Source organism: Acinetobacter sp. FL (assembly GCF_040744925.1).
GTDB classification, from domain to species: Bacteria; Pseudomonadota; Gammaproteobacteria; order Pseudomonadales; family Moraxellaceae; genus Acinetobacter; species Acinetobacter radioresistens.
Window position 1 is genome coordinate 1 of record NZ_CP160438.1, and the last position, 56982, is coordinate 56982.

Annotated in this window: 60 protein-coding genes and 6 pseudogenes (1 of these 66 only partly in view); 35 read left to right on the forward strand and 31 right to left on the reverse strand. The window is 38.4% G+C overall.

Annotated features, from left to right (window positions below):
- Positions 1-287: 287 nt before the first annotated feature.
- The 6 genes from ABZP31_RS14865 to ABZP31_RS14890 all read left to right on the forward strand — a co-directional run bounded on the left by ABZP31_RS14865 (position 288) and on the right by ABZP31_RS14890 (position 5098).
- Complete coding sequence (locus ABZP31_RS14865; RefSeq protein WP_367156980.1) at positions 288-431, forward strand: type IV secretory system conjugative DNA transfer family protein; 144 nt, start codon at positions 288-290, stop codon at positions 429-431.
- Between the two features lie 51 nt (positions 432-482).
- Positions 483-2450 (forward strand): type IV secretory system conjugative DNA transfer family protein, encoded by a 1968-nt coding sequence (locus tag ABZP31_RS14870; protein ID WP_367156981.1) that lies wholly within the window; start codon positions 483-485, stop codon positions 2448-2450.
- A gap of 10 nt (positions 2451-2460) precedes the next feature.
- Positions 2461-2742, forward strand: coding sequence for a hypothetical protein (locus ABZP31_RS14875; protein ID WP_367156977.1), 282 nt, complete (start codon positions 2461-2463; stop codon positions 2740-2742).
- Between the two features lie 10 nt (positions 2743-2752).
- Complete coding sequence (locus ABZP31_RS14880; protein ID WP_367156979.1) at positions 2753-4042, forward strand: LPD7 domain-containing protein; 1290 nt, start codon at positions 2753-2755, stop codon at positions 4040-4042.
- A 425-nt stretch (positions 4043-4467) separates the two neighbouring features.
- Entirely contained in the window at positions 4468-4854 is a 387-nt protein-coding gene (locus ABZP31_RS14885) for a hypothetical protein (protein ID WP_151984896.1), read from the forward strand.
- A 10-nt stretch (positions 4855-4864) separates the two neighbouring features.
- A complete protein-coding gene (locus tag ABZP31_RS14890) occupies positions 4865-5098 on the forward strand; it encodes a transposase (protein ID WP_151984898.1) in 234 nt (77 codons plus the stop codon).
- Positions 5099-5312: 214 nt separating this feature from the next.
- On the opposite strand, the gene ABZP31_RS14895 is transcribed toward ABZP31_RS14890, so the two are convergent.
- Positions 5313-6460, reverse strand: a protein-coding gene (locus ABZP31_RS14895) for an IS3 family transposase (RefSeq protein ID WP_104425814.1) whose coding sequence is annotated in 2 segments (ribosomal slippage) — positions 5313-6214 and positions 6214-6460 — 1149 coding nt in all. Because the reading frame shifts where the segments join, the coding sequence is not laid out codon by codon here.
- Positions 6461-6675: 215 nt separating this feature from the next.
- On the opposite strand from ABZP31_RS14895, the gene ABZP31_RS14900 reads away from it, so the two are divergent.
- Positions 6676-7005, forward strand: coding sequence for a four-helix bundle copper-binding protein (locus ABZP31_RS14900; RefSeq protein WP_016804323.1), 330 nt, complete (start codon positions 6676-6678; stop codon positions 7003-7005).
- Between the two features lie 134 nt (positions 7006-7139).
- Here the strand turns inward: ABZP31_RS14900 and ABZP31_RS14905 are convergent, their stop codons facing one another.
- From ABZP31_RS14905 to ABZP31_RS14920, 4 genes are all read right to left on the reverse strand, one after another.
- A complete protein-coding gene (locus ABZP31_RS14905) occupies positions 7140-7844 on the reverse strand; it encodes an IS6-like element IS1007 family transposase (protein WP_001067793.1) in 705 nt (234 codons plus the stop codon).
- A gap of 46 nt (positions 7845-7890) precedes the next feature.
- Positions 7891-8100 carry a hypothetical protein gene (locus ABZP31_RS14910; protein ID WP_228273101.1) on the reverse strand — a complete coding sequence of 70 codons (210 nt, stop codon included), beginning with the start codon at positions 8098-8100 and terminating at the stop codon, positions 7891-7893.
- A gap of 368 nt (positions 8101-8468) precedes the next feature.
- Positions 8469-9350, reverse strand: coding sequence for a copper resistance D family protein (locus ABZP31_RS14915; RefSeq protein WP_034429273.1), 882 nt, complete (start codon positions 9348-9350; stop codon positions 8469-8471).
- Between the two features lie 68 nt (positions 9351-9418).
- Complete coding sequence (locus ABZP31_RS14920; protein WP_004281877.1) at positions 9419-9799, reverse strand: copper resistance protein CopC; 381 nt, start codon at positions 9797-9799, stop codon at positions 9419-9421.
- A 364-nt stretch (positions 9800-10163) separates the two neighbouring features.
- Here ABZP31_RS14920 and ABZP31_RS14925 point away from each other — a divergent pair, with 364 nt between their 5' ends.
- The 5 genes and pseudogenes from ABZP31_RS14925 to ABZP31_RS14945 all read left to right on the forward strand — a co-directional run bounded on the left by ABZP31_RS14925 (position 10164) and on the right by ABZP31_RS14945 (position 15208).
- Positions 10164-10595: a hypothetical protein gene (locus ABZP31_RS14925; protein ID WP_005407407.1), complete on the forward strand. Its 432-nt coding sequence runs from the start codon at positions 10164-10166 to the stop codon at positions 10593-10595.
- A gap of 28 nt (positions 10596-10623) precedes the next feature.
- Entirely contained in the window at positions 10624-10893 is a 270-nt protein-coding gene (locus ABZP31_RS14930) for a DUF2933 domain-containing protein (protein WP_005407413.1), read from the forward strand.
- Positions 10890-11540 carry an isoprenylcysteine carboxylmethyltransferase family protein gene (locus ABZP31_RS14935; protein ID WP_004681447.1) on the forward strand — a complete coding sequence of 217 codons (651 nt, stop codon included), beginning with the start codon at positions 10890-10892 and terminating at the stop codon, positions 11538-11540. Before ABZP31_RS14930 ends, ABZP31_RS14935 begins: the two co-directional genes overlap by 4 nt.
- Positions 11541-11551: 11 nt before the next feature.
- Positions 11552-13927 carry a heavy metal translocating P-type ATPase gene (locus tag ABZP31_RS14940; protein WP_151984902.1) on the forward strand — a complete coding sequence of 792 codons (2376 nt, stop codon included), beginning with the start codon at positions 11552-11554 and terminating at the stop codon, positions 13925-13927.
- Positions 13924-15208: pseudogene (locus ABZP31_RS14945) on the forward strand (MgtC/SapB family protein). Before ABZP31_RS14940 ends, ABZP31_RS14945 begins: the two are co-directional and overlap by 4 nt.
- Before the next feature lie 38 nt (positions 15209-15246).
- On the opposite strand, the gene ABZP31_RS14950 reads toward ABZP31_RS14945, so the two are convergent.
- Positions 15247-16647 carry a heavy metal sensor histidine kinase gene (locus tag ABZP31_RS14950; RefSeq protein WP_005407400.1) on the reverse strand — a complete coding sequence of 467 codons (1401 nt, stop codon included), beginning with the start codon at positions 16645-16647 and terminating at the stop codon, positions 15247-15249.
- Positions 16640-17320 (reverse strand): heavy metal response regulator transcription factor, encoded by a 681-nt coding sequence (locus tag ABZP31_RS14955; protein WP_005407402.1) that lies wholly within the window; start codon positions 17318-17320, stop codon positions 16640-16642. The genes ABZP31_RS14950 and ABZP31_RS14955 overlap by 8 nt, the downstream gene beginning before the upstream one ends.
- 148 nt (positions 17321-17468) lie before the next feature.
- Here ABZP31_RS14955 and ABZP31_RS14960 point away from each other — a divergent pair, with 148 nt between their 5' ends.
- The 3 genes from ABZP31_RS14960 to ABZP31_RS14970 all read left to right on the forward strand — a co-directional run bounded on the left by ABZP31_RS14960 (position 17469) and on the right by ABZP31_RS14970 (position 20783).
- Entirely contained in the window at positions 17469-17786 is a 318-nt protein-coding gene (locus tag ABZP31_RS14960) for a hypothetical protein (RefSeq protein ID WP_151984904.1), read from the forward strand.
- A gap of 86 nt (positions 17787-17872) precedes the next feature.
- Positions 17873-19876: a multicopper oxidase domain-containing protein gene (locus ABZP31_RS14965; protein WP_151984906.1), complete on the forward strand. Its 2004-nt coding sequence runs from the start codon at positions 17873-17875 to the stop codon at positions 19874-19876.
- Positions 19863-20783, forward strand: coding sequence for a copper resistance protein B (locus tag ABZP31_RS14970; protein WP_005407396.1), 921 nt, complete (start codon positions 19863-19865; stop codon positions 20781-20783). Before ABZP31_RS14965 ends, ABZP31_RS14970 begins: the two co-directional genes overlap by 14 nt.
- A gap of 137 nt (positions 20784-20920) precedes the next feature.
- Here the strand turns inward: ABZP31_RS14970 and ABZP31_RS14975 are convergent, their stop codons facing one another.
- A complete protein-coding gene (locus tag ABZP31_RS14975) occupies positions 20921-21625 on the reverse strand; it encodes an IS6-like element IS1008 family transposase (protein ID WP_001067783.1) in 705 nt (234 codons plus the stop codon).
- A 63-nt stretch (positions 21626-21688) separates the two neighbouring features.
- On the opposite strand from ABZP31_RS14975, the pseudogene ABZP31_RS14980 reads away from it, so the two are divergent.
- A pseudogene (locus ABZP31_RS14980) lies at positions 21689-22075 on the forward strand (helix-turn-helix domain-containing protein); the annotation flags it as partial.
- Between the two features lie 721 nt (positions 22076-22796).
- Positions 22797-23915, forward strand: coding sequence for a Fic family protein (locus tag ABZP31_RS14985; RefSeq protein WP_126064968.1), 1119 nt, complete (start codon positions 22797-22799; stop codon positions 23913-23915).
- Positions 23916-24458: 543 nt separating this feature from the next.
- Here the strand turns inward: ABZP31_RS14985 and ABZP31_RS14990 are convergent.
- Positions 24459-25058, reverse strand: a complete 600-nt coding sequence (locus tag ABZP31_RS14990; RefSeq protein WP_151984912.1) for a hypothetical protein — start codon at positions 25056-25058, stop codon at positions 24459-24461.
- A gap of 159 nt (positions 25059-25217) precedes the next feature.
- Between ABZP31_RS14990 and ABZP31_RS14995 the strand changes: the two are divergent.
- The 5 genes and pseudogenes from ABZP31_RS14995 to ABZP31_RS15015 all read left to right on the forward strand — a co-directional run.
- A pseudogene (locus ABZP31_RS14995) lies at positions 25218-25430 on the forward strand (hypothetical protein); the annotation flags it as partial.
- Positions 25431-25518: 88 nt separating this feature from the next.
- Positions 25519-26651, forward strand: a protein-coding gene (locus ABZP31_RS15000) for an IS3 family transposase (RefSeq protein ID WP_223235881.1) whose coding sequence is annotated in 2 segments (ribosomal slippage) — positions 25519-25771 and positions 25771-26651 — 1134 coding nt in all. Because the reading frame shifts where the segments join, the coding sequence is not laid out codon by codon here.
- Between the two features lie 62 nt (positions 26652-26713).
- Positions 26714-26893, forward strand: a pseudogene (locus tag ABZP31_RS15005) (hypothetical protein); the annotation flags it as partial.
- Between the two features lie 51 nt (positions 26894-26944).
- Positions 26945-27238 (forward strand): hypothetical protein, encoded by a 294-nt coding sequence (locus tag ABZP31_RS15010; protein ID WP_227504502.1) that lies wholly within the window; start codon positions 26945-26947, stop codon positions 27236-27238.
- 98 nt (positions 27239-27336) lie between these two features.
- Positions 27337-27696, forward strand: a complete 360-nt coding sequence (locus tag ABZP31_RS15015; protein ID WP_224223039.1) for a DUF4829 domain-containing protein — start codon at positions 27337-27339, stop codon at positions 27694-27696.
- Between the two features lie 355 nt (positions 27697-28051).
- Here ABZP31_RS15015 and ABZP31_RS15020 read toward each other — a convergent pair whose 3' ends face one another.
- The 3 genes from ABZP31_RS15020 to ABZP31_RS15030 all read right to left on the reverse strand — a co-directional run bounded on the left by ABZP31_RS15020 (position 28052) and on the right by ABZP31_RS15030 (position 31128).
- Positions 28052-28303 (reverse strand): DUF4041 domain-containing protein, encoded by a 252-nt coding sequence (locus tag ABZP31_RS15020; protein WP_104988057.1) that lies wholly within the window; start codon positions 28301-28303, stop codon positions 28052-28054.
- Between the two features lie 189 nt (positions 28304-28492).
- A complete protein-coding gene (locus tag ABZP31_RS15025) occupies positions 28493-29365 on the reverse strand; it encodes a restriction endonuclease (protein ID WP_253153465.1) in 873 nt (290 codons plus the stop codon).
- Positions 29366-29460: 95 nt separating this feature from the next.
- Positions 29461-31128: a hypothetical protein gene (locus ABZP31_RS15030; protein WP_367156982.1), complete on the reverse strand. Its 1668-nt coding sequence runs from the start codon at positions 31126-31128 to the stop codon at positions 29461-29463.
- A gap of 533 nt (positions 31129-31661) precedes the next feature.
- Between ABZP31_RS15030 and ABZP31_RS15035 the strand changes: the two genes are divergently transcribed.
- Together ABZP31_RS15035 and ABZP31_RS15040 are read left to right on the forward strand one after the other, a co-directional pair.
- Positions 31662-32372, forward strand: coding sequence for a hypothetical protein (locus tag ABZP31_RS15035; protein WP_262476035.1), 711 nt, complete (start codon positions 31662-31664; stop codon positions 32370-32372).
- A gap of 12 nt (positions 32373-32384) precedes the next feature.
- The gene (locus ABZP31_RS15040; RefSeq protein ID WP_104988052.1) at positions 32385-33491 is read left to right on the forward strand and encodes an ImmA/IrrE family metallo-endopeptidase; all 1107 of its coding nucleotides are present in this window, start codon (positions 32385-32387) and stop codon (positions 33489-33491) included.
- Positions 33492-33553: 62 nt separating this feature from the next.
- Here the strand turns inward: ABZP31_RS15040 and ABZP31_RS15045 are convergent.
- Positions 33554-33799 (reverse strand): annotated as a pseudogene (locus ABZP31_RS15045) (helix-turn-helix domain-containing protein); the annotation flags it as partial.
- A gap of 63 nt (positions 33800-33862) precedes the next feature.
- Between ABZP31_RS15045 and ABZP31_RS15050 the strand changes: the two are divergent.
- Complete coding sequence (locus tag ABZP31_RS15050) at positions 33863-34567, forward strand: IS6-like element IS1007 family transposase (protein ID WP_001067793.1); 705 nt, start codon at positions 33863-33865, stop codon at positions 34565-34567.
- A gap of 34 nt (positions 34568-34601) precedes the next feature.
- On the opposite strand, the gene ABZP31_RS15055 is transcribed toward ABZP31_RS15050, so the two are convergent.
- Positions 34602-35075 carry a cation diffusion facilitator family transporter gene (locus ABZP31_RS15055; protein WP_262476141.1) on the reverse strand — a complete coding sequence of 158 codons (474 nt, stop codon included), beginning with the start codon at positions 35073-35075 and terminating at the stop codon, positions 34602-34604.
- 117 nt (positions 35076-35192) lie between these two features.
- A pseudogene (locus ABZP31_RS15060) lies at positions 35193-35300 on the reverse strand (type II toxin-antitoxin system RelE/ParE family toxin); the annotation flags it as partial.
- A gap of 289 nt (positions 35301-35589) precedes the next feature.
- Between ABZP31_RS15060 and ABZP31_RS15065 the strand changes: the two are divergent.
- Together ABZP31_RS15065 and nhaA are read left to right on the forward strand one after the other, a co-directional pair.
- A complete protein-coding gene (locus tag ABZP31_RS15065) occupies positions 35590-35784 on the forward strand; it encodes a hypothetical protein (RefSeq protein WP_005108969.1) in 195 nt (64 codons plus the stop codon).
- 197 nt (positions 35785-35981) lie between these two features.
- Complete coding sequence (nhaA, locus tag ABZP31_RS15070; protein WP_005108970.1) at positions 35982-37319, forward strand: Na+/H+ antiporter NhaA; 1338 nt, start codon at positions 35982-35984, stop codon at positions 37317-37319.
- Between the two features lie 116 nt (positions 37320-37435).
- Here the strand turns inward: nhaA and ABZP31_RS15075 are convergent, their stop codons facing one another.
- Positions 37436-37936: a Dps family protein gene (locus ABZP31_RS15075; RefSeq protein WP_262476139.1), complete on the reverse strand. Its 501-nt coding sequence runs from the start codon at positions 37934-37936 to the stop codon at positions 37436-37438.
- A 97-nt stretch (positions 37937-38033) separates the two neighbouring features.
- Here ABZP31_RS15075 and ABZP31_RS15080 point away from each other — a divergent pair, with 97 nt between their 5' ends.
- A complete protein-coding gene (locus ABZP31_RS15080; protein WP_001067790.1) occupies positions 38034-38738 on the forward strand; it encodes an IS6-like element IS1008 family transposase in 705 nt (234 codons plus the stop codon).
- 127 nt (positions 38739-38865) lie between these two features.
- Here the strand turns inward: ABZP31_RS15080 and ABZP31_RS15085 are convergent, their stop codons facing one another.
- The 7 genes from ABZP31_RS15085 to arsC form a co-directional block, all read right to left on the reverse strand.
- Positions 38866-39951 carry an ArsO family NAD(P)H-dependent flavin-containing monooxygenase gene (locus ABZP31_RS15085; protein WP_171054458.1) on the reverse strand — a complete coding sequence of 362 codons (1086 nt, stop codon included), beginning with the start codon at positions 39949-39951 and terminating at the stop codon, positions 38866-38868.
- A gap of 96 nt (positions 39952-40047) precedes the next feature.
- Positions 40048-40998, reverse strand: coding sequence for a thioredoxin-disulfide reductase (gene trxB, locus ABZP31_RS15090; protein ID WP_151985052.1), 951 nt, complete (start codon positions 40996-40998; stop codon positions 40048-40050).
- A gap of 18 nt (positions 40999-41016) precedes the next feature.
- On the reverse strand, positions 41017-41721 hold the full coding sequence (arsH, locus tag ABZP31_RS15095; RefSeq protein WP_151985050.1) for an arsenical resistance protein ArsH: 705 nt from the start codon (positions 41719-41721) through the stop codon (positions 41017-41019).
- Between the two features lie 4 nt (positions 41722-41725).
- Positions 41726-42766 carry an ACR3 family arsenite efflux transporter gene (gene arsB, locus ABZP31_RS15100; RefSeq protein WP_004644740.1) on the reverse strand — a complete coding sequence of 347 codons (1041 nt, stop codon included), beginning with the start codon at positions 42764-42766 and terminating at the stop codon, positions 41726-41728.
- A gap of 5 nt (positions 42767-42771) precedes the next feature.
- The gene (locus ABZP31_RS15105; protein WP_004781073.1) at positions 42772-43245 is read right to left on the reverse strand and encodes an arsenate reductase ArsC; all 474 of its coding nucleotides are present in this window, start codon (positions 43243-43245) and stop codon (positions 42772-42774) included.
- Between the two features lie 4 nt (positions 43246-43249).
- Positions 43250-43573 carry a metalloregulator ArsR/SmtB family transcription factor gene (locus ABZP31_RS15110; protein ID WP_004644742.1) on the reverse strand — a complete coding sequence of 108 codons (324 nt, stop codon included), beginning with the start codon at positions 43571-43573 and terminating at the stop codon, positions 43250-43252.
- 44 nt (positions 43574-43617) lie between these two features.
- Entirely contained in the window at positions 43618-44046 is a 429-nt protein-coding gene (gene arsC / locus ABZP31_RS15115; RefSeq protein ID WP_004733243.1) for an arsenate reductase (glutaredoxin), read from the reverse strand.
- Positions 44047-44361: 315 nt separating this feature from the next.
- Here arsC and ABZP31_RS15120 point away from each other — a divergent pair, with 315 nt between their 5' ends.
- Positions 44362-44928 (forward strand): recombinase family protein, encoded by a 567-nt coding sequence (locus ABZP31_RS15120; protein ID WP_000678311.1) that lies wholly within the window; start codon positions 44362-44364, stop codon positions 44926-44928.
- Between the two features lie 203 nt (positions 44929-45131).
- On the opposite strand, the gene ABZP31_RS15125 is transcribed toward ABZP31_RS15120, so the two are convergent.
- Complete coding sequence (locus ABZP31_RS15125) at positions 45132-45335, reverse strand: hypothetical protein (RefSeq protein ID WP_004896916.1); 204 nt, start codon at positions 45333-45335, stop codon at positions 45132-45134.
- A gap of 253 nt (positions 45336-45588) precedes the next feature.
- On the opposite strand from ABZP31_RS15125, the gene ABZP31_RS15130 reads away from it, so the two are divergent.
- The 3 genes from ABZP31_RS15130 to ABZP31_RS15140 all read left to right on the forward strand — a co-directional run bounded on the left by ABZP31_RS15130 (position 45589) and on the right by ABZP31_RS15140 (position 46723).
- Positions 45589-45837 (forward strand): type II toxin-antitoxin system HicA family toxin, encoded by a 249-nt coding sequence (locus ABZP31_RS15130; RefSeq protein ID WP_004812233.1) that lies wholly within the window; start codon positions 45589-45591, stop codon positions 45835-45837.
- Positions 45834-46166 carry a type II toxin-antitoxin system HicB family antitoxin gene (locus ABZP31_RS15135; protein ID WP_005404859.1) on the forward strand — a complete coding sequence of 111 codons (333 nt, stop codon included), beginning with the start codon at positions 45834-45836 and terminating at the stop codon, positions 46164-46166. The genes ABZP31_RS15130 and ABZP31_RS15135 overlap by 4 nt, the downstream gene beginning before the upstream one ends.
- 185 nt (positions 46167-46351) lie before the next feature.
- Entirely contained in the window at positions 46352-46723 is a 372-nt protein-coding gene (locus ABZP31_RS15140) for a rod shape-determining protein (protein WP_032029059.1), read from the forward strand.
- 98 nt (positions 46724-46821) lie between these two features.
- Here ABZP31_RS15140 and ABZP31_RS15145 read toward each other — a convergent pair whose 3' ends face one another.
- Complete coding sequence (locus tag ABZP31_RS15145) at positions 46822-47526, reverse strand: IS6 family transposase (protein ID WP_005404857.1); 705 nt, start codon at positions 47524-47526, stop codon at positions 46822-46824.
- A 748-nt stretch (positions 47527-48274) separates the two neighbouring features.
- Between ABZP31_RS15145 and ABZP31_RS15150 the strand changes: the two genes are divergently transcribed.
- Genes ABZP31_RS15150 through ABZP31_RS15160 form a run of 3 tightly spaced genes read left to right on the forward strand, consistent with a single transcriptional unit; the run spans position 48275 to position 51958 of the window.
- Positions 48275-49951, forward strand: coding sequence for a phosphoethanolamine transferase (locus tag ABZP31_RS15150; protein WP_367156983.1), 1677 nt, complete (start codon positions 48275-48277; stop codon positions 49949-49951).
- Position 49952: 1 nt separating this feature from the next.
- A complete protein-coding gene (locus ABZP31_RS15155; protein ID WP_367156984.1) occupies positions 49953-50633 on the forward strand; it encodes a response regulator transcription factor in 681 nt (226 codons plus the stop codon).
- A gap of 5 nt (positions 50634-50638) precedes the next feature.
- A complete protein-coding gene (locus ABZP31_RS15160; RefSeq protein WP_120385345.1) occupies positions 50639-51958 on the forward strand; it encodes an ATP-binding protein in 1320 nt (439 codons plus the stop codon).
- A 27-nt stretch (positions 51959-51985) separates the two neighbouring features.
- Here the strand turns inward: ABZP31_RS15160 and ABZP31_RS15165 are convergent, their stop codons facing one another.
- The 6 genes from ABZP31_RS15165 to ABZP31_RS15190 all read right to left on the reverse strand — a co-directional run.
- Positions 51986-52696: a phosphatase PAP2 family protein gene (locus ABZP31_RS15165; protein ID WP_034689113.1), complete on the reverse strand. Its 711-nt coding sequence runs from the start codon at positions 52694-52696 to the stop codon at positions 51986-51988.
- Positions 52697-52735: 39 nt separating this feature from the next.
- A complete protein-coding gene (locus tag ABZP31_RS15170; RefSeq protein WP_005404852.1) occupies positions 52736-53122 on the reverse strand; it encodes a diacylglycerol kinase in 387 nt (128 codons plus the stop codon).
- A 263-nt stretch (positions 53123-53385) separates the two neighbouring features.
- Positions 53386-54090, reverse strand: a complete 705-nt coding sequence (locus ABZP31_RS15175; RefSeq protein WP_001067790.1) for an IS6-like element IS1008 family transposase — start codon at positions 54088-54090, stop codon at positions 53386-53388.
- A 136-nt stretch (positions 54091-54226) separates the two neighbouring features.
- On the reverse strand, positions 54227-56056 hold the full coding sequence (locus tag ABZP31_RS15180; RefSeq protein WP_004281858.1) for a ferrous iron transporter B: 1830 nt from the start codon (positions 56054-56056) through the stop codon (positions 54227-54229).
- Positions 56046-56306, reverse strand: a complete 261-nt coding sequence (locus tag ABZP31_RS15185) for a FeoA family protein (RefSeq protein ID WP_004665962.1) — start codon at positions 56304-56306, stop codon at positions 56046-56048. Before ABZP31_RS15185 ends, ABZP31_RS15180 begins: the two co-directional genes overlap by 11 nt.
- Positions 56307-56317: 11 nt before the next feature.
- Positions 56318-56982: the 3' portion of a cation diffusion facilitator family transporter gene (locus ABZP31_RS15190; protein ID WP_071851566.1), read on the reverse strand. It continues 616 nt past the right edge of the window; only the last 665 of its 1281 coding nucleotides appear in the window; the start codon falls outside the window, past its right edge — the gene reads right to left on this strand; its stop codon occupies positions 56318-56320.

Consider the following 56982-nt stretch of genomic DNA (forward strand, 5'->3'; position numbering starts at 1 on the left):
GCTGCACTATTTATCACTTTTGTTCTCCCTGCTTTAGTCATTGCTAGTCTGTTTAATAAAAAACAGTCGTTACACGGTGATGCCAGATTTGCCACAACAAAAGAAATTCAGAAATCTGGATTGATGGGAAATAAGGGAATTTTAGTAGGGAAATATCATAATAAAATATTTACTGCTTGGCGGTCAGCAATTTGTACTTCTGGCTGCTCCGACACGAAGCGGTAAAGGTGTAGCGATTGTTATTCCTAACCTTCTAAAACTATTCGGATAGTGTAGTTGTACTGGATTTGAAGCTTGAAAACTTCCTATTAACTTCTAAATTTCGTGCTAAGAATGGCCAGAAAGTTTATCTATTCAGCCCATTTTCTGAAGATCTAAAATCTCACAAATGGAATCCATTTGATACCGTTAGTCATGACGAAAATTTTTAGAGTAGGTGAAATTCTTGCTATTTGGTCGAAGCTTCTACCCTGTGACTGGTGATGCTAAAACCGATTTTTGGAATGACAATGCTAATAACTTATTTTCTTGGCCTAGCCCTATATCTATTTGAAACTGAAGATCTGCCTGTAACTATGGGCGAGGTTTTAAGACAGAGTTCGGGTAAAGGTAAGCCAATTCAGGATCATATTAGATCTATTATTGATGAAAGAGCGCAAAGTGATAAACCGCTTAGTGATACTTGCCTTGATGCTTTAAACCGTTTTTTAAGTTCACCAGACAATACGCTCGGTAACATCATTTCTACTTTTACCTCACCTTTAACGATTTTTGCGAACCCGATTGTAGACGCTGCAACTTCATCAAGTGACTTTAAACTTGAAGATGTACGCAGACAAAGAATGTCTATCTATTTTGGTGTTCAACCAAACCGTTTAGGGGATGCTAAGAACTTAATCAATTTGTTCTATTCACTCTTAATTGATGTGAATCTAAAAACACTGCCACAACAAGATTCATCTTTGAAATATCAGTGCTTAGTCGTGAATGATGAAGCAACGGCTGTTGGTAAAGTAGCGAAAATTGCAGATGCTAACTCGTTTATCGCGGGTTATAACATTCGCTTATTAACAATTATTCAATCTATTGGCCAGCTAGAGGACGTTTATAAAACCCAAACTAGGGGGCTTGTGACTAACCATGCCTTGCAAATCGTTTATCCGCCTAGAGAACAACGTGATGCCAATGAATATAGTGAAATGCTTGGCTATTTCACTTTCAAAGCAAAATCTAAAGGCCAAAGCCGTTCTATGGCATGGGGTCAAGGTGGCTCAAATTCAGAAAATGAATCAGATCAAAGACGAGCTTTAATGCTCCCTCAAGAGTTAAAAGAATTGTCGCAAGATAAAGAAATTATCTTTATGGAAAATACAAAACCTATCATGTGTGAAAAGGCTAAGTATTTTAATGACAGTGCTTTTGTGGATCGCCTAAAGTCCGTTTCTCCTAGCATGAAAGCAATTAAGGGTTTTCCAACTCACAAGCAATTAGAAAAAATTGCCTTTGAGGATCTGGAACTTTCAATTCCTATTCCTGATTTAGACGTAAAGCTGCATAAGGCAAAAATTGAAAAACGTATAACTGAAATTACTACAGTAGAACAGGCTGAACAAATAGATATTTCTAGCTTAGTTATCCCTGAATTTAAGTTAGATAAAACAGTTTTTGAAGATCCAGAAAATCCACAACCTGAAGAATGTCTACAAGTGGTCGATCAATTCTTTGGGGCTGTTGAATGGGAAGAAGATACTGAAGCGCAAAATATTGTCGATGACTTCTTTAGCCAGGTGGAAGCTAGTGATGAAAATCCAATAGAAAACCTAGTTGCAGTAGACGAACCAGAACAAACGGAAAACCTTATTGCAATTGATGACACTGAATTTAGTCATGACGAAATAGAAAACCTTGTTGCAGTAGATGAACCAGATCCTCTGGCCATGATTGCAGAAATGGAAAATCTGGTTGCAGTAGATGAACCAGAACAAATAGAAAACCTTGTTGCAGTAGATGAACCAGATCCTCTGGCCATGATTGCAGAAATGGAAAATCTGGTTGCAGTAGATGAACCAGAACAAATAGAAAACCTTGTTGCAGTAGATGAACCAGATCTTCTGGCCATGATTGCAGAAATGGAAAATCTGGTTGCAGTAGATGAACCAGAACAAATGGAAAACCTTGTTTCAGCAGATGAATCAGATCCTCTAACCATGATTGCAGAATTGGAAAACCTAGAGGACAGCCTATTTGTACTTGGTGTCACTAAATTTAGTCATGACGAAGCCAAACAAATTGTTGATACGGTTTTTAATTGTGCTGAATCTGAATTTGCAGTTGATGAAGATCAACAAGACAACCTAAATGCAGTCAATAAAGGTCAAAAGGGATCTATAGAAAATTCAGATATTGATGACGTTTATCAGGCGTTTTCAGACCAAGTTAATTCTAAATAAGGAAACTATCATGAAAAAAATCTCTCTTACATTAATCAGCCTCGCCCTATCTTTTTCAGTTGTGGGCTGTACTTCAAATAAAGCCGTGACCAGTCCTAATGGCTTTTCATCTAAAGCAGTTAATCAGCCTGACACTGTAAAAAACTATATGCAAAGCATAGTTGTATATCAGAAAAATAAAGATTTAAGCACTGAAACTGAAAGACAAATTGCACTTCTAACAGACAAATATATTCAAACCAAAATGATTATTGACGAAGCAGCACGTCGCCAAAATATTTCTAATCAATAAGGACTTGATCATGACTGAAGCAAACAAGGTCGATAAACCTAGTTTTAATAAAGAACAAACCGGCTATACCAAACTTGGCCAGACGTTAGAAACAAATCAAGCTGAAGTCAATTCGATTGAAAAAGCTGAAAATATAGATATTTCAAAAAGCACAAAAGGTATTAATCAAGATCCTGAAGAAACTAAAGTAACTGATACCAAAAAGCTAAAAGCTGATGACAGTAAAGAACCTAGTGAAGAAGGCATACCTAAAGCATTGCTCAATAAATATTATGTGGTAGATGACAAATATCACTTTAAAGGTAATCCTGAAAAAGTAGCTTTTGAAGATTCTGGAAAAGCTTTAAAAACCACAATTGATGATAAACATATTGCTGCTTCAATGGTGGAGGTAGCAAAAGCTAAAAAATGGGAAACAATACAGGTTAAAGGCTCTGAAGAATTTAAACGGAATGTATGGCTTGAAGCTTCAATGAAGGGCATGACAGTAAAGGGTTATGAACCTCGTGATATTGACCTAGCCTTGCTCAATGACATGAAAAAAGAACAAGGTAAAGAGGTAATTCCCAATACTATTGAAAAGGGTAATGAACGCCAGAAAGAGAAGCCTTTAAATGAGAAGGATAAAGTAGATCCAACACAGGAACGGAAGGAAAAAATTAATAACCTGTCAGAACAGGAAAAAGCTTTACTGACAGTTTTTGATAAAAAAATGAAAGCTGACGGCTTCACAGAAAAGCAGCGCACAGCCAGTATAGACGTTGCGGTTGAACAGCTTAATCAGAAAAAAATGCACGTTGGAAAATTAGTAGATCATGGTGCAGCACCTTATGAGCATGATCCTAAGAATAACAGTAGCTACTACGCCACTATTGAAAATAGTAAAGGTGAAAAAAATACAATCTGGGCGAAGGATCTGGAACGTACTTTAAAAGAGCAAAATATCATTAAGAATGATGATATTGTCCTGTCCTATAAAGGGTCTAACAAAGTCGAAGTGAATACTAAAGAAATTGATCCTAAAACTGGACTGCCAACAGGTGCAAGAGTTCAAACATTGGCAAATAAAGGGAAGTGGGAAGCTCAAAGCTTGAGTAAATTGAAAGAAACAACTGAAAAAGCTTTAACCAAAAATGATAAAACTAAGCTTCAGATTCAACATAATGCCGACATTCAAAATCAGAAATTTCATAAGCCAAAATTAACGGCTTATGATGCCAATGCTCCAAAACAACAGCCAGTACAGCAGCCACAAGTTAAAACTCAAGAGAGAAATAAAAATAGAGATATATCCCGATAATCTTGGCCACGAAAACACCCATTAAGGGTGTTTTTTTATATCCCGCTACTAGATCAAATAGGAGCAGTTTATTTTCTGCGGTCGCCATTTAAAAAGCACAGCTTTTTAAAGCTCACTTGAAAACAACGGTAATCAGGGAAAGGAAAATTTAACTGATTGCGTCAGTTCGCAAAGTAGACACTTTGCTCTGATATATCTGCTATGGATCTAGATTAGATAGGTAATATAGATGCCTGGATAAACGCTGCAGCTTGCAGCATTTATCCAAGCATCGGGATTAGACGTTTTAGAGATTATGGACCAGACAATAATATTGGCAGTCCATAATCTACTAAAACCAATAGAAGGTTAAACTTGGGATATTGCTTGTATTGTCCACCTGTGGACTATATAATCAAATTTAATCTGATTAAGGACGGTAAAGAATGACAAATGCAGATTTTAAACTGCTAGTTGAATCATTGGGATTTTACAACCCTGAAGCGATACGCGATTATTTCAAAGCTATAGGATTCAATGAATCTATTAACGTCCGACCAATTCAATATTGGTTAAATGGTAAGAGCGTAGCTCTAAATATGCCAATTCCAGACGATGTGGTTGAGAATTTTAAACAGCTTGAACAAATGAAAATTGAGTTATCAGGCCAAGAAAAATTTAAGAAAAATACCTTTCTCTACAAAGATAAATATTTAATGTGGGAAAAATTCCCTGAATTAAAAGGGCTACCTTGCACGTACCTAAATCAATTAATGATTCTGGTGAATATGCTGCATGGTTATAGAGAAATGCAGTATTGCACAAGTTACTAAGGATCATAGAATGAAAAATCAGGATCTTTCTATTGTCGAGTTGGTTAGTAAACGCAATAAAATTGTCTATACGATTTGTGGATTATTAGTCTTACTGACAGCCTTATCTTTCGCCAGATACTTTCTGAATTTTAGTATCCTTTATCTTTTAATTCTGCTTATTCCATTTTTTGTTTTGATGTATTGGATGATAAGAGTTACCGAACATATAAAAGATGAGAAAAATTTAAAAGAATCTTCTTAAGAAGTGAGTAAATCGTATAACTCATGATCTAGAACTAGGATCTATAGGTTAAATATCTAAGATGAATGGGATTAGAATCGCATATAATTCTGCATTCATAAAATTTTAGCATCGGTAGTAATTCATGGATACAGCTCTAATTCAAACGCTAAAAAAAATTCTTAAGCAGTTTCCAAAATTCTGGAATGGTGAAAACTGAATAGCCACCAAAATTCTAGACACACATAACCATCTTTTGATGGGCCTTTTCATAATCTAATGGAGAACGCTGACCATTGGAACCATGTCTGCGTTTTGAGTTATAGAACATCTCTATATATTCAAAGATATCCGACCTTGCTTCAGTTCTTGTCACATAGATTTTCTTCTTGATCCTCTCTCGCTTTAACAGCTGAAAGAAGCTCTCAGCAACAGCATTATCATGGCAGTTTCCACGCCGGCTCATACTGCTTTCAAGGTTGTGATGCTTGAGAAATGTCTGCCATTCATGACTGGTGTATTGGCTACCTTGATCAGAATGAATCAGGACTTTGTTCTTTGGGCTTCTTCGCCACAAAGCCATCAGTAGAGCATCTAAAACCAGATCTGTTGTGATTCTCGACTTCATAGACCAGCCAACGACTAGCCGTGAGAATAGGTCGATTACTACTGCAAGATACAGCCATCCTTCATGAGTGCGAATATAAGTGATGTCAGTCACCCACAACTGGTTGGGCTGGGTGGGGTTAAACTGTCTGTCTAAAGTATTTCGAGCCACAATCGATGGAGTACTAACATTAGCTCTAGGTTTGCGATAGCCACGCTGTGACTTGAGACCATTCGCCTTCATGAGTCGATGTACTCGATTGATACCGCAACTTTCGCCAACGTCTTTCAAATCACAATGAATCTTGCGATAACCGTAGACTCCGCCAGATTCCAACCAGAACTGTTTAATTAATCCTGAAAGCTGTTGCCGCTTCCTCGCAGTTATACTGGTAGGTTTCTTTAACCAGGCGTAATAACCACTGTGATGAACATCTAACGTTGAACATAAACGACGAACAGACCATATATGTTGGTTGTCCCGAATAAAGGCGTACCTCATTTGGACTGGCTTGCGAAGTACACCGCGGCCTTTTTTAATATGTCCCTTTCTTCAGTGACCCTTTGCAGCTCTTTTTTTAATTTCGCTAATTCTGTAGTTGGATCACTAGATTCTGTTGTCTTGGGCTGCTGTGGATCATAACGTTTGATCCAAGCATACAGACTATGTGTAGTGGTTCCTAAATGTGTAGCAACTTCAGCCACACTATGACCTTTCTCAGTGACTTGTTTTACTGCTTCAATTTTGAATTCTTCAGGGTATCGTTTACTGCTCATAAGCACCTCGTTAATTAGCCATTTTATCTAACTAAAAGGTGTCTACAAAATCGGTGGCTATTCAAGTTTAAGCGTTTACACAGTTTTATTTACACTCTCCTAAAACCATTTAACAAAATCTATGACTATTTTACTTTCCCTTACCTAATCGTCCTAGTGTATATCTTTTTTTTTGATTAGCTTATTCCTAAATCAAGTGAATTTAGGTAAGTATGATGAACGATATCCAATTTTCAGATTGCGCAAAGGCATGTATGAGCTGTTCCCTTACCTGTGCCAGTTGTGCAAATGCCTGTCTAAAAGAAGAAAATCTGGAGATGATGCGAGAATGTATTCAGCGTTGTCTAGATTGTGCAGATATTTGTCAGCTCTGTGCTCGTATGCAGCAAAAAGAATCTCCTTTTATGAAAGAAATTTGTGAGCTTTGTGCCAAGGCTTGTGAATACTGTGCAGATGAATGTAGCCAACATGAGCATCAACACTGCCAGCAATGTGCTGATGCTTGCCGTGAATGTGCCGTCGAATGTCGAAAAATGGTTGTCTGATAAATAAAAGAATTAGTTGAGTTTAGGATTTACTCAATGAATAGCCAACGTGTTAGTTGTTAGTGGGTCAAACCACTAACAACGGCACTGTTGCAAATAGGGATCTGAGTCGATGATTTTCCCTTCAAAAAAGCTTAGAGACCGAAAACTCTATTTACTAGCCAAACTTCTCCTAGAATATTACCGTTATAAAATAATGAAGCTTGTCCTTTGCGTAGAGCACGCATAACCTCAATTCCTTTAATTGTGGCATAAGCCGTTTTCATAGACTTGAATCCCAACGTAGCCTTGATGATCCGTTTGAGCTTGCCATGATCACATTCAATCACGTTATTCTTGTATTTAATCTGTCGATGGTCCAGGTCTTCAGGACACTTTCCTTCCTGTTTTAGTCGCGACAAAGCACGGCCATAGGTATGAGCCTTATCAGTGTTTATGACTCGTGGAATCTGCCATTTTTTGACATGATTCAAAATCTTACCAAGAAAACAATAAGCTGAATGGGTATTTCGTCTAGCAGAAAGATAGAAATCAAGAGTATGGCCACGTTGGTCAACTGCACGGTATAGATATGCCCATTTGCCATTCACTTTTACGTAAGTTTCATCCAGATGCCATAAATGTCGATCTGTAGGATTACGCCAATACCAACGTAAACGTTTTTCCATTTCTGGAGCATAACGCTGAACCCAGCGATAAATTGTGGTGTGATCAACATTCACTCCACGTTCAGCGAGCATTTCCTGAAGTTCACGATAGCTGATGCCATATTTACAATACCAACGAACAGCCCAAAGAATGATTTCACCTTGAAAGTGCCGACCGTGGAAGGGATTCATCTGCTGTATCTCGAAATAAATAAGATATTTAGCTTATCATGTCAGCCTATTTGCAACAGTGCCATTCACACTTAGTTTTTTTTAATTTTCCATTTAGGCTGATGTAGGCATGAGCTTTTTCATTTTCACCTATTCCCACTTCTTCGAAGTGTAATCTGAAACTTGGAGACCAACCTTCACGAAAATTTTTGGGTAAATCACCATAATCTAAGAATGCTTCAATTGTATAAAGTTTTCTTAATTCTTCGTCCTTCATTGCCACTCCATGAACATTAGACTGATTCAATGATGTAATCTATACCTAGTGCCATTTTCCCAGACCAACTTTCTACAGTGTCTTTGGCTTTTATTATTTAAATATATTGATCCCCATCTTCGGGATACATCTTAAACAACCTTACAAGTCATTAAAAGCTAAGATTGTAGTTAGCTTAAAAGCTTACTACAATCAATAAACTAAACCATTATTAGGTTTAAGATGATATATAATCAAAAAATAGGTTATAAAATTCATTATATTACTATTTTTGATTATATATTTACTAAGTACTTATAAAGTGCTCAGCTACAAAAGATAAATGCAGTAATGTTAAATTTCCTCAATTCCCTTATTTTGAAATTCTCTTATTCAATACCCACGACAGTGGTTATATAGCCTGTTGTTAATAGAATTGATAGACCTAATAACATCTCAAATAAAATGGCATGACTAAGGTGTTTAGCGAATTTAGGATGTTGAAGACGCGGGGTGAAATACCATTTGTTGAAGGCAGCTAAAAGTAGAATACCTATAACAAAAAACATTTTAACCATGAAACCATAGCCATATGCAGTATTGATTAAGGTATTAAAATCTTTAATTAAAAGAAGAGCTACACTAGCGCCACAGGCGATTAATATCCCAACAATGAAAGCAGCAATACGTCCAAATACATGCATGCGATCTTTTAAAGGTAAACCACTTATTTCCCGGCTGGTTTTCCATAACGGATATAAAGACCCAATCCATAGCGACATAACTAGGATATGGATTGATAATAAAATTTGAGCAAGTAAGCTTAAATTAGCGACATGTCCGAGCTGAGAAAAACTAAAGATAATCGGGATTAGTAAAATACCAAATATTGAACTTTCAGTTATAGAAAACTGACTCTTTTTCCTGTTAAGTTTCACCACCATGAGAAGAAGTAAAAGAGTGAAACTAATACAACGAAGAATGTGTATATGCCCTGGCGGGGTATTCAGCAGTATATTAATATACGTGGGATCCCACATACCTTTAATACCGGTATTGGCAAAACTACCGATCAGAATAAAAAAACCTAAGGTACTGGAAATTAGGCCTAATCCGGCACCAATTGTAATATATTTAAGAATCGATTCTTTTAGTTCAAGATATTGTCTCAGTAAAAAATAGCAAAAGGCTCCACCAACGACAAAAGCTACACTTAAGTATAAAATAACCTTAGTTAACCAAGTTGCCCACATCCAATATTCAGAAATCATTATTTTTTCCATTCTGGGACAGCATGCCAGCACTTCACTGGCATGTTGAAAAGTAATGTAATTAATTCTTATTTTGTTGATTTAATAGTGAAACTATATTCACCATTCATGTTGTGACCATCCTTCCCCATTGTTGTCCAGACAACGGTATATTTACCTTTTTTCAGTTTCGGAAGAGCGACATCAAAGGATTTCTTTAAGTCATGAGTAACTTCATATTTTAAAGGAACATCTCTTCGCTGAGCATCCAGTAACTTAATATTCATCAACATAACCTCTGCACCAAAGTTAAGGGTCAAGTTCTTTGGTTGACTAAGGATAGATGCATTTTCCGCAGGAATCGCACTCACTAAACTCACATGAGCGAACGTAGTTGTAGTAGCCACAATCATCGTTGCAGCTACTACAACATTACGTAGAGCAGTCATTTTATTTTGAAATAATTTCATTTACGTTTCCTCTTGATTCGTTAGTTCATTAGAGATGACTTTATAAAATCTATATTTAATGAGACCACATCATCTCCTCTTATATTTCAATTATTAGTGAGAGACAGAAACAGAGCGATGACTTCAAAATTACATTTTTGTCATTTTTAAAAATCAATAGACTCAAGTGATAAAATTATTCAATAGAAATAAAAAAATTGACTATAACCAGCTACCACCTAAGTAAAACACCGGTGGCATAACCAGCGATCAACTTCATCAAAAGAATGAGTGGAGCAAATAAATGAAAAATACCTCTCTCTATTTGTTTGCTTCATTCATTTAAAGGTTGTATCGGCTGATCAACTGATGGAAGGAAAATATCATGACTTATATCCGCCAAACTTTACTTGCACTTTGTATAACCACTGCCGCTCTAGGTGCATTAGCCCAAAATCCTGAAGAGCATAAAACTCATCACCCAGAAAATACTCCTCCATCCACAGTCACTGTTAAAAAGACAGCTACTGGCACGATGACTCCAGACAAAATGGCTGCAATGGACCAGCACATGAAAGCGATGCAAGCCATGCATGAAAAGATGATGGCTGCAAAAAACCCGCAAGAACGTCAGAAACTTATGGCTGAGCACATGAAACTCATGCAAGGAGGTATAAGCATGATGAAACAGATGGGTAGCCAAAGCATGAATGCCAATATGGCTGACCGTCAGCAAATGATGGAAAAACGCATGGACATGATGCAATCCATGATGCAAATGATGATGGACTGTATGCCTCCCTCCACAACTAAATAATTACCCATGAATTAGAGAGGGAAGCACCATGAACCATCAACCTCAAGAACATAATTCAGTACCTAACTTTTGGTCTACACGTTATGCCATCGGTCTATTAGTGCTTGGTGGTGTGGCAGCCTATTTTCTCTTAACCGAGCATTTGGCCCATGTCGTTGGTTTTTTACCCTTTTTACTCCTTTTAGCTTGTCCACTCATGCATATTTTTATGCATGGTGGTCATGGACATCACCATCAACAGAAAAAATCAGACCCATCAGATAATAAAAAATCGCGCGAACCAGGAGATCCATCATGAATCATGCGGAATCGGCCTATGGTCTGTGGTGGCTCGTCATCATAAATTCGGCAATTTTCATTATGTTTGCCTTCAGTTTTTTTAAACCCGCCACAGCACGAGACTGGCGTACTTTTAGCGCTTTCTCTGCTTTCATCATTGCATTGTTTGTCGAGATGTATGGTTTCCCTTTAACCATTTACCTGTTGTCAGGCTGGCTACAAACTCGCTTTCCTGAACTTGATTTGCTGTCGCATAACTCAGGTCACTTATGGTCAACGCTACTGGGTGAAAAGGGTGATCCACATTTTGGCATTCTGCACATCGCGAGTTATATTTTTTTGGGCTATGGTTTCTATTTACTGTCATCAGCATGGAACGTGTTGTACCACGCACAACGTCATCACCAATTGGCAGTAACCGGACCCTATGCGCGCATACGTCACCCCCAATACGTGGCTTTTATCTTGATCTTGCTGGGGTTTTTATTGCAATGGCCAACTTTACTGACACTGATTATGTTTCCAATCTTACTCTTAATGTACAGCCGCTTGGCAATTAAGGAAGAGGCTGAAATGAGTAAACAGTTTGGCGCTGTCTATGACAGCTATGCTCAACAGACTCCGAGATTTATTCCAAAATTCGGCCATAAAACCACTTTTCCATAAGAGAATTATTTATGTCAGATCAAAAAAATCATAACCAGGACCATATGGCACAGGCTACAACAGACGTACTGAAAGACCCAGTCTGTGGTATGACCGTCACTGAAGAATCGAAATACCATGAGGAATTTAAGGGGAAAACTTACTTTTTTTGCAGTGATAAATGTCAATCAAAGTTTCATAGCAGCCCGGTGCAATATATCGCTAAACCCGCAACGACGACTGCCGATGCACATACACAGCATCATCAGACTACTCAATCCGTTAATGAGACAAGCACAACAGGCACGATCATCTATACGTGCCCAATGCATCCAGAAATTAAACAAGATCATCCTGGAAACTGTCCTAAATGTGGAATGACACTGGAGCCACTCATTCCCGAGTTAGAGGAAGATGAGAATCCTGAGTTACGTGATTTCCGTCGACGCTTCTGGTGTACACTGCCACTGACCATAGTCGTGACTTTTTTGGCGATGTTTGGCCATCAACTGAACCTGTTCGACATGGCGGTTCAGAGCTGGATTGAATTAGTGTTGTCACTGCCGATCGTACTCTGGGCAGGTTGGCCATTTTTTTCCCGTGGTTGGCAATCGGTCGTGAATCGCAGCCCGAACATGTGGACCCTGATCGGTCTAGGTACAGGGGCTGCTTTTATTTACAGTGTGGTTGCAACTGTAGCGCCACAAATCTTTCCAGACTCATTTATTTCCATGGGCCGTGTCGCTGTTTACTTTGAAGCTTCAGCGGTCATTATTTCGTTGACCCTACTGGGACAAATACTAGAATTAAAAGCACGTTCGCAAACTTCTGCTGCAATTAAGTCACTACTCGGACTTGCTCCTAAAACAGCTCGCCGAATTCTGTCCGATGGAACTGAGGAAGACGTTCCTCTGACTCATGTCCATGTAGGAGATTTACTTCGCATCCGCCCAGGTGAAAAAGTTCCTGTGGATGGTGTAGTCACTGAAGGAAGTAGTTCAGTAGATGAATCAATGCTGACAGGCGAACCTTTACCAATCACTAAACGTGTCGGCGATAAAGTCATTGGCGCTACCCTGAATACCAATGGTTCATTGATCATGCGTTCAGAGAAAATTGGTTCAAGTACCATGTTGTCCCAGATCGTACAGATGGTGGCACAAGCTCAACGCTCGAGAGCACCAATGCAACGTATGGCTGATCAGGTAGCAGGTTGGTTTGTCATGGCTGTAGTAGCCATTGCCTTGCTTACCTTCTTTGGATGGGGATTGTTCGGCCCAGAAGAGTCGAGCTGGGTTTATGCATTAATCAATGCTGTGGCAGTACTCATTATTGCCTGTCCTTGTGCACTAGGCTTGGCAACTCCAATGTCTATCATGGTTGCAACGGGTCAAGGTGCTACTCATGGTGTGTTGTTCCGCGATGCAGCAGCCATTGAGAATCTGCGCAAGATTGACACACTAATCATCGATAAAACAGGTACGTTGACCGAAGGACGCCCTGTATTCGATCGTGTGGTTGCCGCATCAGGTTTCGATGAATCTGAAGTATTACGTTTAGCCGCCAGTCTTGATCAAGGCAGTGAACACCCGCTAGCCGAAGCGATTGTAAATGCAGCACACGAACGTGGCCTGTCTCTTGAAACACCAGATAATTTTGAATCAGGCTCAGGGATTGGTGTTCGAGGTCAAGTGGGCGATCGTCAGTTAGCTTTGGGCAACACAGCACTGATGGAGCAATTAGGTATCTCGGTACAATTTCTGATTCCGCAAGCCGAAGAGCTGCGTTCAGAAGGTGCAAGTGTGATGCATCTAGCCATCAATGGTGAATTGGCCGGCCTGCTTGCAGTATCCGATCCCATCAAAAAAAGTACCCCTGAAGCACTTGCCACCCTGAAGGAAGCTGGACTACGTATCGTGATGGCAACAGGAGATGGTCTCACCACTGCCCGTTCAGTCGCAGCACGTCTGGGTATTGATGAGGTACATGGTGAAGTTAAACCCGCAGATAAACTAGAACTGGTCAGCAAATTGCAGAAGGAAGGTCGCATCGTGGCAATGGCCGGCGATGGAATCAATGATGCACCAGCACTAGCCAAGGCTGATGTCGGTATCGCTATGGGGACCGGAACTGATGTCGCAATGAATAGTGCTCAAGTTACGCTGGTCAAGGGGGATTTACGCGGTATCGCGGTTGCCCGTTCCCTTTCGGAAGCTACTGTTGGCAACATGAAACAGAACCTCATGTTTGCTTTCCTTTACAATGCCTTGGGTATCCCAATCGCAGCTGGCGTACTCTATCCATTTACCGGTTGGTTATTGTCACCCATGATTGCGGCCTTGGCGATGAGTTTTAGTTCAGCTTCAGTCATCACGAATGCCCTTCGCCTGCGAAATAAAAAGTTATGATAGAGAGTTCTTTTCTTCCACCAGATGTACCAGGTCTTATTGCAGCACTTGCCATCGGCCTGCTCATTGGTTTAGAACGAGGATGGCACGATCGTGAATTGCCCGAGGGCAGCCGAGTAGCAGGCCTACGTACCTTCACATTGACAGGATTGCTCGGAGGAGTGCTCGGTCATTTACAACCAAACTTCGGGCCTTGGCCGCTGGTCGCGGCCGTATTAGGGCTTTCCTTATTATTAACAGTGTCCTACGCGCGTACCGCAAAACTTTCCGGTAATCTAAGCGCTACCACGACGATCGCGATGCTGTTGACATTAGTTTTAGGTGCATATGCATCCCATGGTAATGTTACTTTAGCATTAACCGCGGCTGTAATCGTCGCTGTATTTTTGGATCTCAAGCCAACCTTACACGGTTGGCTACGCTTGATAGAGCATCGTGAATTAACCGCATCCCTGCAGTTGCTGGTACTTTCTGTCGTTATATTACCCTACTTACCCAATACGGGTCTGGGACCTTTTGCTGCATTAAATCCTTACCAGTTATGGTGGGCAGTGATCCTGATTGCCGGACTCTCTCTGGCAGGTCATTTTGCCATGCGGCTTACCGGTTCAGAAAGAGGCATATTCTGGACAGGTCTATTGGGTGGTTTGGCATCTTCTACAGCTGCAACTGTCGCACTGGCACGCTATACACGCCAGCACCCCGTCATGGTCAGTGCTGCTATTTCTGGAACATTGGCTGCCTGTGGCATCATGTTTTTTCGTATGGTTGTGCTGATAGGCGTCATTGAGCCAGCATTGCTAAGCACTTTTGGTGGTGCAATGATGATTGCGGGAATCCTTCTGCTGGGTATGGCATTGTGGAGACAACGCCAAATTACCAGCGCTGAAAACAACGATCGAACAATAGAAGCAATGGCTCCTTTTGATCTTGGGACAGCATTCAGCTTCGCTGCTTTCCTGGCTGTCATGGCAGTCTTGGTCCCGGCAGCAAAACAATGGTTGGGCACCAGCGGCATCTTCGTATTATCGACTATTTCTGGGCTAGCAGACGTAGATGCTATTTTAGTCTCACTTGCCCGCCTGCATAGTACTGAAGGCTTAACAACAAATGTGGCTGCTGTCGCGCTAGGGCTGGCCACACTGAGCAACATGTTAAGCAAAGCGACAATTGCATGGATGACAGGGGGGGGCACAGTTTGGCCGAGCTATCATATTTGGCTACACAATTGCCATGATAGGTGCTGGCGTAGCTCTGGCTCTCAGTTTGAGCTTTATGTAAGGTCAACTCGGGTAAATGGAAGATGTTCAAAAAATGAGTTAAAATGATTCCCCTTGCATGGATTCACTTTGAAAAACAATGGTAAAAATGATTCGACCATTGAGGGATTCAGCCTGGATGGTCGCCCCAAGCATATCAAGAATAGATTTTGTTATGGCAAGCCCTAAGCCGGTTCCTTCTTCTGTTCTTTGTCTAGACGCATCTGTTCGATAAAAACGATCAAATAATCTGGATAGTTGTTCAGGAGAGAGTTCAGGGCCTTCATTTTCAATTGAAAATATTGTGTTATCTAAATTCTGTTGAAGTTTTATCTGTATTGTAGAATTCTTGTTTCCATATTTAACTGCATTAGACAATAGGTTGCTGAGTGCGCGACGTAACATAGCAGGATCACCTTTTACATTGCCAGATCCTGTTTGTTGAAGTGTCATATTTTTTTCGGCAGCTAGAGCGTCATAGAAATCAAATAAAGCGGTAACTTCTTTAATGAGGTCAATATTCTGTAAGTTCTGTAAATTTAAGCCATGTTCTGCTTTTGCCAAGAAAAGCATATCGGACACCATTCGAGCCAAACGTTCAAATTCTTCTAAATTAGAAAATAGTATTTCTTGATAAGTACCAATATCTCGGTTACGGGCGAGACATACTTGAGTTTGGGTCATTAAATTATTAATCGGTGTTCTAATTTCATGTGCTAAATCAGATGAAAAATCGGAAAGTTTTTCTAAAGCTGACTCTAGTCTGTCCAGCATAGCATTGAAGGCGATTGCCAATGATTTTAGTTCGGTTGGTGTATGCTCAACTTCTAAACGTTCTGAAAGATGTTGAGCAGAAATTCCTTCTGCGACCTTAGCCATTTTTTGCACGGGTCTTAAACCTCTCCAGGTTGCAAACCAACCTAAAAACATTAAACAAATTGTACCAGCCAAACCAATATACAAAAGTTGACGCTTAAAATCTTTTAGAAAATGTAGATGTTCTGATGTATCGATCCCAACAATAATTCGTACAGATTGTATTTCAGAATTTCTATTTATACCTGTAGTGTAGATCATGCCACGATAGGTCTTATTTTGAACTTGCCATTTAATCCATGAATTATTTGCTGACTTGATTAAATTTTGAGTATTAATGATTGAGGATGCAGAACTAAATAAAACTTGACCTGTCGGTCGTTCTATTTGGACCATAAGATCATGGTGTCCAACTAACGCATCTCTTAAATAGAAATTAAGTTCTGGAGAATTTTTAGTATTCTGTTGAAGAAGATTCTGAATAAGCTGGATTTTACCTTCTAATTGGGTACGGTCTTGAGTTTCAAAATGATGCATTACTAATTTATTTATGAATAAACCCATAATAATTAGAATGAAAATAGTAGATAATGAGAAAATAATACCGATCCGAAAACTGATCGCTCTGAATAAATTATTATTCATCCTCTACCTCTAGTACATATCCCATTCCTCGAATATTCTGAATTAATTTGGGAGTAAAGTTACTGTCAACTTTACTTCTTAATCGTTTAATAGCGACTTCAACGACATTCGTATCACTATCAAAATTCATATCCCAAATTTGAGAAGCAATCAGCGCTCTTGGTAAAATTTCACCTCGTCTACGCATAAAAAGTTCCATAAGCGCGAATTCTTTTGCCGTCAGATCAATGCGTTGACCCGCTCGCGTTACCCGACGTTTTCTCAAATCAAGTTCTAAATCAGCAATCTTAATAATATTACTATCTTCTCTTTGCTGCCCTCGTCTAAGGAGAGTTTTGATTCGAGCAAGAAGCTCTGCAAAAGCAAAAGGCTTTATTAAATAATCATCAGCGCCTAACTCTAGACCTTTTACTCGATCTTCTATCTGATCTCTGGCTGTTAAAAACAGAATGGGCATTGTTTTGCCACTTTTACGAATATCATTAATAATATTCCAACCATCCAGTCCGGGTAACATGACGTCTAAGATAATTAAGTCGTATTCTTCAGAAAGAGCTTGATGTTTACCTGTTAATCCATCTGTAACCCAGTCGGTAATATAACCCGCTTCGGATAAACCTTGTTTGAGATAGTCACCAGTTTTTTGTTCATCTTCAACCAATAATATTCTCATCTCAGAATCCTAAGTCATTCATTAAACCTATAATAACTTTATAAAACCCGAGATTGAGATAGATTACAAAAATGTCATTTTCAAGTCACTCAGATGTTCGGTGAAGCGTTTTATTGTAATACGAAGAAACTTAATTTTAGAGAAACTTATGAAAACTGTATTGCGTCGTAGCTTAACTACTTTAGTGTGCATGGGAGCATTAATCGCAGGTACTCAATCTTGGGCAAATGATGCAAAAGATCTATCAAATTCGAAATCTAATGCTGTGACAACTGCAAAAAAAGCACAAGAGCCGTGTTCTAAACCTTGTAAGATGAACAAGGATAATAAAGTTCAGCAAGAACCTGGCCAACAGCAAGCGGCAAATTCCTCTGATATGTCGAAAATGGATCATTCCATGATGAATATGGACCATTCGAAAATGGATCATTCAAAAATGAATATGTCCAATACATCAAATAAATAATTTTATAAAAGCAGGAAAGGAGTATTGGAGCTAACGATAAGGATTGCCTTAATACTCTAATCTGGTCTTTTTAACGGTGAGATAGAATGTCAAATAAGTTAAGTCATATACTCTTAATTGGAGTTGGTTTATTTTCATCAACTTGGGTAATGGCGGCAGTTAAAGAATATGATTTAACGATCGCGGAACAGACTGTAAATATTACAGGAAAACCGCTAAAGAGAATTACCGTTAATGGTAAATTCGTTGCCCCTCTTCTTGAATTTGAAGAAGGGGATGATGCCGTTATTCGTGTTCATAATAAGCTAAAAAATCAGGACTCTTCAATTCATTGGCATGGTTTGATATTACCCGGAATCATGGATGGAGTACCTGGGTTCAACCAGTTTGAAGGCATCGCCCCTAATAAAACGTATGAGTATAAATTCAAGGTTCGTCAAAATGGTACTTATTGGTATCACTCCCATAGTAAAGGGCAAGAGCAAGACGGCCTATATGGTGCTTTAGTTATTTATCCGAAAAATAAAATCCCCTTAACATCATCTGAAAAAACTGATAGAGATTATGTGGTTTTGCTTTCTGATTTTCATAATTCTACAAGTGATCAAATTACGAAAAATCTTAAAAAAGAAGCAGATTACTATCAGAACCGTCGAGAAACGGTATTTGATGTCATGAAACAAGTTAAACGTGATGGATTGAAGGCAACTTGGCAAGACCGCTCTATGTGGAATCAGATGCGGATGTTGAAAACAGATATGTCTGATGTCACAGGCTATACATTTTTAATGAATGGCAAAACGCCTCAGCAAAACTGGACCGGTAATTTTAAAGCTGGAGAAAAAGTTCGCCTTCGATTTATTAATGCTTCTGCAATGTCATTTTTTGATGTACGAATTCCAAATTTAAAAATGACAGTGGTAAGTGCCGATGGTCAACCTGTAAAACCTGTTCCTGTAGATGAGTTCCGTATAGGTACTGCTGAAACTTATGATGTCATTGTTGAACCGAAACAAGCCCATTATCAAATCGAAGCTGAATCTATTGACCGTACTGGATTTTCGGTTGGAACCTTACATGATGAAAATACCTCACCTGTAAAACAAATTGAGATGCCTAAGCCTCGTCCTCGTTCTTTATTGACTATGGAAGATATGGGAATGGATCATGACATGTCTTCTATGAAAGGTATGGATCATGATATGTCTTCTATGAAAGGCATGAATCACGATATGTCTTCTATGAAAGGTATGGATCATGATATGTCTTCTATGAAAGATATGAATCATGATATGTCTTCAATGAAAGATATGAATCATGATATGTCTTCTATGAAAGGCATGAATCACGATATGTCTTCTATGAAAGGTATGGATCATGATATGTCTTCAATGAAAGATATGAATCATGATATGTCTTCTATGAAAGGCATGAATCACGATATGTCTTCTATGAAAGGCATGAATCACGATATGTCTTCTATGAAAGGTATGGATCATGATATGCCGATGAATAGCGCTACTGTTAAGGCGGCTTCAGACAAGAATGATAATACCGTATTTGGATGGGCAAATGCTTCAACACCTGAAGGTAATAAAGCATTGCAATATAGTGATTTGCAATCGTTAGATCTTCAAAAAGACACTCGTGCAGCTGAACGTGAAATAGAGATCCGTCTTGGTGGAAACATGGAGCGTTATATTTGGACAATAAATGGTAAAAAATTTAATGAAGCCGACCCACTAGTGGTGAAGTATGGTGAACGTATTCGCTTAAAATTTGTCAATGACAGTATGATGGCTCACCCAATGCACTTACATGGCATGTTTATGCAGCTTGAGAATGGTCAGGATCCAAGCAATATGCCAAACAAACATACGGTAATTGTTCCACCTGGGAAAACGATAACCACTCTACTCACAGCTGATGAGTTAGGTGAGTGGGCTATTCATTGTCACCTGCTTTACCATATGAGTGCAGGAATGATGAATAAACTCATTGTAGCTCAAGTGGAAGATGGTAATTCTACAAAGACTGTTCCTCAGTCCCAAGTAAATGAGAAGGGAGTAAATCCACATGCACATCACTAATAATTTGTTTTCAAAAACAACTTTGATGATTGCGCTATTTGGATTATCAAATCTAACGTTCGCTAAAAATGAAACTCCTGTACAAGACAGTAATATTACAAAAAATATGAAAATTCTTTTACAGGAATCTGGAGGATTAAAGTATTCCCTTCAAGAGCGTTATCCAGAATATTATTCAATGGAAAATGCGAATATGGGGGATAAGAGTGTCCAGATTGCGCTTGAGAACTCTAACTCACCTCATGACAATCATCTTAAAGAACATGGTGGACAAATTTATCAAACGACAAAATTTGAAAATGAATGGATGGTTGATGAAGACGGTAAGGGCAACCTAGGAACAAAGTTTGAAACTTTAATTGGAACAGATGAAAATCGTCTATTTATTGAAGCCAATTCGGAAAAGTCAGAAAGTAATGATCCAAAATATGCTGTATCAGCACTTTATAGCCGTAACGTAGCCCCATTTTGGGATGTACAAGCTGGGGTAAGATATAGTGAAGATAAAAATAACAGCAGCAGCGATCGAGTGGATGGGGTTATTGGTATATTAGGTCTAGCTCCTTATTTCTTTGAAACACAAGCATATCTTTATGGCGGTGAGAATAATTTTTGGGGAGCAAGTTTTGAATTAGAACGTGATTTGCTTTTAACTCAGAAACTTATTACTCAACCTTATATCGAAGCAGATGTAATATTTAGCGATGATTCTAACTATGCTGCAAAATCAGGTTTATCAGAACTAAAAACTGGTATCAAAACTAGATATGAGATTACTAAGCGATTTAAACCTTTTATTGATATTGCTTATCAGTATGAAAAAGGACAGCAAGATACTTTTATGCAAGAGGCTACTAATTCCGAAAAAGGGTGGAAATATGGTGCAGGCATCGAATTAGTTTTTTAAAAGCGATTTAAATAAAAATCAAAAATAGCAGTTTAATACTGCTATTTTTTTTTGTATGCTTATTTTGTGAAATGTTGATCCAGATGGCACTGTTGCAAATAGTGATTTGAGTCGATGATGTTCCCTTTAAAAAGTGCTTAGAGACCGAAAACCCTGTTGATTAGACACACTTCACCCTGAGGCTGACCATAATAAAATGACGATGCTTGTCCTTTACGTAGTGCACGCATGACTTCAATACCTTTAATTGTGGCATAAGCAGTCTTCATAGATTTGAATCCTAATGTGGCCCTGATGATTCGCTTTAACTTACCATGATCACATTCAATGACATTATTTTTATACTTAATCTGCCTGTGCTCAATATCTACTGGACATTTTCCTTCTCGCTTTAATCGTGATAAAGCATGGCCATAGGTCGCTGCTTTATCTGTATTGATGACCCGTGGAATTTGCCATTTTTTCACCGTATTGAAGATCTTTCCTAGAAAACTATAGGCTGATTTACTGTTCCGTCTAGCGGAAAGGTAAAAGTCAATCGTATGACCCCGTTGATCAACTGCACGATACAGGTAAGTCCATCGCCCCTTCACTTTGATATAAGTCTCATCCATATGCCATGAATGTAAATCTGTAGGATTACGCCAATACCAGCGTAACCGTTTTTCCATTTCTGGAGCATAACGCTGAACCCAACGATAAATTGTACTGTGATCCACATTTATGCCTCGTTCAGCGAGCATTTCTTGAAGTTCACGATAGCTGATGCCATATTTACAATACCAACGAACAGCCCAAAGAATGATTTCACCTTGAAAGTGCCGACCGTGGAAGGGATTCATCTGCTGTATCTCGAAATAAATAAGATATTTAGCTTATCATGTCAGCCTATTTGCAACAGTGCCTTATCACGCCTAACCCAACAGGATTTTCAAGAGCTGAAGCGCAGGATCCAGGAGAAGGGACTTCGTTTAGTCGTAGCAGATCTTCCTACTACCTACCAAATGATTCAAACCAGTGACAGCATTACTCATTCAATCTTGGAACTCATCAACAATATGTTGATTGATCTCCTGGCAACAATGGCCCGTCTAGACAATGAGAAACGTATAGAACGTATTAAGCAGGGCCTAGAACGTTCGGGTTACAAGCCAACAGGTAAGAAAGCCAATGAGGCTAAGCACAAACGAATAAAAGAATTGCTAGCATCTGGCAATATGACTAAGGAAGAAATTGCCAAAGCAGTGAATTGTGGAGTTGCAACTGTCTATCGAGTTGCTAAAGTCATTTAAAAAGGCTTGTATCAGTGCTTCCCTTATGTCATATCTATTTACAAAGGAGCAAGGCATTCTTAAAGATCAAAAGACGGAATTAATGATGAAAAAGCATTTGATTTTCCTTGTTTTTATAGTGATGGTTTTTATTTTAGCTCTAGTTGTAAAGATTAATAATGATCATAAAAAAGCGCAAGCATTAAACAAATTGGAACTAGTTGAAAAGAAAATCCATTAGGTAAAAATTGACTTATACTTATTTAAATAACGCTAATAACTAAGCCCAAAAAACACCTAGACCCAGTGCTATACACGCTTAGTTTTTTTATATTTCAAAAGAGTATTTTAGCAAATATCATAAAAGACCGGTCTATTCTTAAGCCGGTTTTTTATATCGCAGATCATCATGGCTTCATCATAGATATATGAATATTAAGATAAATAAAAAGCCCTATAGTCTCTCCCGTTACTATAAGGCTTATAAAACGCTGTAATTTTTTTCTTAATTACCTACTTTTCGATGTAGGTTATAAATATATTTTACCTATTGGTAAAAATAAAGATATAAGACAAAAGATGAATACGTTAGGAATTCCGCGTAAAAACTACTATGTAACTCCAAAATAGAACTGTTCTCGATAAATAATGAGCTAATTAACAGTACATATTCGGCTCAAAATATGAGTCGAATTTGTGCTATATTTAACTCATCTTAGATTTTAGATGAGAGAGATTGAAAATGCAGAAATGGATTTGGCAAGCAGAAAACTGGACAAATTTCACATGGCAAGATTCAACTATCTTACCTAAAACTAGACAGATACATCAAAAAATAGGAATTCTTCTTGGACAAAGTCAGCATGATTTAGCGAAAGAACAATTCACTCTAGATACTCTACTTGCCAATCTCGTTGCTTCATCAGCAATTGAAAATGAAACCCTCAATGTTTTTTCATTGCGATCATCTTTAGCCCAACGCTTGGGTGTCACTCTTGAACAGCCTTATCCAAGCTCAGATCGATCAGAAGGTTTAGCCAATATCATGCTGGATGCGCTGAACGATGTTAAGCAACCACTGACTGTTGAGCGCCTCATGCAATGGCATCGTTGGCTTTTCAATGACCCCGACTGGACAATGCAACGTTTACGCATTGGTCAACTGAGGGGATCAGAGCCTATGCAGGTCGTTTCAGGTCGATTGGATTACCCTAAAGTACATTTTGAAGCACCGCCAAGAGAAGGCTTAGAAGAACGCTTACATACCTTCATAGCGTGGTTTAATCAGAGTCTGAATGATTCATTGCTTGATCCTCTGTTACGTGCAGGCATTACCCATTTATGGTTTGTTACCCTACATCCTTTTGATGATGGTAATGGCCGTATTACACGTACACTTACAGACCTTGCTCTAGCTCAAATGGATGAGCAAAGTATCCGTTTGTATGCAATGTCTACTGCGATATTAAATAAACGTAAAAGTTACTATGAGATATTAGAACAAACTCAAAAAAATGATTCTGATATCACAGATTGGCTGATTTGGTTTCTAGACACGTTGAATGAAAGCCTTGAAAAAACCTTAGCGCAGATCAGTCGAACATTGTTTAAAAGTCAATTTTGGCATAAATATTCAAATTTAGCCCTGGGTGAAGAACAACGTAAAGTTCTAAATCGTTTATTAGACGGTGGCGAAAATGGCTTTGAACATGGTATTAGTGCTTCGCAATATCAAAAGGTTGCTAAAGTCAGTAAGGCAACGGCTACTCGCCACTTATCAGACTTACTTGAGAAAGAATGTATCGTTAAATTAGAAGGTGGTGGACGTAATACACGCTATCAGATCAATACCCAGTTATAGATATTCTAAGCAATAAAAAACCCCGGCATCCTGCCGGGGTTTTTCGTATTGGTTCGCTCGGTATAACTCCTGTCCTACCTTACAGTCCTTGTGCTTATCTATTGTTATTCTTATATGGAACTTCCTGTTCCCGATGAGTTCATAATAGTAAAATTCCAGTATTCCGGATAGCAGCAAAGAGCCGAGATTGATGTGAGCCAAAACGTACAAAATAGCCTAAATTTTATCCACAAAAAATGTGGATAATTTTGGACATTGAGGCATTGATAAAATTTGAAAAATCTCAAAATTGATTACTTTTTAAACAAAATTATTGGCAAGAACTATCAAAAACGATCATAAAAAATCCGACTTGTTTCAAAGTCGACTTTTTCTTGTTTTTTGGCTTTTAGTTAATTTTTTAAGTCATTGATATTTAGATTAATATACAAGTGTACTTCGTATAACGCCCATTATGTTAAGTGGGTATGTTTTTCCGCTGAATAGTGAATTAAGAATGCTCTATAAAATCATTTGTTATTTGCCTTTTAAAGAAGGATTTATCTATGGGAAAGTGGCAATTAATACTTTCTTTACTTCATCTGACGTATTTGGATCTACTTTAAGCTCATTAACGGCTTCAATAATCCGTTTACGAACAGCTTCATTCTCTGGCAGTGAACCCTTAATCTCATGTTCTTTCTGAGTGAGTAGCGAAGCATTATTAAGAGCACCCAGAGCCAAAATTTGAACCTTTGGGTTCGTATCCTTTAAATAAGGAATAATATCGTCTGCTGCTTCAATTGGGTCTAAATTCGTTAGGGATACAAGAATTACACTTAATGCATCAGGGTTCGATTCATTTTGTTTCAACAAATCAACTAGCTTATGGATTTTATCTTCTCGTGAATATATAGGGCTATCATTAATAGCAATCGTACTTTTTACCCATTTAGGAGGCATTCCATGAGGGAGATTGGGCGCATTGTTAGTGATACCGTCATTAGCATTAAGAGTATTACGGTTGGAACTGATCTTTTCTTGAGTTTCCATCAGCTCTTTACTATGTACATCATCACTTTTTTGGGCAAAAATAAAAAATCCAATAAAAGCTACTACGATTGCCGTAATAACTAAATAAATCAACTTACTATTATTTTTCATATTACCTACGTTTTTAAATAAGAATGTTGTTACATCAATAGAAAAAGCATCAAAGAAACTTTAAATTATATTATTCACCAATTAAATAGGCTCATTCAACGCTTTTTCCAAGAGTTGATATAGTGTAATAATTATTGAGTAAATAAGAGAATTAAGTTAATGAAATACTCAAAAGAAAAAATAGTAAAAGCCCTATTACTTGCTCCTTTACCACTACTTTTTTTCACAGCATTGCTATTTATCATAATGAATCGTGAATATAGTCTATATTCAATTTTTGTGGTTTTTGCAGGGCATGGTCTTGTTTACTTAGCTTATAGTATTTTGACAGTACCTTTTAGCTTTATGGTCTCAATTCTTTTAAATCGTTATAGAGGTGGATCAGGAAATTTGAACAACACTTATAAGTGATATTTTGCTCCCCAAATGATGTTATAAACATCAATATATGGAGTATTTTATGGCACGTAGACCAAGAAGAAATCATTCAAATGATTTTAAAGCTAAGGTAGCACTTGCTGCGATTAAAGCAGAAAAAACACTTGCTGAATTGAGTGCTGAATTTGATGTTCATCAAAACCAAATTATCGACTGGAAAAATCAACTGATTTCAGCTTCCTCGCAAGCTTTCGATCAATCAAAAGCTCCAACAGAACCACCCATCGATCTAAAAAAACTACATGCAAAAATCGGTGAGCAGGCATTAGAAATTGATTTTTTAGAAGGTGTGTTGAAGAAACTGGGCCGCTTCAACCACAAAAGTTAATCGATGACTCACTTCAGATTTCAGTATCTAAGCAAGCTCAGCTGCTGAAAGTCTCCCGTGGTTGTTATTACTATCGCCCAAAACCTGTGAGTGCATCAGATCTGAAGCTAATGCGGTGTATGGATGAGTTACATATGCAATACCCTTTTGCAGGTAGCCGGATGATGCGTGATTTGTTGAATCGTCAAGGACATCATATAGGACGACGTCATACACGTACTTTAATGAAGAAAATGGGCATTAATGCGTTATATTGCAAACCAAATTTAAGCCAGGCTAATCAAGCTCACCGCAAATATCCATATCTGCTCAAAGGATTGGCTATTCAGCGCAGTAATCAAGTGTGGTCTACGGATATAACGTATATCCCTATGGCAAAAGGCTTTGTTTATTTATGTGCTGTGATTGATTGGCATAGCCGCAAGGTACTTGCGCATAGAGTATCGATTAGTATGGAGGTTACATTTTGCATAGAAACATTAAATGAAGCTATTGAAAAATATGGTCGACCTGAAATATTTAATACAGACCAAGGCAGTCAGTTTACCAGTGATGCATTTATTGATGTATTGAAATCAAATGGCATTCAAATCAGTATGGATGGTAAAGGTCGATGGGTTGATAATGTGATGGTTGAACGATTATGGCGGAGCGTTAAATATGAAGAGGTGTATCTCAAAGCCTACAGCAATGTTTTGGATGCGAAGAAGCAATTAAACGCATATTTTGAATTTTATAATTTGAAACGACCTCATTCGAGTCTGGACAAAATGACTCCAGATGAGTTTTACTATGACCAGCTACCACAACAAAATAAGGTAGCTTAACTAGAGCAGAGTATCACTTATAAATAAGCTTTTAGTTGTTCAAACATGTGGGACCACCTCTTTATAGTATTCTTAATTTGCTAACTATCTGTATTAGCTCTTTAATTATTGCTATGCCATTTTTTGTTCTTTTTGGATGGAGCCATACAGGAGAAGTTTCGAAAGAATGGTGGAAGATGTATACCGACACTTGGACTATCTTTATGGCTCTAATTCCAGGCTTGTCTTATTGGTTATTTTTAACTGATTTTAAAGTTAAAGAATTATTAAAGAAAAAAATAATATATTTCAATATATTAGCTTTTGTTTTGACTTATTTGTCTTTGTTTCATCAGAAATATACATTGATAGACCGGATAGTTGTAGACAAGCTTGGAAAAGTTGAAGTTATAGGAGGAGGATTTCCATTACAGTTTTTAGTAGATGGTGAAATATCTCCAGGCGGTAGTATAGCGCTAGATCCTTTAAATATTATTATAGGAATAGATCAATTCATTTTTTTATATTTTATTCTTGATTATTTATTTTGGCTTATGTGTCTTTTAGTCAGTTATGCGTTTTTTCGAAAGATAAAAGTGAAATTATAATGTCTAAAATATTTATAAAATTAGGAATTTTACTTGTAGGTCTATGTCTACTTCTAATCATTAATTCATACAAACAGAAATTAAATCATGATAAAGAGATGGCAACACAGACAACAATACTTTTCTTTAATTCACTTGCTAAACATGATCTAGAATCAGCAATCAAATATGTTTGGCCAGATGCGCGATTACATGAAGATTTAAAAAGTTCTGAAAGGTTTCTCTCTTTCAAAGACTCAAAAATTTTAGAAGTAGTAAGGATTAATTATGATTCAGCGGAAAGTAGACCTGAGTATTATCAAGAATTTTATAAAATTATTTCAGTGATGGTAAAAGTTAAAGTCGTCCATATAGATGATGCTGGTAGTCCAGTAGGTGACTATATTTTATTTATTACTCTTGTGAAACAATCTCCTCAATCTGATTGGCTAATTACAGAATTTGGTAGTGGGCCTTAAGATAGTAATTATAGAGAAAAGCTAAAATTAACATAATACACCTTATACGAAATTCTTATATTTTTTCTTTATTTTTCAATGGTATAATACAATCTTTAAAGCCCCTTTTCTCCAATCGGGGCTTTTTTATGATTTATTACGTTCCACGCTTACTATTTGATCAATGTTCCACGATTTTAATAAGTCAAGGTGAACAATCAGATCAGCCATATGGCCTTAAAGGATAAATTTCGTCATTTTATTATGGCCAACATCAGGGTGAAGTGTGTCTAAGCTTTTTTGAAGCGAATATCATCGACTTAGGTCCCTATTTGCAACAGTACCCTCTTTCTACCATTTTTATAGATCGCTGGTATTAGCCTTCCACCCTCTGCTGTTGAAATTCACTTGACCCAGTCTGTTGTTGTGCCTTGAAGGCTAAAACCAGGGCTATAAGTTTAAATTCTTCCAAACGTAACTTTAAAAATGATTCATGAATTCGGGTATGACCGAATGCTTCTCCATAATGATTGATCAGGATAAAGTCATCTTGTAGTGCCTGAATAAACAGGTCCACAGTGTCATGGTCTAATTGGGATAAATACAGATCAGCTTTACTGTTAAACACATGAGTAACCAGAGCGATGGCAAAAAGTTGGCGATTTTCTTCGACATACTCACATTGCCCCCCGTGCTTGCTGCAATGGCATTTTTTATTTTACAGCGGACTTCTTTTAACTGCCGCGCGGCATGAATCTCCCCATAGCCCGAGAGATTTTATGTTAAATAATAAAAATATCCTTGTAGTGACTTATATCTAAGGCTTAGGGAGATTTCTAATATATTCATAGGCAATGTAACACTCCCCTGTTTCAGATGCATGTCTTAGCTTTGCCTCCAATAAGACAGGAAAAGGTATCTTTGATTTCAGACATTGATGTATATCTCTACCTGAAATACAAACAATTCTATTACCATTTCCAAAAGCAGTTAAACCATCACTACTAAAACCTTGCCAACTGATAAAAACACCTCTAGTCCATGAAGCCTTTCCATTAAGCTTACCTTGGAATGCGTGTAGATCACTAGCTGGCGTTTCTTTACTATGCCATTTTGCTTCCATTAAATAGTAAGCCCCATCCACTCTAAAACTACCGTCTATTTGTTCCCCTGTATTTCTAAAGCTCCCTTTTGGATCCATTTTGAATACTTTAAATAGCTCATTTAACCATAGTTCAAATGCATATCCACGAGGATGAGGGGGTAACAGTTTAATCCTATCCATTTCGGATATTAAATGTGTGTAATCAATGTCACTGAATGAGTTTTTGGGTGGAATTACCGATGGCAATCTAGCTGATAAATTTTTATCTAAAGATTTTATACTTACGATCAGAGCATTGTATTCAGCTAGATCTCTAGTTGCACTAGACGGATCTAAAGACATACGGTATGACCATAATTTATCTAAAATATGCAAAGCGGTATCTGCATCGACTTTTTTGAGAAGACAGCGCACACGCTTAGCTTTACTTGTCCCATCTTCTTTGTACTGTTCATTATCAATGTCAATATTTAACTCTTCATCAAAGAAATGGATAAGGGTTCTATCACTAAAATCTAGAAGATATCCACCTTCTGCACCAAATATACGATTAAATATCGTTATGTCTCTAAGTTTTAACTTCATAAATATCCGTAGTTGAGCTAAAAGCCACCTTTTACTGTATTTTAAAAATTCATATAACTACCATTATTTTAAAGGAAGCTAACTTATAATTAACTCTAATCTATAAGTGGTTTAATATCAGAAATATTTAAATATCCTTTTATATCAATATTATCTTTATTTAATTTTACTAATACCCATCCTGTAGGTAAATTATCAGTTTTGTATACTTCAATTAATGTATTTTTTTCAATTTCTAAAATATTTTCTCCATCGGGTGTCGCTCTTAAGAAGCTGTTAGATGTTAATACCGCATGACCTTTAATATTATTTATGGAATTTACTATCTGATTTTTATTAGATTGAATAAGTTCTATTTCTGATGAGATCGACATAGCTATTGTTAAAATTATTGGTATAACAAAATTAATAAAAATATTATTTCTTTGTGGTTCAGGTGTGTTTTTAAAATAATCATAAATAATTGATCCACTTGATGTATCAAAAATTCCTATATCAATTAGTTCAGACGCTATATTTAGTGCATCTGTATCATGGATAACTGAATCTATAGCTTGAGCTGCATCTTTATCTATATGGAGTTCTTGTCCGTATAACTGGTTAAAATTATCAGTAATGTTTTTATTATTCTGAATAAAAGTAGAATCTCTATTTATTAAATTTTGTCTTTCTAACCATAAATCATTTGAAATTTTATGATGAAGACTTTGAATTTTAGTTTTTAAATCTGGCATTAGAGTAGTTGCTGCTAGAATTTTTTGTGTATCCGCTTCTAGACCTAATGATTCATTAATTGTTATAGATGAGGCATATTTTTTTATAGCTTCCATGGCAGCACTTTTATGATCCCACGGTCCTGCTACGTTGGCCATAGCAGCGCCAATAACACTGTTTCTGTTCCAAGGCTGAGTAGCTTTCTCAAGAGCTTCCATAGCAGCACTTTTATGATCCCACGGTCCTGCCACGTTGGCCATAGCAGCGCCAATAACACTGTTTTTGTTCCAAGGCTGAGTAGCTTTCTCAAGAGCTTCCATAGCAGAACTTTTATGATCCCACGGTCCTGCCACGTTGGCCATAGCAGCGCCAATAACACTGTTTCTGTTCCAAGGCTGAGTAGCTTTCTCAAGAGCTTCCATAGCAGAACTTTTATGATCCCACGGTCCTGCTACGTTGGCCATAGCAGCGCCAATAACACTGTTTTTGTTCCAAGGCTGAGTAGCTTTCTCAAGAGCTTCCATAGCAGCACTTTTATGATCCCACGGTCCTGCCACGTTGGCCATAGCAGCGCCAATAACACTGTTTTTGTTCCAAGGCTGAGTAGCTTTCTCAAGAGCTTCCATAGCAGAACTTTTATGATCCCACGGTCCTGCCACGTTGGCCATAGCAGCGCCAATAATACTGTTTCTGTTCCAAGGCTGAGTAGCTTTCTCAAGAGCTTCCATAGCAGAACTTTTATGATCCCACGGTCCTGCCACGTTGGCCATAGCAGCGCCAATAACACTGTTTCTGTTCCAAGGCTGAGTAGCTTTCTCAAGAGCTTCCATAGCAGCACTTTTATGATCCCACGGTCCTGCTACGTTGGCCATAGCAGCGCCAATAACACTGTTTTTGTTCCAAGGCTGAGTAGCTTTCTCAAGAGCTTCCATAGCAGAACTCATAGCACTATATTCATTCCTAGGTTTTGTAATTCTAGTGATAGTTTTATGGAGCTTTTCTATTCCACAAGGATCTAATAATTTATCTAAGTCGTATTTGAATGACATGATTTTTTAATCCCCTTATGGATTAGTAATAACTTTTAATTTTCCTAAAAAACATAATACATTCTATTAAAAATAAGCTTAATATCAATAACTTATATTTTAAGGTATCCAAACTATAACCGATTGACGTCTTTTTAGGATATTTCACCTATAGGTTATTGGAGGTAATCTAACTTATCAATATTTGCAAAATGGTGCCTGTAAAAAAAAAGAGTTTTCACAAAAATTCTGCATTACAAAATATATTATTAAGAAAAATATGACACCTACAATCAGGAAGGTAAGGCCACTTAACTTCCAATCAGTAACATCATCATTACCGCACTTACCGCAGTAGTAATAGTAACCCTTGATTCTTGCCCCACATTCGGGACAGTTTTTATGATTAATAAAGAAACTACTCATTTGCATTCCCTCAATTGTAATAATGTCGTTTTGAGAGAAATCTATCACAGTTTTTAATAAATGTCTTTTTTTAAACATCAAATGATGTTATAAAAAGGTCATTCGCTACTCTTTAGGATATTTCCGTTATGAATTTTAATCTTCTTGATGAAGAATCGATCCAGCCGTCTGAACCCACACCATGTGACTTCTTTACTGGTACAGAAGCAAACCTTATAGTGAAAAATCTCGGTTTACCTGATCTTGATTTAGTAAGAGAAGCTATTATGATTGGTGATGCTGACTTTAGAACCAATACAGTTTTCAATAAAGCCAGATTTATTAGCCGTTGGGGTAAAATTGGTGAACAGCTAGCTCTACTACTTAGAAAATCTGATCCGGGTTGGGTTTTCCATAACGAAAGCCAACCTCGTATTGAGAATACAGCCAAGAAGATACAAATTATCTTTATGACCGGTAACCTAGCATTAGGTCATCAAGATCAGATTCTATCAGCCTATTGTGAAAAAGGTTATATGACCTTAAAAAATATAAAAGATAACTATTCTACCTACGATGACGAGACAAAATTACGCACCTGGATTGTTTACTTTCCTTCAGCTTCGCATCCAGCATATAAAGATAGTGATCTTCCAACAATTCCATTTGAGATCGCCTACCCTACGAGTTTTGTACAGACCCCAACCAAGTCAAAAATTTCAATTTTGCCAAGCAACCACACTTGCAGAATCGCATTTGAAATAGATAATACTCTCCCAATCAAAACTGATCCAAAGCCAGTATTGGAGCCATCTGATGAGATCAAACCAGATGATTTCGATATTCAGCTTGTAGTTTAATCTGAGGTTAATGTGTTTAATAAAGATCGTTTACGTATTGCTAAAGAACTGCGTGGACTTAGCAATATCGATTTCGCAGAAAAATTAGGTTGCTCTATCTCTAAGGTAAAGCAACTTTTAGATGTGGATAAAGAAATCAATGACAATGATCAGCTCGAAATTAGCAGCACATTAAATTTGCCTATGTCATTTTTCATGAGGAATGACACGCAACCTCATGAAACCGATCAAATATTTTATAGATCCGTTGCTCGCATTAAAGCACAGCATAAAAAATCCAATGAGGCATATACTCTTTTGGCTGTAAATATTAATAAGTATTTAACTCAGAAAGTTAAGTTGCCTTCATTCCAGCGCCCGGACCTAGATATTACGGAGTGCTTGGGGCAGCATAAATATGCAGAATATTTAGCATCTGAACTAAGAGGCTTATGGGCTTTAGGTAATCAGCCTATTAATAATGTGGTTTCTTTGTGTGAACTAAAAGGAATCCGTGTCTTTAGATTGCCTACAGAAATTAAGGAAATCGATGCACTTTCATTTTTTGATGATGAAACTGGCAGTCCTTTCATATTTCTTAATACATTTAAGTCAGCTGAAAGAGCACGTTTCGATTGTGCGCATGAACTTGGACATATTGTTATGCACACGCATAATAAGAAAATTCGTGTTGAAAAGGACAACAGAGTTCTTGAAACTGAAGCAGATCAATTTTCTTCAGAGTTCTTAATGCCAACAGATGCATTCTTTGCAACGGCCCCTCGTTATTTGTCACTTGAAAATATGATTGAATATAAAAAGGTTTGGCGAACTTCTTTAAAGGCAATTAACTATAAAGCTCATAAATTGGGCTTAATTAGTGACTGGGTTAATCGAAGTAATTTAATGAAAATTAACTCTTTAGGTTTCAACATTAATGAACCAGAAGAAACTCACCGTGATGAGAGTTTAATGCTTCCAAAAATTATGTCTGTCCTCGCCTCTCACCCCTCATTTGATAAGAATAAAATGCTTGATGAAATCGGAATCTCTGAAGATGATTTCAATCAATTAACATTTGATTCTTTAGCTAAAATTGATATACCAAAGAAAAAATCTAAATTGTATATTCTTGAATGATAACTATGCTGGCCACTACCAGCATAACTTCTTGTAGGATTATGCTAGCGGTCCAGTGAACTTTAATTTATTTCATCACTTGCTGCATTTAAAAATCCGTTTTGCAAATAGCGATACACAGCCTGCCGGCTGATACCAAATGCTTTTGCCAGCTCAACTTTGGATGAATACTTCTTTTCGTCCCAAGCTTGTCGCAGGGCTTGAGCCTGATCAGGATTTAATTTATGGACACGACCTTTATATTTTCCTTGAGCAGCTGCGATCTTAATCCCTTCTTTCTGACGTTCTAGGATAATCTCTCGCTCAAAGGCACTGTTGCAAATAGGCTGACATGATAAGCTAAATATCTTATTTATTTCGAGATACAGCAGATGAATCCCTTCCACGGTCGGCACTTTCAAGGTGAAATCATTCTTTGGGCTGTTCGTTGGTATTGTAAATATGGCATCAGCTATCGTGAACTTCAGGAAATGCTCGCTGAACGTGGAGTGAATGTTGATCACACCACAATTTATCGCTGGGTTCAGCGTTATGCTCCAGAAATGGAAAAACGTTTACGTTGGTATTGGCGTAATCCTACAGATCGACATTTATGGCATCTGGATGAAACTTACGTAAAAGTGAATGGCAAATGGGCATATCTATACCGTGCAGTTGACCAACGTGGCCATACTCTTGATTTCTATCTTTCTGCTAGACGAAATACCCATTCAGCTTATTGTTTTCTTGGTAAGATTTTGAATCATGTCAAAAAATGGCAGATTCCACGAGTCATAAACACTGATAAGGCTCATACCTATGGCCGTGCTTTGTCGCGACTAAAACAGGAAGGAAAGTGTCCTGAAGACCTGGACCATCGACAGATTAAATACAAGAATAACGTGATTGAATGTGATCATGGCAAGCTCAAACGGATCATCAAGGCTACGTTGGGATTCAAGTCTATGAAAACGGCTTATGCCACAATTAAAGGAATTGAGGTTATGCGTGCTCTACGCAAAGGACAAGCTTCATTATTTTATAACGGTAATATTCTAGGAGAAGTTTGGCTAGTAAATAGAGTTTTCGGTCTCTAAGCTTTTTTGAAGGGAAAATCATTGACTCAGATCCCTATTTGCAACAGTGCCGTAGAAAAGCCCCTCTGATATTCAAATCATGCTGACTATTTTTGAGAAACAACAAGGCAGTGCCCAAATTCACCACGACACCAATTGCTGCCACCACCATAACGGTAACTGCAGCTACAGGACCAGGAGACTGTATCCGCTGGATAGATTCCCAGGCCAGAGAAAACATAGCCAAGAGAATCAGCATGGCATTGCCAAAACTGGCTAAAATGGAAGCTTTTTGCCAACCATAAGTATGACGACGATTGGCGTGAATACGCGCTACGCTATAAGCTGCCCATGCCAGCAGTAATCCACCGACATCAGTTAAGTTGTGACCTGCATCAGCCAACAATGCCATTGAATCTGTTTGCCAACCATAGAAAGCTTCAATTAAAACAAATGCAAAATTCAGGATGATGCCAATCGCAAATGCAGTACCATAATTCGCTGTTTCATGTTGATGAGAATGAGACATAATCGGCAAATATTCCAAAGAGACTATTATTAGTAATTAAAGCATTTTAAACTTCAAAGCAATTTCTTATTTTTCAAAGGAATCTTATAGCAGCCAACTATATACCAATAATAGTAAACGTAACTCAGATACCCCATCACTAACAGGTTCAGTATCTCCGAAATTTCTATCTTCTACATAGTCAATCCGAACTTGTATTCGTCTTTTAGCTTGTGAGCTTTTAATTTATAAAACCAAAATCAAATACTTAGTGTAAATTTAGCATTCTAAAAGCGGACATTTTTACTTTGGAGAAACCGGACATTTCTATTTTGGGCTTACATGTCTGTCTGTTTCGTGTATTGACCATTATGTTAAAATTGGGGGTATTTTAGCTGATTATTGATGTTTCTAATTTAGAAAAACTTGCAGATTCCTCCAACTTCTGTAATTCTTTGGGGAAGGGTGTCAGGTATTTTCCATGGCAGGTGTTTGTTGTAGTCGGGCCGCTATAACGCTAATAGCGAGCACCTGTATGTTTAATTTAAAGATTTTTAAAGCAATCTCTACCGAAGTCTTATCTGTAAAAAATTACTTAGAGTTAAACACTGAAATTCAACTCATCAATAAATATAAAACGGCAAAGTCAGATGCCTATAAAGAAGCTATTGTTTATATTCTTAAAGATCGGGGCTATACCCGTCTTGAAATAGGGCAGTTACTGGCTTAAGTATATAAAAAGCTTATAAAAATCTATCTTATGTAAATTATGAAAAAGTATCATCTTAATTAATGGTTAATTTTTTTGAAATGCCAATAAACTCCCTTTTTGAATTTTATTCAATTAAAGTTTTGAGCTATTAATTTTTATTGGGATTTTTGAAAAAATATTAATTGTTTATTTTAAAAGAATTGTGAGATTTATTAATGTCTATTCCTTCCTATAAAAGAAATGTGGGTCTAACCCAGAATTTAACAGAACGTAGTCTGAACGCTATAAACAGATTCCTACATATTGAAGCTGTGAGCGGTGGGATTTTGCTATTAGCAGCTGTTATTGCCTTATTTTGGGCGAATACAGAAGCAATATCAGAGTCTTATAGTCATTTTTGGCATACTCAAATTAATTTTAGTTTTGGGGAATATTCTTTTTCTCAATCTCTACATTTTATCATCAATGATATTTTAATGACCATTTTCTTTCTTGTAGTAGGAATGGAAATTAAGAAAGAAATTCATGATGGAGCTTTATCAAACATAAAGGCCGCTGTACTTCCAATAATTGCTGCTTTAGGTGGCGTAGTGGTGCCTATTTTAATCTATTTAGCACTATCTACTGATGAAATTAAATCTGGTTGGGCAATACCTGCTGCTACAGATATTGCTTTTGCAGTGGGTTTATTAGCATTATTAGGAAAATCGATTCCTTCTTCTGCAAGAATCTTTTTATTAACACTCGCTATTATTGATGACTTACTTGCAATTTTAATTATTGCTTTCTTCTTTTCAGGTGGTTTAGAACCTATTGGTTTTTTAATCGCCTTTATTGGAATTCTAGGTGTAATTGCGTTACAGAAAATGGGGTTCTTCTCAGCCTTTGTTTATATTCTTCCGGGTGCTCTTATATGGTTTGGCTTACTTAAAACAGGGGCACACCCAACGCTTGCAGGAGTTATTTTAGGACTTATGACTCCAGTTTTAACTAGACCAAATGAAGTGGATGCAATAGAACGCGCTAATGCTGCAATCTCAAATATTCGAAATAAAGCTATAGAAAATTCATCAGCTGAAATCAAAGCACTGGCACGTGCTAAGCGTGAAATTTTACCACCAGTTGTTAGGGTCAAGGATCTACTCCACCCTTGGGTCGCTTTTATTATTATGCCTATTTTTGCTTTAGCAAATGCAGGGGTGAATTTCGGAAATGTTAACTTTGAAGACACTTTAGCATTAAATACTATCTTTGCTGTTTCAATTGCACTTGTCGTAGGAAAACCTTTAGGAATTGTATTTTTTACATGGTTTTTTTCTAAATTGGGATGGGGGGAATTACCTAGCGACCTTAGCTTAAATTGGGTTTTACTAATTGGTCTCTTAGCTGGTATAGGATTTACTATGTCAATTTTTATCAGCAATCTGGCATTTGTAAATGAATCAAATATTTTAGAAGCAGCAAAATTAGGTATTCTCTTTGGATCAGGTTGTGCAGGATTTATTGGTTTATTATTTGGTTTTATTTTATTAAGGTCTAATAAAAAGCTCTAAATTAATGTAAATATCCAATGAAGCCTACTTGAGTCAAGTGGCTTCACTGGATATTTATTCAAAGCCCACAATAATGAGTGGATATTTGTCTAGGAGACTGGAGGTCGTTCATAATTTTATTCTTCTAAAAGACTTCTCAACATCCAAGCTATTTTCTCATGAACATCAAGTCTTTGAGTCAGCACATCTGCTGTAGGCTGATCATTCGCTTCATCTACGACTACATAAATACTTCTGGCTGTTCGAGCAACAGCCTCATGAGCATCCACTAATAGCTGAATCATTTCCTTCGCTTTAGGAACGCCTTCCACCTCTTTAATGGATGCTAATTTCACAAATTGCTTATATGTTCCAGGTGCAGCGAAACCTAACGAACGAATTCGTTCAGCAATAATGTCTAATGCATTCCATTGCTCAGTATATTGGTCCATAAACATATTGTGCAGACTGTTAAATTGAGGACCAGTGACATTCCAGTGAAAATTATGTGTCATCAAATATAATGTATAACTATCTGCCAATAATCTTGATAATCCGTCAACAATTTTGACGCGGTCATCATATGAGATACCGATATCAATATTTATCGTTTTGGATTCTTTTTTAGAAGCGGCCATTTTAAAACTCCTTTATTTTTAGTGCGGGATTTCTGGCACTGTTGCAAATAGGCTGACATGATAAGCTAAATATCTTATTTATTTCGAGATACAGCAGATGAATCCCTTCCATGGTCGGCACTTTCAAGGTGAAATCATTCTTTGGGCTGTTCGTTGGTATTGTAAATATGGCATCAGCTATCGTGAACTTCAAGAAATGCTCGCTGAACGAGGTGTGAATGTTGACCACACCACAATTTATCGTTGGGTTCAGCGTTATGCTCCAGAAATGGAAAAACGCTTACGCTGGTATTGGCGTAATCCTACAGATTTACATTCATGGCATATGGATGAGACTTATATCAAAGTGAAGGGGCGATGGACTTACCTGTATCGTGCAGTTGATCAACGTGGTCATACGATTGACTTTTACCTTTCCGCTAGACGGAACAGTAAATCAGCCTATTGTTTTTTAGGAAAGATCTTCAATACGGTGAAAAAATGGCAAATTCCACGGGTCATCAATACAGATAAAGCAGCGACCTATGGCCATGCTTTATCACGGTTAAAGCGAGAAGGAAAATGTCCAGTAGATATTGAGCACAGGCAGATTAAGTATAAAAATAATGTCATTGAATGTGATCATGGTAAGTTAAAGCGGATCATCAGGGCCACATTAGGATTCAAATCTATGAAGACGGCTTATGCCACAATTAAAGGTATTGAAGTCATGCGTGCACTACGTAAAGGACAAGCATCGTCATTTTATTATGGTCAGCCTCAAGGTGAAGTGTGTCTAATCAACAGGGTTTTCGGTCTCTAAGCACTTTTAAAAAGGAACTTCATCGACTCAAATCTCTATTTGCAACAGTGCCCTTTCCGGTGAGGGTTAAACTTAGTTTCGATACTGTTATCAAAGTTGTAAAAGCACTTAGTTTACGGCAAGCAATTTAACATTGGATGTAATTATAAATATTATCTAAATAAGCTGCAATTTCATCCACTGTGGCTCTCGCAGTCCTTGAAACACCCACCAGTGTCGCTGAACCAGGTCCGGTCCACTCACCATATCCTACTAACCATAGGTTGGATTGTTTGACTGCTCGTGTTCCTTCAACAAGTATCGTATTATTTTCCTCTACTATTCCAAGTGGCTTTAAATGGCTTAAAGTCGCTTTAAATCCAGTACACCAAATCACTGCATTAACCTGTTGAAAAGATCCATCTTCCCAAATCACGCCATTTTCTGTAAAAGCCGAAAATGGGCGCTCACTATGTAAAACTCCTCGTGCACGTGCATCTTTGACTGAATCAATCATGACAATATCACCCAGACCGCCAACAGGCTGATCTATTGTACGGCCTTCTAATTGTGCCTTTAAACGCTCTGTCGCACGTAAAAACAGTACACGGCCATCAACATCATCTGCTAAAAATTGAGGAGGTGTTGGCGTGATCCAAAGAGTGTCTGCCACTTGGGAAACTTCAGCCAAAATTTGTGCTCCAGAATTTCCACCACCGACTATCATTACGTGCTTATCTTTAAAAAGTTCTGCATTTTGATAATGGGCGGAGTGTAATTGCAGACCTTTGAAATTTTCTTGGCCAGGGTAAGATGGGATATAAGGATGACTCCAGGTGCCCGTTGCACTGATTACAGCCTTGGCTCTCCATGTCTGTTCACCTGCATGCACACTCAATACTTCTCCTTCGCTTTTGACGTGATCAACATATACAGGACGAATAATCGGAAATTGATAACGCTGCTCATATTGCTGCAAGTATTCAATAACTTCTTTCTTGGTCGGATACGTTTGTTCTGTATTCGGCATAACCCAACCAGGTAAGGAACTCCAGCTATTCGGTGAAAACAGACGCAAAGAATTCCAAGCATGTAACCAGGCTCCACCTGCTTGATTTTGATCATCTAAAATAATAAATGGTATTTTTTTTCGCTTTAAAAAATAAGCTGTAGATAAAGCTGCCTGTCCACCACCGATAATGATGACATCAGTTTCCGTCTGTTTCTGATTCAAAGCCTTTTCCCCTTTTATTTTTTCTTTTATATAAAAACCCAATCCTGAAGACTGGGCTTTTACAATATTCACTATATTTTTATGACAACATCAAAATCAACTTAAACTATCAAGATATTTTTCAGCATCTAATGCAGCCATACAACCAGAGCCTGCTGAAGTAATCGCTTGGCGATAAACTGAATCAGCCACATCACCGGCAGCGAATACACCTGGCACTGAAGTAGCAGTGGCATTCCCCGCTGTTCCGCTTTGGATCTGAATATAGCCATCACGTAACTCAAGTTGCGCTGAAAACATCTCAGTATTTGGTTTGTGACCAATTGCCACGAATAAACCCTGTACCTCAATATCTTGCTTTGATCCATCTACAGTGGATTTTAAACGCACTCCAGTTACTCCGGTGTTATCGCCTAACACTTCATCCACTTGATTGTTCCAAAGAATGCTAATTTTGCCTTCTTTCTGTTTTTCAAAAAGATGGTCTTGTAGAATTTTTTCAGAACGCAATGAAGCTCGGCGATGCACTAAAGTCACGTGAGCTGCAATATTAGACAGGTAAAGCGCCTCTTCAACCGCAGTGTTACCACCGCCTACAACCATCACCTTCTGGTTCTTATAGAAGAAACCGTCACAAGTTGCACAGGCACTTACACCTTGCCCCATGAATTTAGCTTCAGACTCAAGACCTAAGTATTGTGCCGTTGCACCTGTGGCAATAATCAGGGCATCACAGGTGAATTCTTCCATATCGCCTTTCAGCACGAATGGACGAACGCTTAAATCCACTTCACTGATATGGTCATAGACGATTTCGGTGCCAAAACGTTCCGCATGCGCTTGCATACGTTCCATGAGTGCGGGGCCTGTTAAACCTTCTGGATCACCCGGCCAGTTATCGACTTCAGTGGTCGTGGTTAATTGACCACCGAGTTGTAAGCCTGCAACTAAAGTGGGTTTAAGATTAGCCCGTGCTGCATATACCGCAGCGCTGTAACCCGCAGGACCTGAGCCAAGAATGATTAATTTAGAATGTCTCTTTTGCATTTAAGATCACCTGGCAGTTTACAAACTGCGCTGATTGACACGTTTAGATAATTCTTCAGCTGATTCCTTACGTTCTGAATAACGATCTGTCAGGTATTTGTTTTGTCCACGAGTCAGTAGGGTGAACTTAAATAACTCTTCCATCACATCCACAATCCGGTCATAGAAAGCCGAAGGTTTCATTCGTCCATTTTCTTCAAACTCCAAAAAAGCTTTTGGAACTGAAGACTGATTTGGAATGGTAATCATCCGCATCCACCGCCCCAAAATACGCATCTGGTTCAGACTGTTAAATGACTGTGATCCGCCACTGACTTGCATCAAGGCAAGAGTTTTACCTTGGGTTGCACGGATTGCCCCTCCTGCCAGTGGAATCCAGTCGATTTGAGATTTAAAGATTGAACTCATAGAACCATGGCGTTCAGGTGAACACCAGACCATGCCTTCTGACCATGCTAAAAGCTCATGCAGTTCTTTTACTTTTGGATGCTCAGTATCCGCATCTTCTGGTAAAGGAAGCCCTTTAGGATGAAAGATTTTTATTTCCGCCCCAAAATGCTCAAGGATTCGACCGGCTTCAAGAACTGCAAGGCGACTGTAAGAACGTTCTCGATTAGAGCCATACAGCAGCAAAATTCGCGGAGGATGAGCAAGTTCTTTGGCTTGAACTTTTTCAAAGGTGGGTTGCTCAAGAAGATTTAGATCTACATTTGGGAGATTCATAGAGTTAGGCCTCTTTAAAAACTTTCTTTCTCAGCCAGAGTGAAACACTCACCAAGGCAATCAACACAGGAACTTCGACCAGTGGGCCAATAATCGTGGTAAAAGCAACAGGCGAAGCGATACCAAAAGTTGCAATCGCTACTGCAAGTGATAATTCAAAATTATTCCCCGCTGCGGTAAATGCAATTGCTGTGGTCTTAGGATAGTCATTGCCCATCCATTTACTCATAAAGAAGCTGATGAAGAACATTAAAACGAAGTAAATGGTTAAAGGAATCGCGATGCGTAAAACTTCAAGCGGAAGACTCACGACATCACCGCCTTTTAGGCTAAACATGGCCAGAATGGTGAACAGCAAAGCCATTAAACTCAGCGGACTGATTTTCGGAATGAACTTGGTTTCATACCATTCCACGCCTTTCTGTTTCACCAAAATCCATCGCGTTAAGAAACCTAATAAGAACGGAATACCAAGATAAACCAGAACAGCATGGGTGATGGTCCAGAAATCGACATTAATGACCTGCGAAGCGACACCAAAATAGGGTGGAAGGAAGGTCAGGAATAACCAGGCATAGGTACTGAAAAATAGAATCTGGAAGATGCTGTTAAAGGCAACTAATGCTGCAACATATTGATTATCACCACAGGCCAAGCCATTCCACACCAGAACCATGGCAATACATCGAGCAAGACCAATCAGGATGACACCGGTCATATATTCTGGATAACTATGTAAAAATATGATTGCCAGGGCAAACATGAGTACTGGCGCGATCAGCCAGTTTTGTACTAAGGATAAAGTAAGGGTTTTCTTATCCTTAAACACTTGTGGCAAAGTCGCATAGTTCACTTTTGCCAGTGGTGGATACATCATTAGAATAAGACCAATCGCGATTGGAATATTCACTGAATCAATGCTTAATTTATCGAGTGCGACAGAAGCCTGAGGAAAGAAGTTTCCGATGGCAATGCCTAAGGCCATGGCAATAAAAATCCATAGCGTCAGGTTGCGATCTAAAAAAGATAAGCGTTTTTCAGACATTTCACTTACTCAACGTTCGAAATTTGATTAATTGCTGCAATCAATTCTGAGCGAGATAGTTTATCTACATTAAGTTTAAATAAAGCATCTAAGCGACGATTGATATGTTCAACAGTGCTCATAAAGGCTTTCATTTTTTCTTCTTTATTCACGTCTAAGTGTGAAGGATCAGCCAAGCCCCAATGTGCCTTGATTGCTCCACCCAAATAAAGTGGACATGCTTCTTGAGCAGCAGAATCACATACTGTGATCACAACATCAGGTTGATATTGTTCACAATCATTAATCGTTTTACTCCATAAACCTTCGGTAGATAATCCTAAGTTTTCAAGGGTTTCTAAAGTTAGCGGGTGAACTTGACCTGAAGGCTTACTCCCAGCGCTATAGGCTTTCCAACCTTCTGGTGCTCGGCTATTAAACAAAACTTCAGACAAAATGCTACGGCAGCTATTTCCAGTACATAAAAATAAAAATTTCATTGAATTACTCACAATAACTATTTACAGAAAGGGGGTGTTGATCATCCAGCTTTGATTGAGATTGAACCGTCTTCAAAATATCTAAAATTTCATAACACCAGTTGGCCAATTTTGGATTGATACTGTAGTAAACCCATTGGCCTTGTCTGCGATCTTGAAGTAGCCCTGAAGCACGTAAAAGGGCTAAATGTCTTGAAATTTTCGGTTGACTGAGTTGTAGTTTTTCAGTCAAATCACATACACATAGTTCTTTATTTTCAACAATTAATGTCACTATATTGAGACGTGTTTCATCTGATAAGCATTTAAAAAAATTAACTTGATCCATATAAATCTCCTTCACATTCTTTCCATTCAAGAGATGAGAAAGTGCTATTTAATTCTTTGGCCATTTTCATCAATAATTTTTTCACCATCTTCTTTGCTAAATGCGCCTTTCTGAGGAAACGGGAGAATATCCAAAACAACTTCAGAAGGACGACACAAACGTGTACCTAAATCCGTAACAACGAATGGGCGGTTAATCAAAATAGGATGTTGAAGCATAAAATTTAAAAGCTGTTCATCAGACCAATCTTCCCGAACAATTTCTAAATCAGAATATGGAGGTACATTTTTACGAATTGCTTCTCTAACACTTAAACCAGCACTACGAATAAGTTCAATTAATTCTGCTTTCGAAGGTGGGGTAATTAGATATTCAATAACGATTGGTTCAATTCCTGCATTTTGAATTAAAGCTAAGGTATTCCTTGATGTACCACACTCAGGATTGTGATAAATCTTTATGGTCGAGAACATTTTGACTGACTCTGCTATTAGAAACTCAGATATACTTATATACGTATTTACACATATATGCAAATACGTATATTGATTTTATTTAAATTACTTAATGTCAATAAATGTATATATATTCTTGCAAATTCTTATGAGTGAGAAAAAACTCGTTATTTAAATATGTAAATTTAGAGTATACCCTAAAGTTACAATCTGAAAGTTCATGAAATTATGTATCATTTAAATGATTTTTAATCATAAGTAACATGTAACTTTAGTGTTAAAGATTTATAATTTACGAAATTGTTCATTTTTATCCAATTGGGGCGTGAAAAAGTGAAAGGCCAAAAAGTAGGGTATGTCCGGGTAAGTTCTGTCGAGCAAAACACTGGACGTCAACTTGAAGGAATTGAGGTCGATCGGATTTTTGTTGACCGTGCTTCAGGTAAAAATACTGACCGACCTAAATTTCAGGAAATGTTGAACTATGTCCGGGAAGGGGACAGGGTGATTGTACATTCAATGGATCGTTTTGCGCGAAGCCTAAAAGATTTGGTCACTGAAGTAGATAAACTGGTCAAACGAGGAATCGCCATCCAGTTTGTAAAAGAAAATATTACTTTTACAGCCGAATCCACCCCGATGGATAATTTGATGCTTCAAATGATGGGTGCTTTTGCACAGTTCGAACGTGAGATCATTTTAGAGCGGCAAAAGGAAGGAATAAAACTCGCCTCTGCTCAGGGGAAGTACAAAGGTCGGGTGCATAAACTAAAGCCTGACCAAGCTGAAGCTTTACGACAAGCATGGAAGGAGGGGAAGTATCCATCGAAAATGGCATTAGGGAAAGCTTTTGGGATTAGTCGTCAGGCGGTATACCGATATTTACAAGTTAGTGAATAGCTTATTGGGATTAGCAACTAAATTTAGTTTAACTTATAAAAATCATGAAACACTGTTCGAATTTTAAGCGTGGAACATGAATAATCAATAAAAAGCCGCTCTGGTGTCCTATATTCCAGAACGGCTTGCTTTAATATAATGATATTTAAAGAGAAATATCAAGCATTACGTATAAGGTGTATTATGTTATTTTTAGGAAGTCTTTAGAGTTGGCCTTCAAGTAACTGACCTATTTCTAACCTGGTATAGCCACGTTCTTTAAAGATCAAAATAATTGCTTTTTTATAATCTTCAGAAGTAGAAGTCTTATATTTAGTTATCAGTTGATTCTCGGAATTCAGCTCAAGATCATTTTTGATGGTCAATACTTCGCTAGAGATCTTATTAAAGATATTTAGGTTAAACATACAGGCACTCGTTATCCGTATTATAGCGGCCCGACTATAACGAATACCTGTCTTAGCTACGCTAGACACCCTTAGCCGCAAGGATTACAAATTAAGAAAAATTCTGCAAGTTTCTGCCTATTGAAAGAATAAATAATATCCCCCAAATGCTATCTATTTAACATAATGGCGGTTATATGAAATGCAACTAAATTTAGTTGCATTTTTTAATTTCAAGGGACTATACTTAGTCGTAACTGAGTAGGGCTAAAATATGGGTAAAACGGAAAAGTTATTGGAAAAATTTGGAAATTCAAAAAATACGTTTCCATATAAAGATTTAGTCGTTTTACTGAGCCAGCTCGGCTATGAAAAATTTGAAATGGCAGGCTCTCGTGTTCGGTTTTTTAATGAAAAAACTGAACATATGATTTTACTGCATAGACCACACCCTGAAAATGAAATCAAAGGTGGGGCATTGAAAGCTGTAAAACAGGCACTCAAGCAGGAGGGATTTTTATGAGCTATTTAAAGTACAAAGGTTATCTCGGAACAATTGAGCCTGATCTTGAAACAGGTGAGTTATTTGGAAAACTTGCTTTTATTCGTGATCTTATTACCTATGAAGCGGAAACTTTAAAAGCCCTTGAGAAAGCTTTTCAGGAATCTGTAGACGGCTATTTAGAATCATGTGCTGAACTAGGAAAATCTCCTGATCAACCATTCAAAGGCACTTTTAATGTCCGTATTAGCCCTGAATTGCACCGTAAGGCGGTTTTAGCATCAAGTAATTCTCTAAATGCCTTTGTCAGTGAGGCGATTCAAGAAAAGTTAATGCGTTTAGGTGCGTAATTTATTGAAGCCTAGGCTACTACCTAAAAATTGAAAAACTCAGCAAAAATGGGAGCTTAAAGCTCCCATTTTTAGTTTCGTGTAAGGTGTATTATGTCAATTTTAGAAGAAATTAAGAATTATCCAATTGAAATTAAAAAAAATATATATTTATAATTAAATGAGCATCCAAGTTAAGAACTAAAATGATAAGAGACGATTTAAAAAAATATCCTAAAGCGATATGGGTACATTTTTACAAAAACCGTATAAGTTTGATGGCAGAGAATGGCATAGCCAAAGCAACTGAAATTCCTAAATCACCTTATGATCACCCAAGAATGATTTTGGCAGATTTTGAAAGCGCTACAACAACATTAAAAGCTTTAATGAGACACCATTCTAACGGTTTATCTTTTTTCAAGTTTACAGCTCCTATTACGATTGTCCAAATAATGGAGCCGATACAAGGTAGTTTAACTAAGATTGAAATACGAGCTTTTAAGGAGTTATTTTTTAATGCTGGTGCAAGAGAAGTAAAGCTATATGACCTTGATGGAAATTCTATTGAAGAATAATTTTATAAGCCCTATTTAACATAATGGCGGTTAAGCCCCTTTTAGAGGCACTGTTGCAAATAGAAATTTGAGTCGATGAAGTTCCCTTTAAAAAGTGCTTAGAGACCGAAAACCCTGTTGATTAGACACACTTCACCCAGAGGCTGACCATAATAAAATGATGAAGCTTGTCCTTTACGCAGTGCACGCATGACTTCAATACCTTTAATTGTGGCATAAGCCGTTTTCATAGATTTGAATCCTAACGTGGCCCTGATGATCCGCTTTAACTTACCATGATCACATTCGATCACGTTATTTTTGTACTTAACCTGCCTGTGCTCAAGGTCTGGTGGACATTTTCCTTCCTGTTTTAACCGTAATAAAGCACCTCCATATGTGGGTGCTTTATCCGTATTGATCACTTGTGGAATTTGCCACTTCTTCACATTATTTAAAATTTTTCCAAGAAAACAATATGCTGATTTGGTATTACGTCTAGAAGAAAGATAAAAATCAATCGTATAGCCACGTTGATCGACTGCACGATACAGATAAGACCATTGTCCATTTACTTTTACATAAGTTTCATCAATATGCCATGAGCTCAGATCTGTAGGATTACGCCAATACCAGCGTAAGCGTTTTTCTATTTCAGGGGCGTAGCGCTGAACCCAGCGGTAAATAGTCGTGTGATCAACATTCACACCACGTTCGGCAAGCATTTCCTGAAGTTCACGATAGCTGATGCCATATTTACAATACCAGCGCACAGCCCAAAGAATGATTTCGCCCTGAAAATGTCGACCATGGAAAGGATTCATATGCTGCACCTTTAGCTAAAACAGTCTTCAGCTTACCATTCGTTGTTATTTGCAACAGTGCCGATCACTTTGGTTGGGCCTTCATGAACTGGTTTGCGACCAGCACCTTCACGGGCACCACCATGCTGAAATTCATCCATTTTATTTGTTCATCTTGATTGTGTAACATAATCAAGATGGTAAAACAGCAGTGGAAAAAAACAACTCCATTCGTCGGATTGTGTTCTGAATATCTATCTCACCAGAAGGTGGTTATAGATTACTTAGAGCAATCAAACTTGAGCTAAAAATTATTTGCAGCCCAAGCTGTTGAGGTTCAACTTCTACTGCAGAAGGTTTAAATCAAACCTGAGGGAACATGCCACGTGCATAAGAAAAAGGGCACTGTTGCAAATAACCACTAATGGTAAGCTGAATCCTCTTTTAGCTAAAGGTGCAGCATATGAATCCCTTCCATGGTCGGCATTTTCAGGGTGAAATCATTCTTTGGGCTGTATTTGTCTAGGAAAGTGGTGGCTATTCAGGGCATGGTTCAAGCATGACTTGAGTAATACTCGGGCTGTGCTCATGATTTGCTTGAGCATTACTTGCGGATTTTCCCCAACGTGCTTGGGCTGCATTTTTAGTTTTATCAGATTTGATTTGAAATCAAAATATGTATAAGTTTTTGTAGTTCTCAGATTATTTTAAGTCATTTTTAAGATTCAAATTTTAGGCTAAAGCATATTAAAGTCTTTGAACTAAAAAAATGCTTAAGCTGCCTTCTTTTCCCGGTCTACGCCAGATCAAACCCATCAGCCTTGCACGCTTCAACCTTTTACTCGCCATTTGGCTGGGACTGGTCTTAAACTTTGCTTTCTATCAGAAAATCCATCAATTGACGCCTTATACCAACCTCAAGGCAGGCGCATTATTGGCGGCTACAGTCCTGGTAGTTATCGGCTTGTACAATCTGGTCTTGCAGTGGCTGAACTGGAAATGGAATGCCAAGATACTGGCCAGTGTGCTGATCATTCTGGGCGGTTTTAGTGCTTATTTTGTCAATAGTCTGGGGGTTGTTATTACGCCGGACCAGATCCAGAATATGCTGCAGACCGATGCTCGGGAAGTCCGTGATCTCTGGTCAATACGGCTGGTGATCTGGACGCTGGTCTTTGTGATTTTTCCTTTGTGTATCATCTGGATGCTGAACATTCAGCCTGCATCTTTCGGGCGTCAATTGTTGCATAAAAGCCTTAGCAGTCTGCTTTCGGCCGTATTGATTCTAGGACTGTTATTCTGTTTTTATGTCGATTATGCAGCCATCTTCCGCGAGCACCGCGATCTGAAGGGCATGATTTCCCCACAAAATAGCATTGCATCCACCGTATCCTACTATAAAAAGAAAGCACCTAAAGCGAATTTGCCTTTGATTCCTTATGGTGAAGATGCCCATCTGCTGCTGCAGGCTCAAATACAGAAACAACCCAAATTGATGGTGCTGGTAGTGGGAGAAACTGCACGTGCCGAGAGTTTCGCTTTAAATGGCTATGCGCGCAATACCAATCCTGAACTGAGCAAGTTACCAGTAATTAATTTCAATCAGGTCAGCTCTTGTGGAACTGCCACAGCTGTTTCAGTCCCTTGTATGTTTTCGGGCATGTCACGTGAAACCTATGATGAACAGTTAGCCAGCCACCGAGAAGGTTTACTGGATATTGCTCAGCGCGCCGGGTATCAGGTGACCTGGATTGATAATAATTCGGGCTGTAAAGGTGCCTGTGACCGGGTACAAAAATACCAGATTCCGGCACAACTGAAACAGAAGTGGTGTGATGCCGGTGGTGAATGTTTTGATGAAATCCTGGTGGATAGCCTGAAAGATTATCTGGCACATCTGGATAAAAACAACCCGAAACCACAATTAATTGTACTGCATCAGATGGGTAGTCATGGCCCCGCATATTACAAGCGTTCCAAAGCGCCATATCAGCCATTTCAACCGACCTGTAATACCAATGCTATTCAGGGCTGTAGTACAGAAGAATTAAAGAATAGCTATGATAATTCGATTGTATATACAGACCATGTTCTTGCCCAGATCATTGAAACTTTAAAGCAGCAGACTCAATATCAGACCGGTTTCTGGTACCTGTCTGATCATGGAGAATCCACCGGAGAGCATGGTTTATACCTGCATGGTGCTCCTTATAGCATGGCACCGACCCAGCAAACCCATGTCCCGATGCTGATGTGGTTCTCCGATGCCTGGAAGCAGCAGAATACCCAGCAGGTCAGCTGTCTCAAAGGACAGACCGAACAGGCCCGTAGTCAGGATCATCTTTTCCCCAGCTTATTAAGTTTACTGGATATAAAAACGCAAGTGACTGAAGCTAAAAATGATATGCTTGCACAATGCTCACCATCATTAAAGAATAGAGCTTGAAATGCATAAAATACTGATTATTGAAGATGACTTTATGATTGCCGAGTCGACTGAAACATTGCTCAAGCTGCATCAGTTTGATGTGCATTGGGTCAATAATGGGATTGAGGGTTTAAAACAGTTACAGCAGCAGGTCTACGATATTGTCCTGCTCGATTTAGGCTTGCCGATGATGGATGGCATGCTGGTGCTAAAAAATATCCGGCAGAAGTTTCCGAATTTACCGGTGCTGATTATCTCTGCCCGGGCTCAGTTACAAAATCGGGTAGATGGGCTGAATCAGGGAGCAGATGATTACTTGATTAAACCCTATGAATTTGACGAGCTACTGGCCCGTATTCATGCCTTAATACGCCGTAGTGGTTTAAAAAATACTGTGACAGATATAAATAAGAAATTATCACACAGTGGGCTGGAACTGGACCTGGAACAGCACATTGCATGCTTTAATGATGAACCGATCGAGTTATCTAATCGGGAATGGTCTATTCTCACTGCACTCCTCATGCATCCTAGCAAAATTTTTTCTAAAAACGATTTAGAAGACAAGCTTTATGATTTTGATAGTGATGTAAGCAGTAATACGGTAGAAGTTTATATCCATCATCTGCGGGCAAAACTAGGAAAAGACTTCATACGTACCATACGTACCATACGTGGGCTAGGGTATCGCTTAGGATGAGCGCCATGCAGAAACGTTATTCCTTGCAAAAACGTCTAGTTATTTATATTTCACTGTTTAGCGTGGTGCTGGGCTGTGTGCTGATCTTTGCTGCATACCGGATTGCGCTCGAAGAAATTAATGAAGTACTGGATAAACAGATGCAAAGCCTGGCAGAGCGCATTTCAGAAAATCATCCGCAGCCCCTGCAAAGTCAAATCGATCTGGCAAAACAATACAGTGAAGAAGATTTATTTGTAGATATCTGGTCCTATACAGATACAGCCACTTCCTTGCATCTGCAGGATGTTCTGGTGGCGCCGGTCAGGAAAGCAGGTTTCTACAAGCATCAAACGCCGTATGGAACCTGGTTAACTTATATTATTCCTGGTAAGCAATTACAGATTCAGGTGAGCCAGCAGCAAAATGTCCGGCAGGAACTGGCGCTGGAGCTGGCAGCCAATATGTTTCTTCCTTATGTGCTTTTTTTACCTTTTGCAGTATTTGGCTTAGGCTGGATGATCCGGAAAAATTTTCAGCCGCTCAATGATTTTAAAACTGAATTGGCCAGCCGCAAGGCACAAGACTTAAAGCCAATTGCAATGAAAGATTATCCCTTGGAGCTGGAACCGACCATTCAGGAAATGAATTATTTGTTTGGCCGCATTTCTCTGGCCCAACAGGAACAACGTCAATTTGTAGCAGATTCTGCCCATGAATTACGCACGCCACTGACAGCACTAAACTTACAGCTGCAAATTTTGCTACAGCAGTTCCCTCAAAGCGAGTCTATCCATAATTTGAGTCAAGGCATTTTGCGTATGCAGCATCTGGTCAACCAGTTATTGAGTCTGGCCAAACAGGATGTGACCGAAGGTTTAAGCGAACCTGTTCAATTGCTATCACTGAATCAAATGACAGTCACCTGTATCGAAGAACTAATTCAATTGGCGCTACAGAAAGACATTGATTTGGGCGTAGAACAGCAGCAGGAACTGTTGATTCAGGGCCAAGCTTCGGCCTTGCACTCGATTATTTATAATTTAATTGATAATGCAATTAAATATAGTCCGAAGGATGGCGTGATTAATGTATCTATTTTCCAGCAAGGACGGCAGGCGGTTTTACAAATTGAAGACAGTGGGGCAGGGATAGATCCTGCTCAATTCAATCAGATCCGGCAACGCTTCTACCGGATACATAACCATGCAGAAATTGGCAGCGGTTTGGGTTTATCCATTGTAGATAAAGCCACCGAGCGCTTGGGTGGAACACTAGAATTTTCGCGAAGTACCAATCTGAGTGGCCTTTGTGTACAGGTCAAGCTTCCTTTAATCGAAGCCTAAGCGAATAAGCTTCTGGTTTTTTTGGAGTTAAGGTTGCCTGATACTAGAGAGTATAGGAGTGGTCTTTTCTATGGGTAGTTTATGGCTAAACAGCGTATAGCCAATGACATTCATGCACCAGATAATCCAGCCAGTCCATAAATTATGACTCAGGAAATGTGCTCCGCGCATCATTTGTGCCCAGCCCATGGTCAACCCTAAAATTACTGCAGCGATCAGAAGAAAATAAGCACGCTTGCGGTTAGAAATGCGATAAACAAAATAACCAGCCATCAACGCAAAACCACTAGATGCATGCCCTCCAGGAAAACAGTGGCCCGCAGTAGCACTAAAATCCCACAAAATCCCGTTATGGGTAGGTATGGTCATATCCCAGGGACAGGCATGGGCCGACTGAGATTTTAAAATTCCGATCGAGGCCGTGGTCAGCACCACCATGCTAAAAAAATAGCCAAATTCCCAGCGCCGCGTATGCCAGTTCTGCCATTTTAGTGATGCCAACCAGGCCAGTAATAATGTGATATACACCAGAATCAGCAGGTCTTTCACATAGCGATGATTGAGTTCTGCCAGTGCCCATTGTTGTCGAAGGGGAAATTGACCATGATCATCGATAAAGGGATAGATGAGCTGTAAGTCCAGCACTCCTCCAATGTCAAAGAAGTTGAGAAGAATCAAAAAACTGAAGATCAAAAGTAAAGTTTGGGTCAGTAAAAACCGGGAACGGTCAGTGATCATTTTTAAGTTGTCCATTTCAGGCAGTAGCAAGAGCAGAGGTCAAATCAAATGACCAGCCAAAATGATGCCCCAGGTCAGGGCAATTAAACTAAGTGCTACAAACTGAGCCGCACTGCCCATATCCTTGGCATTTTTAGACAGTTCATGCCGTTCCATGGAAATACGATCTACCACTGCCTCTATCGCTGAGTTAATCAGTTCAATGATCAGCGCCAACAGGCACACGGCGACCATGAGCGCTTGCTCAACTCGGCTAACTGGCATCCAAAAGCTTAGAGGAATCAAAATAAGATTAATCAGCAGGATCTGCCGGAAGGCGGCCTCATTTTGAAAGGCGGTTTTCAAACCAGCCATGGAATAACGGGTAGCATTGAAAATACGTTGTATTCCGGAAGTGCCTTTATAAAGTGAACGATCAGGGGACATAGAAATGATTCAGTTAAGACGAAATTTGATTAATTTAAGTTCTTAACCTTAAAACTCTCTTAAAAATGGATGTCGATTTGATCCGCATTTATCTAATCAGATTTATGATCTAGATGTGTATTTCAATCAGCTTTCATATAAAAAAATTAATTTGAATGGATTGGGGAGAATTCACCTTTTGAATGTTTGTGTAAAAAAGCTGTTTATTTATGGCACTGTTGCAAATAGAGATTTGAGTCGATGAAGTTCCTTTTTAAAAGTGCTTAGAGACCGAAAACCCTGTTGATTAGACACACTTCACCTTGAGGCTGACCATAATAAAATGACGATGCTTGTCCTTTACGTAGTGCACGCATGACTTCAATACCTTTAATTGTGGCATAAGCCGTCTTCATAGATTTGAATCCTAATGTGGCCCTGATGATCCGCTTTAACTTACCATGATCACATTCAATGACATTATTTTTATACTTAATCTGCCTGTGCTCAATATCTACTGGACATTTTCCTTCTCGCTTTAACCGTGATAAAGCATGGCCATAGGTCGCTGCTTTATCTGTATTGATGACCCGTGGAATTTGCCATTTTTTCACCGTATTGAAGATCTTTCCTAAAAAACAATAGGCTGATTTACTGTTCCGTCTAGCGGAAAGGTAAAAGTCAATCGTATGACCACGTTGATCAACTGCACGATACAGGTAAGTCCATCGCCCCTTCACTTTGATATAAGTCTCATCCATATGCCATGAATGTAAATCTGTAGGATTACGCCAATACCAGCGTAAGCGTTTTTCCATTTCTGGAGCATAACGCTGAACCCAACGATAAATTGTGGTGTGGTCAACATTCACACCTCGTTCAGCGAGCATTTCTTGAAGTTCACGATAGCTGATGCCATATTTACAATACCAACGAACAGCCCAAAGAATGATTTCACCTTGAAAGTGCCGACCATGGAAGGGATTCATCTGCTGTATCTCGAAATAAATAAGATATTTAGCTTATCATGTCAGCCTATTTGCAACAGTGCCGCCCACGCTTACATCGAGTAATTTAATAAAGGGGGGGGGAGCTAGCTCCCCCCCTCTTTTATTCATTTGCTAATTAAAACTTACTCGCAACTTGATATGTGATGAATGAAAAGATGTAGGCTAATGCAAACAAATAAGTTGCCATAATGATGGGCTGTTTCCAGCTGCCAGTTTCTCGTCTAATTGTTGCTAACGTAGCAAGACAATGGGGAGCAAAAATAAACCATACCAATAATGATAAACCTGTGGCTAACCCCCATCCATCCGGGCCTGAAATTTGACTTAACAGACTTTGAGTTACTGTATCTTCATCACCTGACATCGCATAAATCACCCCAAGAGCAGCAATTACAACTTCCCTTGCTGCCATAGCAGGAATGAGTGCAATACATATTTCCCATGTAAACCCAATAGGCGCAAATATAGGATGAATTAAATGTCCTAACTGACCAGCTAAACTATAGTTAATGGCCGGCATGCTTGCATTATCTGGTGGTTGAGGGAACGTGACTAGCACCCATAACAAGATAGACAGTGCAACGATAATGCCACCAACTCGTTTTAAGAAAATAGTTGCCCTATCATATAAGCCTAATGCAATATTTCTAATATCTGGAATTCGGTATGTGGGAAGTTCAAAAATAAAAATACTTTCAGTTTTATCTTTTCGAACCAATTTCAGAAACACTGAAACTAATAACGCTGAGACTATTCCCGACATATAAAGACCAAAAAGGACTAATCCTTGCAGACTTAACCAGCCGTAGATTAATTGGTTCGGAATAAATGCCGCGATCAATAAAGCATATACTGGCAATCTTGCTGAACAGGTCATCAAGGGTGCAATCATAATTGTTGCTAATCGGTCCCGTTCAGAGCTGATACTTCTGGTTGCCATAATTCCGGGAATGGCACAAGCAAAACTGGATAGCAGAGGAATAAATGAACGGCCGCTAAGCCCGGCTTTAGACATTAATTTATCTAAAAGAAATGCTGCCCGGGGTAAATAGCCTGACTCTTCAAGCATTAAAATGAAGAAGAATAAAATCAAAATCTGAGGCATATATGCAAGCACGCTACCTGCACCAGCAATTACCCCATCCACAACCAAGCTTTTTAATAGAGGATGTTGGATTAGTGGTCCAATAAAATCACTGAGCCATGCGACAAAATTTTCAATGAATTCAATAAAAGGCGTTGCCCATATAAATACCGCCTGGAACATCACAAACATGGTTAAAGTTAAGATTACTAAACCCAATACAGGATGTAGAAAAATTTTATCTAGAAATGCGGTTCTTTTATCACCACTGTCATTATTTAAAATAACTTGTTTGGTGATTTGTTTGACCTGTTCAAAATGACTTAATTCAGAATGATAAGGAGTAATAAAAAGATTTTTTTGATCTAATTGATTAATTAAATCTTGAATTCCTTTTGTTTTAACTGCGACAGCTTCAACTACAGGGATACCTAACAGTTGAGACAGTTTATCCTTATCAATGGAAATACCACGCTTTTTGACCTCATCCATCATATTTAATACAAGAATCATAGGGCGATTTAGAGCACGAACTTCGAGAACCAAGCTCAAATGTAAGCTTAAATTTGTGGCATCTACAACGCATATAAAAATATCGGGTAGAATTTCACCTTTTAGCTCGCCCAAACAAACTGCCCTGGTGACTTCTTCATCTAAACTACTAGGTTTTAAACTGTAAGTTCCGGGTAAGTCCAATACTCGTATTGCATCACCAGAAGGTAATTTAAAAGAACCTTCTTTTCTTTCTACGGTAACCCCAGCATAGTTGGCAACTTTTTGTCGCGTACCAGTAAGCGTATTAAATAAAGAGGTTTTTCCGCAATTTGGATTACCGACTAATGCAATGTTCTTAATCTTCATTGGATACTAACTCTACAAAAATTCTTTCAGCTTCATTCTTTCTTAATGCGAATCTTGAAGTTTCAATCTGAACTAAAACAGGATCTCCGCCAAAAACACCTTTAGCGAGTACTTGTAGAGTTTCACCCTCTCTAAAACCTAATAGTTGGAGCCGTTCCAATACGGGATCAGTGGTATGACTGTATTGATTACCTTTTTTGAGATCTCTAATTTTGACGATCTGATTTTGTTTAACTTGAAATAGATTCATTTTCGATACTCTTACTTCAAAGCCAAAATCTTTCGAGCACCATTAAGCACGAATAAAGAAACCAGGATGCCAATGATTAAGTCTGGGTAAGCTGATCCCGTCCACGCCACGAGTACACCGGCAAATATAACGCCCATATTTACGACAACGTCATTCGCCGAGAAAATCCAACTGGCTTTCATATGTGCGCCATCTTCTCGATGACCAGAAATAAGATATAAGCATGTCACGTTAGCTATAAGTGCGAGCAGGCCAATAACAATCATGAGCATTGATTCTGGCTCGCTTCCAAACATGAATCGTCTAATGACATCAATAATCACGATGACAGCAAGTAATAACTGAATCCAACCTGCGAAATGGGCTGCTTTCACTTGATATTTCGCAGCTTTTCCGACGGCATATAGCGCAATACCATAAACGGCTGCATCGGCAAACATATCTAGAGAATCAGCAATCAATCCTGTAGACGCAGCAATAATTCCGCTGATGAATTCTATAAAGAAAAGTAGAGCATTAATGCCTAATAACAGTTTAAGTACTTTAGCTTGTCTCACAGGATCAGGTTCATTAGGTATATCGCCTGAAGAAAGCTGTGTTTCATCAAGTTTCGCCCCAAAACCCAGTCCTTCAAGTTTGGCCGTAATTTGCTGAATCCCTTCATTATGGAAGACTT

Excerpts from the sequence above, each read along its gene's own strand:
- ABZP31_RS14905 (WP_001067793.1), bottom strand. The coding sequence starts at position 7,844 with ATGAATCCCTTCCACGGTCGGCACTTTCAAGGTGAAATCATTCTTTGG.
- ABZP31_RS15105 (WP_004781073.1), bottom strand. The coding sequence starts at position 43,245 with ATGAAATTTTTATTTTTATGTACTGGAAATAGCTGCCGTAGCATTTTG.
- ABZP31_RS15110 (WP_004644742.1), bottom strand. The coding sequence starts at position 43,573 with ATGGATCAAGTTAATTTTTTTAAATGCTTATCAGATGAAACACGTCTC.
- ABZP31_RS14870 (WP_367156981.1), top strand. The coding sequence starts at position 483 with ATGCTAAAACCGATTTTTGGAATGACAATGCTAATAACTTATTTTCTT.
- ABZP31_RS14955 (WP_005407402.1), bottom strand. The coding sequence starts at position 17,320 with ATGAGAATATTATTGGTTGAAGATGAACAAAAAACTGGTGACTATCTC.
- ABZP31_RS15015 (WP_224223039.1), top strand. The coding sequence starts at position 27,337 with ATGGCAACACAGACAACAATACTTTTCTTTAATTCACTTGCTAAACAT.
- ABZP31_RS15050 (WP_001067793.1), top strand. The coding sequence starts at position 33,863 with ATGAATCCCTTCCACGGTCGGCACTTTCAAGGTGAAATCATTCTTTGG.
- ABZP31_RS14920 (WP_004281877.1), bottom strand. The coding sequence starts at position 9,799 with ATGAAATTATTTCAAAATAAAATGACTGCTCTACGTAATGTTGTAGTA.
- ABZP31_RS14960 (WP_151984904.1), top strand. The coding sequence starts at position 17,469 with ATGAAAACTGTATTGCGTCGTAGCTTAACTACTTTAGTGTGCATGGGA.
- ABZP31_RS15035 (WP_262476035.1), top strand. The coding sequence starts at position 31,662 with ATGAATTTTAATCTTCTTGATGAAGAATCGATCCAGCCGTCTGAACCC.
- ABZP31_RS15180 (WP_004281858.1), bottom strand. The coding sequence starts at position 56,056 with ATGAAGATTAAGAACATTGCATTAGTCGGTAATCCAAATTGCGGAAAA.
- ABZP31_RS15055 (WP_262476141.1), bottom strand. The coding sequence starts at position 35,075 with ATGTCTCATTCTCATCAACATGAAACAGCGAATTATGGTACTGCATTT.
- ABZP31_RS14935 (WP_004681447.1), top strand. The coding sequence starts at position 10,890 with ATGAATCATGCGGAATCGGCCTATGGTCTGTGGTGGCTCGTCATCATA.
- ABZP31_RS15125 (WP_004896916.1), bottom strand. The coding sequence starts at position 45,335 with ATGTTTAACCTAAATATCTTTAATAAGATCTCTAGCGAAGTATTGACC.
- ABZP31_RS15025 (WP_253153465.1), bottom strand. The coding sequence starts at position 29,365 with ATGAAGTTAAAACTTAGAGACATAACGATATTTAATCGTATATTTGGT.
- ABZP31_RS14875 (WP_367156977.1), top strand. The coding sequence starts at position 2,461 with ATGAAAAAAATCTCTCTTACATTAATCAGCCTCGCCCTATCTTTTTCA.
- trxB (WP_151985052.1), bottom strand. The coding sequence starts at position 40,998 with ATGCAAAAGAGACATTCTAAATTAATCATTCTTGGCTCAGGTCCTGCG.
- ABZP31_RS15075 (WP_262476139.1), bottom strand. The coding sequence starts at position 37,936 with ATGGCCGCTTCTAAAAAAGAATCCAAAACGATAAATATTGATATCGGT.
- ABZP31_RS14910 (WP_228273101.1), bottom strand. The coding sequence starts at position 8,100 with ATGAAGGACGAAGAATTAAGAAAACTTTATACAATTGAAGCATTCTTA.
- ABZP31_RS14885 (WP_151984896.1), top strand. The coding sequence starts at position 4,468 with ATGACAAATGCAGATTTTAAACTGCTAGTTGAATCATTGGGATTTTAC.
- ABZP31_RS15080 (WP_001067790.1), top strand. The coding sequence starts at position 38,034 with ATGAATCCCTTCCATGGTCGGCACTTTCAAGGTGAAATCATTCTTTGG.
- ABZP31_RS14950 (WP_005407400.1), bottom strand. The coding sequence starts at position 16,647 with ATGAATAATAATTTATTCAGAGCGATCAGTTTTCGGATCGGTATTATT.
- nhaA (WP_005108970.1), top strand. The coding sequence starts at position 35,982 with ATGTCTATTCCTTCCTATAAAAGAAATGTGGGTCTAACCCAGAATTTA.
- ABZP31_RS15150 (WP_367156983.1), top strand. The coding sequence starts at position 48,275 with ATGCTTAAGCTGCCTTCTTTTCCCGGTCTACGCCAGATCAAACCCATC.
- ABZP31_RS14915 (WP_034429273.1), bottom strand. The coding sequence starts at position 9,350 with ATGATTTCTGAATATTGGATGTGGGCAACTTGGTTAACTAAGGTTATT.
- ABZP31_RS14970 (WP_005407396.1), top strand. The coding sequence starts at position 19,863 with ATGCACATCACTAATAATTTGTTTTCAAAAACAACTTTGATGATTGCG.
- arsB (WP_004644740.1), bottom strand. The coding sequence starts at position 42,766 with ATGTCTGAAAAACGCTTATCTTTTTTAGATCGCAACCTGACGCTATGG.
- ABZP31_RS15065 (WP_005108969.1), top strand. The coding sequence starts at position 35,590 with ATGTTTAATTTAAAGATTTTTAAAGCAATCTCTACCGAAGTCTTATCT.
- ABZP31_RS14940 (WP_151984902.1), top strand. The coding sequence starts at position 11,552 with ATGTCAGATCAAAAAAATCATAACCAGGACCATATGGCACAGGCTACA.
- ABZP31_RS14930 (WP_005407413.1), top strand. The coding sequence starts at position 10,624 with ATGAACCATCAACCTCAAGAACATAATTCAGTACCTAACTTTTGGTCT.
- ABZP31_RS14965 (WP_151984906.1), top strand. The coding sequence starts at position 17,873 with ATGTCAAATAAGTTAAGTCATATACTCTTAATTGGAGTTGGTTTATTT.
- ABZP31_RS15130 (WP_004812233.1), top strand. The coding sequence starts at position 45,589 with ATGGGTAAAACGGAAAAGTTATTGGAAAAATTTGGAAATTCAAAAAAT.
- ABZP31_RS14925 (WP_005407407.1), top strand. The coding sequence starts at position 10,164 with ATGACTTATATCCGCCAAACTTTACTTGCACTTTGTATAACCACTGCC.
- ABZP31_RS15160 (WP_120385345.1), top strand. The coding sequence starts at position 50,639 with ATGCAGAAACGTTATTCCTTGCAAAAACGTCTAGTTATTTATATTTCA.
- ABZP31_RS15175 (WP_001067790.1), bottom strand. The coding sequence starts at position 54,090 with ATGAATCCCTTCCATGGTCGGCACTTTCAAGGTGAAATCATTCTTTGG.
- ABZP31_RS14900 (WP_016804323.1), top strand. The coding sequence starts at position 6,676 with ATGAACGATATCCAATTTTCAGATTGCGCAAAGGCATGTATGAGCTGT.
- arsC (WP_004733243.1), bottom strand. The coding sequence starts at position 44,046 with ATGTTCTCGACCATAAAGATTTATCACAATCCTGAGTGTGGTACATCA.
- ABZP31_RS15165 (WP_034689113.1), bottom strand. The coding sequence starts at position 52,696 with ATGATCACTGACCGTTCCCGGTTTTTACTGACCCAAACTTTACTTTTG.
- ABZP31_RS15155 (WP_367156984.1), top strand. The coding sequence starts at position 49,953 with ATGCATAAAATACTGATTATTGAAGATGACTTTATGATTGCCGAGTCG.
- ABZP31_RS14990 (WP_151984912.1), bottom strand. The coding sequence starts at position 25,058 with ATGAAAAATAATAGTAAGTTGATTTATTTAGTTATTACGGCAATCGTA.
- ABZP31_RS15030 (WP_367156982.1), bottom strand. The coding sequence starts at position 31,128 with ATGTCATTCAAATACGACTTAGATAAATTATTAGATCCTTGTGGAATA.
- ABZP31_RS15145 (WP_005404857.1), bottom strand. The coding sequence starts at position 47,526 with ATGAATCCTTTCCATGGTCGACATTTTCAGGGCGAAATCATTCTTTGG.
- ABZP31_RS14975 (WP_001067783.1), bottom strand. The coding sequence starts at position 21,625 with ATGAATCCCTTCCACGGTCGGCACTTTCAAGGTGAAATCATTCTTTGG.
- ABZP31_RS14890 (WP_151984898.1), top strand. The coding sequence starts at position 4,865 with ATGAAAAATCAGGATCTTTCTATTGTCGAGTTGGTTAGTAAACGCAAT.
- ABZP31_RS15140 (WP_032029059.1), top strand. The coding sequence starts at position 46,352 with ATGATAAGAGACGATTTAAAAAAATATCCTAAAGCGATATGGGTACAT.
- arsH (WP_151985050.1), bottom strand. The coding sequence starts at position 41,721 with ATGAATCTCCCAAATGTAGATCTAAATCTTCTTGAGCAACCCACCTTT.
- ABZP31_RS14985 (WP_126064968.1), top strand. The coding sequence starts at position 22,797 with ATGCAGAAATGGATTTGGCAAGCAGAAAACTGGACAAATTTCACATGG.
- ABZP31_RS15135 (WP_005404859.1), top strand. The coding sequence starts at position 45,834 with ATGAGCTATTTAAAGTACAAAGGTTATCTCGGAACAATTGAGCCTGAT.
- ABZP31_RS15185 (WP_004665962.1), bottom strand. The coding sequence starts at position 56,306 with ATGAATCTATTTCAAGTTAAACAAAATCAGATCGTCAAAATTAGAGAT.
- ABZP31_RS14880 (WP_367156979.1), top strand. The coding sequence starts at position 2,753 with ATGACTGAAGCAAACAAGGTCGATAAACCTAGTTTTAATAAAGAACAA.
- ABZP31_RS15170 (WP_005404852.1), bottom strand. The coding sequence starts at position 53,122 with ATGTCCCCTGATCGTTCACTTTATAAAGGCACTTCCGGAATACAACGT.